Origin of the sequence: Streptomyces sp. NPDC012827 (assembly GCF_042900905.1) — a bacterium.
Taxonomy (GTDB): Bacteria; Actinomycetota; Actinomycetes; order Streptomycetales; family Streptomycetaceae; genus Streptomyces; species Streptomyces gulbargensis.
Map to the genome: position 1 here is coordinate 346,477 of NZ_JBIBBY010000005.1, position 57,671 is coordinate 404,147.

Annotated in this window: 49 protein-coding genes (1 of these 49 running past the window's edge); 34 read left to right on the forward strand and 15 right to left on the reverse strand. The window is 72.9% G+C overall.

The window, feature by feature from the left end; all coding sequences use genetic code 11:
- Nucleotides 1–17 precede the first annotated feature (17 nt).
- On the forward strand, nt 18–1,469 hold the full coding sequence (locus ACFY60_RS13875) for an MFS transporter (protein WP_389458372.1): 1,452 nt from the start codon (nt 18–20) through the stop codon (nt 1,467–1,469).
- Entirely contained in the window at nt 1,466–2,491 is a 1,026-nt protein-coding gene (locus ACFY60_RS13880; protein ID WP_388611480.1) for a hypothetical protein, read from the forward strand. The genes ACFY60_RS13875 and ACFY60_RS13880 overlap by 4 nt, the downstream gene beginning before the upstream one ends.
- Nucleotides 2,492–2,568: 77 nt before the next feature.
- Here the strand turns inward: ACFY60_RS13880 and ACFY60_RS13885 are convergent, their stop codons facing one another.
- Both ACFY60_RS13885 and ACFY60_RS13890 read right to left on the reverse strand, forming a co-directional pair.
- Complete coding sequence (locus tag ACFY60_RS13885) at nt 2,569–3,846, reverse strand: MFS transporter (protein ID WP_388611744.1); 1,278 nt, start codon at nt 3,844–3,846, stop codon at nt 2,569–2,571.
- Between the two features lie 90 nt (nt 3,847–3,936).
- Entirely contained in the window at nt 3,937–4,482 is a 546-nt protein-coding gene (locus tag ACFY60_RS13890; RefSeq protein ID WP_388611482.1) for a methylated-DNA--[protein]-cysteine S-methyltransferase, read from the reverse strand.
- Between the two features lie 195 nt (nt 4,483–4,677).
- Between ACFY60_RS13890 and ACFY60_RS13895 the strand changes: the two genes are divergently transcribed.
- The 5 genes from ACFY60_RS13895 to ACFY60_RS13915 all read left to right on the forward strand — a co-directional run bounded on the left by ACFY60_RS13895 (nt 4,678) and on the right by ACFY60_RS13915 (nt 11,709).
- Nucleotides 4,678–5,574 (forward strand): MHYT domain-containing protein, encoded by an 897-nt coding sequence (locus ACFY60_RS13895; protein ID WP_388611484.1) that lies wholly within the window; start codon nt 4,678–4,680, stop codon nt 5,572–5,574.
- Between the two features lie 71 nt (nt 5,575–5,645).
- The gene (gene uvrB / locus ACFY60_RS13900) at nt 5,646–7,790 is read left to right on the forward strand and encodes an excinuclease ABC subunit UvrB (RefSeq protein ID WP_388611485.1); all 2,145 of its coding nucleotides are present in this window, start codon (nt 5,646–5,648) and stop codon (nt 7,788–7,790) included.
- 147 nt (nt 7,791–7,937) lie between these two features.
- Nucleotides 7,938–8,516 (forward strand): TerD family protein, encoded by a 579-nt coding sequence (locus ACFY60_RS13905; RefSeq protein WP_388611487.1) that lies wholly within the window; start codon nt 7,938–7,940, stop codon nt 8,514–8,516.
- Nucleotides 8,517–8,628: 112 nt separating this feature from the next.
- Nucleotides 8,629–10,473, forward strand: coding sequence for a TerD family protein (locus ACFY60_RS13910; protein ID WP_388611489.1), 1,845 nt, complete (start codon nt 8,629–8,631; stop codon nt 10,471–10,473).
- Between the two features lie 231 nt (nt 10,474–10,704).
- The gene (locus ACFY60_RS13915; protein ID WP_388611491.1) at nt 10,705–11,709 is read left to right on the forward strand and encodes a TerC/Alx family metal homeostasis membrane protein; all 1,005 of its coding nucleotides are present in this window, start codon (nt 10,705–10,707) and stop codon (nt 11,707–11,709) included.
- 83 nt (nt 11,710–11,792) lie between these two features.
- On the opposite strand, the gene ACFY60_RS13920 is transcribed toward ACFY60_RS13915, so the two are convergent.
- The 3 genes from ACFY60_RS13920 to ACFY60_RS13930 all read right to left on the reverse strand — a co-directional run bounded on the left by ACFY60_RS13920 (nt 11,793) and on the right by ACFY60_RS13930 (nt 14,674).
- A complete protein-coding gene (locus tag ACFY60_RS13920; RefSeq protein WP_388611746.1) occupies nt 11,793–13,073 on the reverse strand; it encodes an MFS transporter in 1,281 nt (426 codons plus the stop codon).
- A gap of 165 nt (nt 13,074–13,238) precedes the next feature.
- A complete protein-coding gene (locus ACFY60_RS13925; RefSeq protein WP_388611493.1) occupies nt 13,239–13,895 on the reverse strand; it encodes an MBL fold metallo-hydrolase in 657 nt (218 codons plus the stop codon).
- Between the two features lie 83 nt (nt 13,896–13,978).
- Nucleotides 13,979–14,674 carry a maleylpyruvate isomerase family mycothiol-dependent enzyme gene (locus ACFY60_RS13930; protein WP_388611495.1) on the reverse strand — a complete coding sequence of 232 codons (696 nt, stop codon included), beginning with the start codon at nt 14,672–14,674 and terminating at the stop codon, nt 13,979–13,981.
- Nucleotides 14,675–14,830: 156 nt separating this feature from the next.
- Here ACFY60_RS13930 and uvrA point away from each other — a divergent pair, with 156 nt between their 5' ends.
- Nucleotides 14,831–17,836 (forward strand): excinuclease ABC subunit UvrA, encoded by a 3,006-nt coding sequence (uvrA, locus tag ACFY60_RS13935; protein WP_388611497.1) that lies wholly within the window; start codon nt 14,831–14,833, stop codon nt 17,834–17,836.
- Between the two features lie 103 nt (nt 17,837–17,939).
- Here uvrA and ACFY60_RS13940 read toward each other — a convergent pair whose 3' ends face one another.
- Complete coding sequence (locus ACFY60_RS13940; protein WP_388611499.1) at nt 17,940–18,839, reverse strand: carbohydrate kinase; 900 nt, start codon at nt 18,837–18,839, stop codon at nt 17,940–17,942.
- A gap of 116 nt (nt 18,840–18,955) precedes the next feature.
- On the opposite strand from ACFY60_RS13940, the gene ACFY60_RS13945 reads away from it, so the two are divergent.
- A complete protein-coding gene (locus ACFY60_RS13945) occupies nt 18,956–19,381 on the forward strand; it encodes a Rieske (2Fe-2S) protein (protein ID WP_388611501.1) in 426 nt (141 codons plus the stop codon).
- A 67-nt stretch (nt 19,382–19,448) separates the two neighbouring features.
- Here ACFY60_RS13945 and ACFY60_RS13950 read toward each other — a convergent pair whose 3' ends face one another.
- Nucleotides 19,449–20,378: a hypothetical protein gene (locus ACFY60_RS13950; protein ID WP_388611503.1), complete on the reverse strand. Its 930-nt coding sequence runs from the start codon at nt 20,376–20,378 to the stop codon at nt 19,449–19,451.
- 238 nt (nt 20,379–20,616) lie between these two features.
- Between ACFY60_RS13950 and ACFY60_RS13955 the strand changes: the two genes are divergently transcribed.
- From ACFY60_RS13955 to ACFY60_RS14030, 16 genes are all read left to right on the forward strand, one after another.
- Nucleotides 20,617–21,261, forward strand: a complete 645-nt coding sequence (locus tag ACFY60_RS13955; RefSeq protein ID WP_388611505.1) for a papain-like cysteine protease family protein — start codon at nt 20,617–20,619, stop codon at nt 21,259–21,261.
- 5 nt (nt 21,262–21,266) lie between these two features.
- Nucleotides 21,267–22,136: a hypothetical protein gene (locus ACFY60_RS13960; RefSeq protein WP_388611507.1), complete on the forward strand. Its 870-nt coding sequence runs from the start codon at nt 21,267–21,269 to the stop codon at nt 22,134–22,136.
- Between the two features lie 135 nt (nt 22,137–22,271).
- Nucleotides 22,272–24,266: an excinuclease ABC subunit UvrC gene (gene uvrC / locus ACFY60_RS13965; protein WP_388611509.1), complete on the forward strand. Its 1,995-nt coding sequence runs from the start codon at nt 22,272–22,274 to the stop codon at nt 24,264–24,266.
- Entirely contained in the window at nt 24,263–25,237 is a 975-nt protein-coding gene (rapZ, locus tag ACFY60_RS13970; RefSeq protein ID WP_388611511.1) for an RNase adapter RapZ, read from the forward strand. The genes uvrC and rapZ overlap by 4 nt, the downstream gene beginning before the upstream one ends.
- Nucleotides 25,234–26,268, forward strand: coding sequence for a uridine diphosphate-N-acetylglucosamine-binding protein YvcK (yvcK, locus tag ACFY60_RS13975; RefSeq protein WP_388611513.1), 1,035 nt, complete (start codon nt 25,234–25,236; stop codon nt 26,266–26,268). The genes rapZ and yvcK overlap by 4 nt, the downstream gene beginning before the upstream one ends.
- Entirely contained in the window at nt 26,259–27,248 is a 990-nt protein-coding gene (gene whiA / locus ACFY60_RS13980) for a DNA-binding protein WhiA (RefSeq protein ID WP_030205996.1), read from the forward strand. The genes yvcK and whiA overlap by 10 nt, the downstream gene beginning before the upstream one ends.
- A 152-nt stretch (nt 27,249–27,400) precedes the next feature.
- Nucleotides 27,401–30,352 carry a M14 family zinc carboxypeptidase gene (locus ACFY60_RS13985; RefSeq protein WP_388611515.1) on the forward strand — a complete coding sequence of 984 codons (2,952 nt, stop codon included), beginning with the start codon at nt 27,401–27,403 and terminating at the stop codon, nt 30,350–30,352.
- Between the two features lie 220 nt (nt 30,353–30,572).
- The gene (gap, locus tag ACFY60_RS13990; protein WP_388611517.1) at nt 30,573–31,583 is read left to right on the forward strand and encodes a type I glyceraldehyde-3-phosphate dehydrogenase; all 1,011 of its coding nucleotides are present in this window, start codon (nt 30,573–30,575) and stop codon (nt 31,581–31,583) included.
- 113 nt (nt 31,584–31,696) lie between these two features.
- Nucleotides 31,697–32,908 (forward strand): phosphoglycerate kinase, encoded by a 1,212-nt coding sequence (locus tag ACFY60_RS13995; protein ID WP_388611519.1) that lies wholly within the window; start codon nt 31,697–31,699, stop codon nt 32,906–32,908.
- A gap of 7 nt (nt 32,909–32,915) precedes the next feature.
- The gene (tpiA, locus tag ACFY60_RS14000) at nt 32,916–33,692 is read left to right on the forward strand and encodes a triose-phosphate isomerase (RefSeq protein WP_388611521.1); all 777 of its coding nucleotides are present in this window, start codon (nt 32,916–32,918) and stop codon (nt 33,690–33,692) included.
- Nucleotides 33,693–33,801: 109 nt separating this feature from the next.
- The gene (gene secG, locus ACFY60_RS14005; protein ID WP_309055488.1) at nt 33,802–34,032 is read left to right on the forward strand and encodes a preprotein translocase subunit SecG; all 231 of its coding nucleotides are present in this window, start codon (nt 33,802–33,804) and stop codon (nt 34,030–34,032) included.
- A 77-nt stretch (nt 34,033–34,109) separates the two neighbouring features.
- Nucleotides 34,110–34,445 (forward strand): RNA polymerase-binding protein RbpA, encoded by a 336-nt coding sequence (locus ACFY60_RS14010; protein ID WP_309055485.1) that lies wholly within the window; start codon nt 34,110–34,112, stop codon nt 34,443–34,445.
- 153 nt (nt 34,446–34,598) lie between these two features.
- Entirely contained in the window at nt 34,599–35,831 is a 1,233-nt protein-coding gene (locus tag ACFY60_RS14015; protein WP_388611523.1) for an MFS transporter, read from the forward strand.
- A gap of 43 nt (nt 35,832–35,874) precedes the next feature.
- The gene (pgi, locus tag ACFY60_RS14020) at nt 35,875–37,539 is read left to right on the forward strand and encodes a glucose-6-phosphate isomerase (protein ID WP_388611525.1); all 1,665 of its coding nucleotides are present in this window, start codon (nt 35,875–35,877) and stop codon (nt 37,537–37,539) included.
- A gap of 4 nt (nt 37,540–37,543) precedes the next feature.
- The gene (locus ACFY60_RS14025; protein ID WP_388611527.1) at nt 37,544–38,041 is read left to right on the forward strand and encodes a PH domain-containing protein; all 498 of its coding nucleotides are present in this window, start codon (nt 37,544–37,546) and stop codon (nt 38,039–38,041) included.
- Nucleotides 38,038–39,657 carry a PH domain-containing protein gene (locus ACFY60_RS14030; protein ID WP_388611529.1) on the forward strand — a complete coding sequence of 540 codons (1,620 nt, stop codon included), beginning with the start codon at nt 38,038–38,040 and terminating at the stop codon, nt 39,655–39,657. Before ACFY60_RS14025 ends, ACFY60_RS14030 begins: the two co-directional genes overlap by 4 nt.
- 34 nt (nt 39,658–39,691) lie before the next feature.
- Here ACFY60_RS14030 and pgl read toward each other — a convergent pair whose 3' ends face one another.
- The 5 genes from pgl to tkt are packed head-to-tail and all read right to left on the reverse strand — an operon-like array spanning nt 39,692 to nt 46,368.
- Nucleotides 39,692–40,474 carry a 6-phosphogluconolactonase gene (gene pgl / locus ACFY60_RS14035; protein ID WP_388611531.1) on the reverse strand — a complete coding sequence of 261 codons (783 nt, stop codon included), beginning with the start codon at nt 40,472–40,474 and terminating at the stop codon, nt 39,692–39,694.
- On the reverse strand, nt 40,471–41,580 hold the full coding sequence (gene opcA / locus ACFY60_RS14040; RefSeq protein ID WP_388611533.1) for a glucose-6-phosphate dehydrogenase assembly protein OpcA: 1,110 nt from the start codon (nt 41,578–41,580) through the stop codon (nt 40,471–40,473). The genes pgl and opcA overlap by 4 nt, the downstream gene beginning before the upstream one ends.
- Nucleotides 41,577–43,109 carry a glucose-6-phosphate dehydrogenase gene (zwf, locus tag ACFY60_RS14045; protein WP_388611535.1) on the reverse strand — a complete coding sequence of 511 codons (1,533 nt, stop codon included), beginning with the start codon at nt 43,107–43,109 and terminating at the stop codon, nt 41,577–41,579. The genes opcA and zwf overlap by 4 nt, the downstream gene beginning before the upstream one ends.
- Before the next feature lie 5 nt (nt 43,110–43,114).
- Entirely contained in the window at nt 43,115–44,233 is a 1,119-nt protein-coding gene (gene tal / locus ACFY60_RS14050) for a transaldolase (protein ID WP_388611537.1), read from the reverse strand.
- 32 nt (nt 44,234–44,265) lie between these two features.
- Nucleotides 44,266–46,368 carry a transketolase gene (gene tkt / locus ACFY60_RS14055; protein ID WP_388611538.1) on the reverse strand — a complete coding sequence of 701 codons (2,103 nt, stop codon included), beginning with the start codon at nt 46,366–46,368 and terminating at the stop codon, nt 44,266–44,268.
- 409 nt (nt 46,369–46,777) lie between these two features.
- Here tkt and ACFY60_RS14060 point away from each other — a divergent pair, with 409 nt between their 5' ends.
- The 3 genes from ACFY60_RS14060 (at nt 46,778) to ACFY60_RS14070 (ending at nt 49,397) form a co-directional block, all read left to right on the forward strand.
- The gene (locus ACFY60_RS14060) at nt 46,778–47,731 is read left to right on the forward strand and encodes a heme o synthase (protein WP_388611540.1); all 954 of its coding nucleotides are present in this window, start codon (nt 46,778–46,780) and stop codon (nt 47,729–47,731) included.
- A 93-nt stretch (nt 47,732–47,824) separates the two neighbouring features.
- The gene (locus ACFY60_RS14065; RefSeq protein WP_352058654.1) at nt 47,825–48,169 is read left to right on the forward strand and encodes a hypothetical protein; all 345 of its coding nucleotides are present in this window, start codon (nt 47,825–47,827) and stop codon (nt 48,167–48,169) included.
- A 148-nt stretch (nt 48,170–48,317) separates the two neighbouring features.
- Nucleotides 48,318–49,397 carry an amidohydrolase gene (locus ACFY60_RS14070; RefSeq protein ID WP_388611542.1) on the forward strand — a complete coding sequence of 360 codons (1,080 nt, stop codon included), beginning with the start codon at nt 48,318–48,320 and terminating at the stop codon, nt 49,395–49,397.
- An 80-nt stretch (nt 49,398–49,477) separates the two neighbouring features.
- Here ACFY60_RS14070 and ACFY60_RS14075 read toward each other — a convergent pair whose 3' ends face one another.
- Genes ACFY60_RS14075 through ACFY60_RS14085 form a run of 3 tightly spaced genes read right to left on the reverse strand, consistent with a single transcriptional unit; the run spans nt 49,478 to nt 52,210 of the window.
- The gene (locus ACFY60_RS14075) at nt 49,478–50,467 is read right to left on the reverse strand and encodes a heme A synthase (RefSeq protein WP_388611544.1); all 990 of its coding nucleotides are present in this window, start codon (nt 50,465–50,467) and stop codon (nt 49,478–49,480) included.
- 43 nt (nt 50,468–50,510) lie between these two features.
- A complete protein-coding gene (locus ACFY60_RS14080) occupies nt 50,511–51,278 on the reverse strand; it encodes an ABC transporter permease (RefSeq protein ID WP_388611546.1) in 768 nt (255 codons plus the stop codon).
- Nucleotides 51,275–52,210 (reverse strand): ABC transporter ATP-binding protein, encoded by a 936-nt coding sequence (locus ACFY60_RS14085; RefSeq protein WP_309050706.1) that lies wholly within the window; start codon nt 52,208–52,210, stop codon nt 51,275–51,277. The genes ACFY60_RS14080 and ACFY60_RS14085 overlap by 4 nt, the downstream gene beginning before the upstream one ends.
- A 126-nt stretch (nt 52,211–52,336) precedes the next feature.
- On the opposite strand from ACFY60_RS14085, the gene ACFY60_RS14090 reads away from it, so the two are divergent.
- The 6 genes from ACFY60_RS14090 to sufC form a co-directional block, all read left to right on the forward strand.
- Nucleotides 52,337–53,110: a DUF72 domain-containing protein gene (locus ACFY60_RS14090; protein WP_388611548.1), complete on the forward strand. Its 774-nt coding sequence runs from the start codon at nt 52,337–52,339 to the stop codon at nt 53,108–53,110.
- A gap of 103 nt (nt 53,111–53,213) precedes the next feature.
- Complete coding sequence (locus ACFY60_RS14095) at nt 53,214–53,939, forward strand: helix-turn-helix transcriptional regulator (protein WP_386334174.1); 726 nt, start codon at nt 53,214–53,216, stop codon at nt 53,937–53,939.
- On the forward strand, nt 53,936–55,351 hold the full coding sequence (sufB, locus tag ACFY60_RS14100) for a Fe-S cluster assembly protein SufB (RefSeq protein ID WP_388611550.1): 1,416 nt from the start codon (nt 53,936–53,938) through the stop codon (nt 55,349–55,351). Before ACFY60_RS14095 ends, sufB begins: the two co-directional genes overlap by 4 nt.
- 67 nt (nt 55,352–55,418) lie before the next feature.
- Nucleotides 55,419–56,600 carry a Fe-S cluster assembly protein SufD gene (gene sufD / locus ACFY60_RS14105; protein ID WP_309053392.1) on the forward strand — a complete coding sequence of 394 codons (1,182 nt, stop codon included), beginning with the start codon at nt 55,419–55,421 and terminating at the stop codon, nt 56,598–56,600.
- The gene (locus ACFY60_RS14110; RefSeq protein WP_388611552.1) at nt 56,600–56,917 is read left to right on the forward strand and encodes a bifunctional 3-phenylpropionate/cinnamic acid dioxygenase ferredoxin subunit; all 318 of its coding nucleotides are present in this window, start codon (nt 56,600–56,602) and stop codon (nt 56,915–56,917) included. The genes sufD and ACFY60_RS14110 overlap by 1 nt, the downstream gene beginning before the upstream one ends.
- 7 nt (nt 56,918–56,924) lie before the next feature.
- Nucleotides 56,925–57,671, forward strand: the 5' portion of a protein-coding gene (gene sufC, locus ACFY60_RS14115; protein ID WP_345280794.1) for a Fe-S cluster assembly ATPase SufC. Its footprint extends 18 nt past the window's final position; 747 of the gene's 765 nt are visible here — the first part of the coding sequence; it begins with the start codon at nt 56,925–56,927; its stop codon lies off the right edge, out of view.

The following is a 57,671-nucleotide window of genomic DNA, read 5'->3' on the forward strand; positions in this document are numbered from 1 at the left end:
GACCCGCCGCTCCGCATCTGGGTCCCCCCCCCCCCCCGGCCCGCGGGGGGGCCCCCCCCCCCCCGGGGGGGGCCGGCCCCCACGTCCCCGGCACCGTCCTCGCCCTCGGCACGGTCAGCCTCGTCACCGACGTCTCCTCCGAGATGGTCACCGCCGTCCTGCCGCTCTACCTCGTCCTCGGACTGGGCCTGTCCCCGCTCCAGTTCGGCCTGCTCGACGGAGTGACCACCGGCGCCACCGCCCTCGTCCGGCTCCTCGGCGGCCACACCGCCGACCGGGGCGGGCGCCACAAGCAGGTGGCCGGTCTCGGCTACGCCCTCTCCGCCTGCTCCCGCCTCGGCCTGCTGCTCGCGGGCGGCGCGACCGGCGCCGCCGGCTGGATCACCGCCGCCCTCACCGCCGACCGGCTCGGCAAAGGCGTCCGCACCGCCCCGCGCGACGCCCTCATCACCCTCCACACCCCGCCGGAGGACCTCGGCCGGGCGTTCGGCGTCCACCGGGCCATGGACACCACCGGAGCGCTCCTCGGCCCCCTGGCCGCCTTCGCGCTGCTGTGGGCGACGGCCGACGCCTACGAGGCCGTCTTCGCGGTCAGCCTCTGCGTGGGGGCCTTCGGCGTGCTCCTGTGGGTGCTGCTCGTGCCGGGGCGGCGGGACCCGCGGACCCCGGTCCGCCCGCCCCGTGAGCGGGGCGGGGCCTTCGCCGCCCTCCGCTCGCCCGCCTACCGGCGGACCGTGCTCTGCGCGGCCCTGCTCGGGGCCGCCACCGTCGGGGACGCGTTCCTCTACCTGCTCCTCCAGCGGCGGCTCGACCTCCCCGCCACCTGGTTCCCCTTCCTCCCGCTCGGCGCCGCCTGCGTCTACCTGCTGCTCGCCGTACCGGTCGGACGCCGGGCCGACCGGACCGGGCGGAGACGGCCCTTCCTGTACGGCCACGGGGCGCTGCTCCTGGCCTACGGGCTGCTCCTCGCGCCCCTGCCCGGCCCGCTGGTCCTGGCGGGCGTCCTGCTGCTGCTCGGCGCCTTCTACGCCGCGACCGACGGGGTGCTGATGGCCCTCGCCGGACCGCTGCTCCCCGAGCGGAGGCGGGCCGGCGGCCTCGCGCTCGTCCAGACCGCGCAGGCCCTCGCCCGCGTCGGCGCGGGGATCGCCTTCGGTGCCCTGTGGACGCTGAGCGGTCCACGGACCGCGCTCGCCGGCGCGGCCCTGGCCCTCACGGCCGCTCTCTGCTGCGCCTGCCGCCTGCTGCCACGGGACAGGCCCGGGGGAGGCGGGGCGAGGACACCCGGACCGGACCCGGCGCCCGGGTCCGGGGCAGTGGCGGATCCTCCGGCGCCGGACGCGGCCCCGCCCGTGCCTCCGCCGTCCGCCCCCGTACCGGCCCGGCCCGGGCCTCCGTCTCCCGGCCGCTCCGCCGTGACGTCCGGTGAGCTGTCGCCCGCAGCACCCACCAGGAGGACCCGACCATGAAACCCAGCGCCCCGGACCGCCGGGGCCCGTCCCGGCGCACGCGCGCGTGGATCATCGTCCTCGCGGCCCTGGTCCTCGGCGGCGGCGCCACCGCCTACACGCTCCGCGCCGCGGCGGAGCGGGAGACCGCCGTCGCGGCGACCGCCGACACCGGCTTCACGCTCGACCAGGGGGCCGGCGTGCTCCACGTCCGCGACACCGCCACCGGGCGCGTCGCGCGTGTGGACCCGGCCGCGCCCGGCGGCCGGGTCGCGGGCGGCCCGTCCTGCGACCGGTTCCACACCGCCGGAGGCACCGCCCTGTGCCTCCGGCGCCGGCCGGGCGTCCCGGCCCGTACCGACGCGCTCGTGCTCGACCGCCGGCTGCGCGAGGTACGCCGGGTCACCGTGCCGGGCACCCCCAGCCGCGCCAGGGTCTCCGCCTCCGGGCGGATGCTCTCCTGGACGACCTTCGCGACCGGCGACTCCTACGCGGGCAACGCCTTCTCCACCCGGACCTCGATCCTGGACCTGCGGACGGGCTATCTGGTCAAGAACATGGAACAGATCCCGCTCACCCTCGCCGGACGGCGCCACCACGCCCCGGACGTCAACTACTGGGGCGTCAGCTTCGCCGCCGACGACAACCGCTTCCACGCCACCGTCTCGACCGGCGGCCGCACCCACCTCGTGGCGGGCGACCTGCGCGCCTGGTCGGCCCGCACCCTGCGCGAGAACGTCGAATGCCCCTCGCTCTCCCCGGACGGCACCCGGCTCGCGTTCAAGAAGCGGGTGAGCGACGGACCGCGCGAGCCGTGGCGGCTGTACGTGTACGACCTCCGCACCGGCCGCGAGCACCCCACCGCCGAGCGGCGGGGCATCGACGACCAGGCCCTGTGGACGGACGCCGGCACCCTCGCGTACGGCCGGGGCGGCGGGGTCTGGACGGTCCCCGCCGACGGTTCGGGCGCGCCGCGCCTCCTCGCCGCGGGCGCGAGCTCCCCGGCGGTACCGGGCCCGGCCCCCTCCGGCCCGTCCGAGTGACGGGCACCGGCCGGCCCGGGCCCCGCGTCCGCGGGCCCACCCGGCGGAACGGGCGAGTGTCCCACCGCCCGCGCGGCTCAGCTCCCGCGGACCGTGCTCCGCAGCGCCAGCGCGGCCATCGGCAGCAGCAGACAGGCGGCGATCGCGTTGAGCGGACCGTAGCCGGCCTCGGCCACGACCAGACCCGCGGCGAGGCCGCCCAGGCCCGCCGCGGTGTTCATCACGAAGTCGGAGAGGCCCTGGGCCGCCGCCCGCTGCGCCTGCGGCACGGAGTCGGTGAGCAGCGCCGAGCCGGAGACCAGCCCCGCCGACCAGCCGAGCCCCAGGACGAAGAGGCCGAGCGCGGTCTGCCCGTGGCTCGGTCCCGCCGTGCCGGCGAGCAGCGCGGCCAGCGCGATGAGCCCGGCCGCGAGGCCGATCACGGCGCGTCGGCCGAGCCGGTCGGACAGCCAGCCCATAAGGGGGGAGAAGGCGTACATTCCGGCGATGTGTCCGCTGATCACCAGGCCGATCAGCTGGATGCCCGCCCCGTGGTGGTCGAGGGCGACCGGGGTCATCGACATGATCGACACCATGGCGGTGTGGGAGACGGCCACCGTGACGACGGCGAGCCGGGCGGACGCGGACTCCCGGACGGCCCGCATGCCGGCCCGCAGGGAACGGTTCTCCGGCGGCCGGCCCGGCGTCTCGGCCTCGGCCAGGGCGCGGGCAGTCAGGAGCGGGTCCGGGCGCAGCAGCAGGGCCACCACGGCCGCCGCGATCACGAAGACGCCGGCGGCCCAGACGAAGGGGCCGGCCGTGGCGGGGATGCCCAGACCGGTGACGCTCTCCCCGGCGGGCGCGGCGACGTTCGGCCCGAGGACGGCCCCGATGGTGGTCGCCCACACCACCATGGAGATGGCGCGCGCCCTGCGGTCGGCCTCCTCCAGGTCGGCGGCGGCGAAACGGGCCGCGAGATTGGCCGACGAGCCCGCCCCGAAGCCGACCAGGCCGGCGAGCAGCAGCGGGAAGCTGCCGACGGCCGCGCCGAGCACCACCACGCCGGCGCCGAGCGCCCCGAGCAGATAGGCCAGGACCAGGCCGGCCCGCCGTCCCCGTGCGGCCATCAGCGCGGCCAGTGGCATGGCGAGCAGCGCGGGCCCGGCCACCGTCGCCGTGGAGGCGAGGCCCGACAGGGCCTCCGTGCCGCTGACGTCCTTGGCGAGGACGGCGGCGAGCGCGACGCCGATGGCGATGCCGAGGCCGCCGAGGATCTGGGTGGTGATCAGGACGGCCTGGACGCGCCGGCGCAGAGCGGGGAGCGCGACGGGGGCGGGTGGTCCGTCCGAGAGCGCGCTGTCAGGGGTGTCGGGCATCTTGGTCACTTACGTGAGTCTGCCAGCCGTCCCCCACGAGGGGAACGCCCCCGGACCCCGCCCGCGACGCTCCGGCCCCACCCCGCCCGCTCAGAACAGCGGCTCCGGCAGCACCCCCTCCAGCGCCAGCAGCCGCCGCTTCGTCTCCAGGCCGCCCCCGAAGCCGCCGAGTCCCCCGTCGCTCTCCACCACCCGGTGGCACGGCACCACCACCGGCAGCGGATTGGCGCCCATCGCCGCGCCCACCGCCTGCGCCCCGCCCGGCTGCCCCACGCGCCGCGCCAGCTCCCCGTACCCGACGACCGTCCCGTACGGCACGCCCGCCGCCAGCTCGCGGAGCACCTGCCGGTTGAAGCCGGCCGTCAGGGACCAGTCCAGGGGCAGGTCGAAGCCGTGCGGATCGCCCGCGAAGTAGCGGCGGAGCTGACGTATCGGCTCGGCGAGCAGGCCCGAGGCGCACTCCACCGGCCGTGTCCCCAGCTGCTCGGCCAGCCGGCCGAGCATGCGCGCGCGCCGCTCGGCACCGGCGTGGAACTCGACCCGCACGAGCCCCTTCGCCGTCGCCGCCAGGAGGAGCGGACCGATCCCGCTCTCCACCACCGTCCACTCGACGGCGGACCCCGCTTCGATGTCCATGCGCTCACGGTACGACCCGCCACCGACAGCCGGTCCGGCATCACGGCACGGTCTCGCTCAGGTCTCACCAGGGGAAATTCCCCGGTCGCATGGTCGCCCGGGTCCACGCGCGCCATAATCTCGCCCCGGGGGCAGTACCCAGCGGTTCCGACTGTTTTCGGACGAAGTTGTACCAGGGGTGGAGGGCACACGCTCATGCAGGGCACGGTCGACGGTTTCAGCTACGGGCTCGTCACGCCCGTGGCCGCCTTTCTCATGGCCTGCCTCGGCGGTGCCCTCGGACTGAGGTGCACCACCCGGTCGCTCCGCCACGACGACACCTTCAAGGCCGGCTGGCTCGCCCTCGGCGCCACCTCCATCGGCACCGGGATATGGACCATGCACTTCATCGCGATGATGGGCTTCTCGGTCCGGCAGGCGCCGATCAGCTACGACCTGCCGATCACCTTCGCCAGCCTGGGCGTCGCCGTCCTCATGGTCGGCATCGGGATCTTCATCGTGGGCTACCGCGCGGCGACCGCCCTCACCCTGGTGACCGGCGGCACCATCACCGGTCTCGGCATCGCCACCATGCACTACCTGGGCATGGCCGGCATGCGCCTGGAGGGCCGGATCGACTACGACACCCTCACCGTCGCGCTCTCCGTGCTCATCGCCGTCGTGGCCGCCACCGCGGCCCTCTGGGCCGCCGTCTCCGTCCATGGATTTCTGGCCAGCCTCGGAGCGAGCCTGGTGATGGGAGTCGCCGTCAGTGGTATGCACTACACCGCCATGTCGGCGGTCAGCGTCCACCTCCACGGCGGCGACGCCCCGGCGGGCCCCGGCGACACCGCCACCTCCCTCCTCCCGATGCTGATCGGGCCGGCGGTCTTCCTGATCCTCGCGGCCGTCGTCGTCATGTTCGACCCGCTGCTCGTCATGGGCGAGCCGGACCGGCACCGGACCCCGGCCCGCGCCGTGCACCGCCCCGGCATCCCCGCCCCCCGCCACGTGCCCACCTACGGTGAGCCCGCGAACTGGTCCTCGCGCCCCGCCGGACGCGGCGCCCGCAGGGCCGTCCACCGGGCCGGACACCGCTCCCAGGACTGGTGAGCCGGGCCGTCGGGGCCGGGCGGTGAACCGATCACCGCCCGACTGTCGGTGCGGGGTCGTACGGTGGTTGCATGCGGCCCGTTTCCAAGATCGAACGTTCGGTGGCGCCCTTCGAGGTCGTCAGCCCCTACCAGCCCAGCGGCGACCAGCCCGCCGCCATCGCCGAGCTCGAGCGGCGCGTCCGCGCGGGCGAGAAGGACGTCGTGCTGCTCGGCGCCACGGGCACCGGCAAGTCGGCCACCACGGCCTGGATGATCGAGAAGCTCCAGCGCCCCACCCTGGTCATGGCGCCGAACAAGACCCTGGCCGCCCAGCTGGCCAACGAGTTCCGCGAGCTCCTGCCGAACAACGCGGTCGAGTACTTCGTCTCGTACTACGACTACTACCAGCCCGAGGCGTACGTCCCGCAGTCGGACACCTACATCGAGAAGGACTCCTCGATCAACGAGGAGGTGGAGCGGCTGCGCCACTCCGCGACGAATTCGCTGCTCACCCGCAGGGACGTCATCGTGGTCGCCTCCGTCTCCTGCATCTACGGCCTCGGCACCCCCCAGGAGTACGTGGACCGCATGGTCCCGCTCAAGGTCGGGGAGGAGATCGACCGCGACCAGCTGCTGCGCCGCTTCGTCGACATCCAGTACACCCGCAACGACCTGGCGTTCACCCGGGGCACCTTCCGGGTGCGCGGCGACACCATCGAGATCTTCCCGGTGTACGAGGAGCTCGCCGTCCGCATCGAGATGTTCGGCGACGAGATCGAGGCGCTCTCCACCCTCCACCCGCTCACCGGCGAGGTCATCAGCGAGGACCGGGAGCTGTACGTCTTCCCCGCCAGCCACTACGTCGCCGGACCCGAGCGCATGGAGCGGGCCGTCAACGACATCGAGCGGGAGCTGGAGAGCTGCCTGGCCGAGCTCGACAAGCAGGGCAAGCACCTGGAGTCCCAGCGCCTGCGCATGCGGACCACGTACGACATCGAGATGATGCGCCAGATCGGTTCCTGCTCCGGCATCGAGAACTACTCGCTGCACTTCGACGGACGCGAGCCCGGTTCCCCGCCCAACACCCTCCTCGACTACTTCCCGGAGGACTTCCTCCTGGTCATCGACGAGTCCCACGTCACCGTGCCGCAGATCGGCGCCATGTACGAGGGCGACGCCTCCCGCAAGCGGACCCTCGTGGACCACGGGTTCCGGCTCCCCTCCGCCCTGGACAACCGGCCCCTGAAGTGGGAGGAGTTCCAGGAGCGCATCGGCCAGACCGTCTACCTCTCCGCGACCCCCGGCACCTACGAGCTCTCCCGCTCGGACGGCTTCGTCGAGCAGATCATCCGCCCCACCGGCCTCGTCGACCCCGAGGTGGTCGTCAAGCCCACCGAGGGGCAGATCGACGACCTGGTCCACGAGATCCGGCTGCGCACCGAGAAGGACGAGCGGGTCCTCGTCACCACCCTCACCAAGAAGATGGCCGAGGACCTCACCGACTACTTCCTGGAGCTCGGCATCCAGGTGCGCTACCTCCACAGCGACGTCGACACCCTGCGCCGCATCGAGCTGCTGCGCGAGCTGCGCTCCGGCGAGTACGACGTCCTGGTCGGCATCAACCTCCTCCGCGAGGGCCTCGACCTTCCCGAGGTCTCCCTCGTCGCCATCCTCGACGCCGACAAGCAGGGCTTCCTGCGTTCGGGCACCTCGCTGATCCAGACCATCGGCCGCGCCGCGCGCAACGTCTCCGGCCAGGTCCACATGTACGCGGACACCATCACCCCGGCGATGGCCCAGGCCATCGACGAGACCAACCGGCGCCGTGAGAAGCAGGTCGCGTACAACACCGAGCACGGCATCGATCCGCAGCCGCTCCGCAAGAAGATCAACGACATCGTCGCGACCATCGCCCGCGAGGAGATCGACACCGAGGAACTCCTCGGCACGGGGTACCGCCAGTCCAAGGACGGCAAGGGCGCCAAGGCCCCCGTCCCCTCGCTCGCCGCGCACGCGGCCCCCGGCAAGGGGAAGGGCAAGGGCGCCGGCCGGTCCGGCACCGTCGAACTGGGCGACCGTCCGGCGACCGAACTGGCCGCGATCATCGAGGAGATGACCGACCGGATGCGGGCCGCCGCGGCCGAGCTCCAGTTCGAGGTCGCGGCCCGCCTCCGTGACGAAGTGGGCGAGCTGAAGAAGGAGTTGCGCCAGATGAAGGAGGCGGGGCTCGCCTGACCGTCCCTCCCGAGCGGCAGGCGGTCCGGTGTGTTGCAGGAGCGACACAAAACCGGACCGCGTCTGCTGCGCTGTCGGTGTCCCTGCGTAGGGTGCTGCCCAGCCGCACGCACACGACGGCGGGCGCGGGGACGAGAGGGGCAGCGCGTGACGGTCAACATGACCAAGGGGCAGGCCATCAGCCTGGAGAAGCAGGGCGGGGGCAGCCTCGACCAGGTACGGATGGGGCTCGGCTGGCAGGCCGCGCCGCGCCGGGGACTCTTCGGCTCGCGCACCCGGGAGATCGACCTGGACGCCTCGGCCGTGCTGTTCGCCGGCAAGCAGCCGGTGGACGTGGTCTTCTTCCGCCACCTGGTCAGCGACGACGGCTCGGTACGGCACACCGGTGACAACCTGGTCGGCGGTGTCGGCCAGGGGGGCGACGACGAGGCGATCCTCGTCGACCTCCAGCGCGTCCCGGTCCACATCGACCAGATCGTCTTCACGGTGAACTCCTTCACCGGCCAGACCTTCCAGGAGGTGCAGAACGCCTTCTGCCGGCTCGTCGACGAGACGAACGGGCAGGAGCTCGCGCGCTACACCCTCGACGGCGGCGGCCAGTACACCGCGCAGATCATGGCCAAGGTGCACCGGGCCGGTACGGGCTGGCGGATGACCGCCCTGGGCAACCCGGCCAACGGCCGCACCTTCCAGGACCTCATGCCCGCGATCCTGCCGCACCTGTAACACGCGGCCCGCGTACGCACCGACAGCTCCCGGCGGCACAGGCCGCCGGGAGCTGTTCCACAGCAACCACCCGGCGCCCGGCCGGGGACACGCCGAGGGGAACAGAGCCGAGATGACCGCCGAGCTGGTCCGGGGACAGAACCGCCCCCTGCCCGACACCCCCCTGGAGATCCGGGTCTCGGCCGGTCATCCGGTCGTCGCCCTGGCCACCCTCGGCGACGCGGACGGCCGGGTCACGGGCGCCGAACGGGTCGCCCGCCCCGGCGCGCCCGCCCCGCCCGGCATCGGCGTGCCGGGACCGGACACGGTCGGTCACCGTTTCGCCGTCGACCCGGCGGCGCTCCCGGAGACCGTCCACCGGGTCTCCGTGCTGCTCGTCCTGCCCCCGGGCGTGAGCGGCCCCGACCGCTTCGGCGCGGTCGCCGCCCCCTTCGTCTCCGTGTGCGACCCGGAGGGCCGGGCCCTCGCCGAGCACACCCTCACCGGCCTCGACCGCGAGACCGCCGTCGTCGCCCTGGAGCTGTACCGGCGCCAGGGCGCCTGGAAGGTCCGCGCGGTCGGCCAGGGGTACGAGGGCGGCCTCGCCGCACTCCTCGCCGACCAGGGCGTGGAACGGCCCGCCGAGCTCGCGGCCACGGTCCTCGAAGCAGCCGCCCGGCCCCCGGCCGCCTCCGCCGCCGGAGCCCCGCGTGTCGGGACGAGCGGCGGGACCATCAGCTACGCCCACCCGCGCCGCCGGCCGAGCGCCCCCGCGCCGGATCCGGCCCCCGCGCCCACCGTGCCCGCGCCCGCCCCGGGAGAGCCGGACCCCGCCTCCCCGTACCCCGCCCCCGTCGCCGGTGACGCCGCCGGCTGGTCCATGGACGAGCGCCTGTACAACCAGGTCTGGGGCATGTTCGAGGACCTGGCCCGCACCGCCGCCGCCTACCGCAGTGCCCGCGACTTCGCCGAGTCCCGCCTCGATCAGGAGCTGGACCAGGTGCTCGCCGACCCGCGTGCCCGGATCGGCGGCGCGGGTGACGCGGCCAGGGCGGCCGCCAAGGCCCGGCACGACGACCTCGTGGAACGGGCCCGGGAGGTCCTCGACCGCGACCTGGACCGGCTCGCCGCCGAGGCGGAGGTCGTCGAACCCGCCCTCCCCGTCGCGTACGCCCGCTGGGACAGCCCGGCCTGGCACGCCTACCGCGCGCCCGACGAACCGCCGATGGCCGTCCGCCTGGGTGACCTGCACCTCCCCGAGCGTCCGGAGCTGCGGATCCCGCTGCTCGTCCGGCTCCCCCTGGAGCGCGGGATCTGGGTGGACAGCGGCCGGGACCGCTCCGGAGCGGCCGGCGCGCTCGACACGGCGGAACTGCGGCGTCTCGCCCTCGACACCGCCGTCGCGCACACGGCCCGCCTGCTCGCGGTCCACCCGCCGGGACGGTTCGCCGTCCACGTCCTCGACCCGGCCGGCTCGGGAACCGCCGCCTTCGCGCCCCTCGTGGAGACCGGCGTCCTCGCCGCCCCCGTGGCCCGGGGCGCGGCCGGCGTCACCACCGTCCTGGAGCAGCTGACCGAGCGGGTCGACCTGCTCCAGATGGCGCTGCGCGCGGGCGCCCCGGACGCGCTGCCGCCCGGTCTGGACACCGCCCGGCAGCTGCTGATCGTGCACGACTTCCCGCACGGCTTCGACGACCGGGCCGTCACCCGGCTGCGCTACCTGGCCGACGAGGGGCCCTCGGCCGGGGTCCATCTGCTGCTCGTCGCCGACCGGGAGGACGCCGCCGCCTACGGCCCCGTGCTCGACCCCCTGTGGCGTTCGCTGCTCCGGCTCACCCCCGTGCCCGACGACCACCTCGCCGATCCCTGGGTCGGCCACGCCTGGACGTACGAGCCGCCGGTCCTCCCGCCGGGCAGCGCCGTGCTGCGTCAGGTCCTCGCGCAGGTGGCCGGGGCCCGCCCACAGAACCAGCGGTGACCTGCGCTTTTGGGTCCCCTTTACCCTCCCCTTTACCTTCTCTTGGTTCTTCGGGTAGTGTTCTTGGGGCGGAGGGGAGTACTCCCCAAGCGCGGCGTTCCCGTCAGTACGGACGGATCACGGTGATCCGGCCCGGGGCGTCGGCCCGGTGGCGGCACGCGTGCCGCCCGGGTGGAAGAGACCTCCGGCAGCGACGACGCTGATCAGTAGCCGTACGACGCCGGAGGCGCAGTGGACGTTTCAATGACCCTGTGGGTGCTGACCATTCTCGGTCTGTGTGCCCTCATCGGAGCCGACTTCCTCATCGGCCGCAAGCCCCATGACGTGTCGGTGAAGGAAGCCGGCATCTGGACGGTCGTCTGGATCGTCCTCGCCGTCCTCTTCGGTCTCGGCCTGCTGTTCTTCGGCAACAGCCAGGCGTCCGGAGAGTTCTTCGCCGGATTCATCACCGAGAAGTCGCTGAGTGTCGACAACCTCTTCGTCTTCGTCCTGATCATGGCGAAGTTCTCGGTGCCCTCCCACCTCCAGCAGCGCGTGCTGCTGATCGGCGTGCTGATCGCCCTGGTGCTCCGCGCGATCTTCATCGCGGCCGGCGCCGCGATCATCGCCAGCTTCTCCTGGGTCTTCTACATCTTCGGCGCGTTCCTGATCTACACCGCCTGGAAGCTCATCCAGGAGGCGCGCTCCGACGAGGAGGAGGACGACTTCGAGGAGAACCGTCTCCTCAAGTCCGTCGAGAAGAAGTTCGGCGTCGCGGACCGCTACCACGGCACCAAGCTGTTCATCCGCAACAACGGCAAGAGGGTGCTGACGCCGCTGATGGTCGTCATGCTCGCCATCGGCACCACCGACGTCCTCTTCGCCCTGGACTCGATCCCGGCGATCTTCGGCCTCACCCAGGACCCGTACATCGTCTTCACCGCCAACGCCTTCGCCCTCATGGGTCTGCGGCAGCTGTACTTCCTGATCGGCGGCCTGCTGAAGAAGCTGGTCCACCTCAGCTACGGCCTGTCGGTGATCCTCGGCTTCATCGGCGTCAAGCTCGTGCTGCACGCCCTGCACGAGTCCGGCGTCCACGTACCCGAGATCTCGATCCCGTTCTCCCTCGCGGTCATCTGCGGCGTGCTGGTCATCACCACCGTCACCAGCCTGATCGCCTCCAGGAAGCAGGAGCGCAAGGAGGCCGAGGAGGCCGCGGCCACCGGGGCGGGCGAGAAGGACAGCGTCGGCGCCTGACGCCCACGGGCGTAGGCCCCACACCACACGGCGACGGCCGGCCGGGAGTCCTCCCGGCCGGCCGTCGCCGTGTTCCCGGCCCCTCAGGCCGGGGCGCCCTCCACCGCCGCCGAGCGCTCCGGCAGCGTCTCCGGGAGGAGCGCGAAGCAGCCCAGGCTCAGCAGGGCGAGCAGCGTCAGATAGGCCGCCACCCCCCAGGGCGGCCCCGAGCGGCCCTCCGAGAGCGCCGTGGCGACGAGCGGGGTGAGCGCGCCGCCCAGGACGCCTGCCAGGTTGTAGCCGACCGCGGCGCCCGTGCAGCGCACCCGGGGCTCGTACAGCTCCGGCAGGTACGCCGCCACCACCGCGAACATCGTGATGAAGGCCAGCAGCGCCCCCAGGAAACCGAGGAACATCAGCAGCGGCCGCCCCGTGTGCAGCAGCCCCACCAGCGGGAACATCCACAGCGCCGCGGCCGCGCAACCCGCCAGGCACAGCGGGCGGCGCCCCCAGCGGTCGGCGAGCAGTGCCACGAACGGGGTGGCCGCCCCCTTGATCGCCACGGCGGCCATGACACAGCTCAGCATCACCGTGCTGCTCACCCCCAGCCGCTCGGTCCCGTAGGCCAGCGCCCAGGTGGAGACCGTGTAGAAGATCGCGTACCCGACCGCCAGCGCGCCGGCCGTCAGCAGCACCAGGCGCCAGTGGCCCCGCGCCACCTCGGCCAGCGGGGCGCTCGCCCGCCGTCCGGTCGCCGACAGTTCCTCGAACTGCGGGGTCTCCGCCAGCGAGGAGCGCAGCAGCAGGCCCGCGGCGGCCAGGACACCGGCCACCCAGAACGGCACCCGCCAGCCCCAGGAGCGGAACTCGGCGTCGCTGAGCCCTGCCGAGAGCCCCAGCATCACCCCGTTGGCGAGGAGGAAGCCGACCGCCGGGCCGATCTGGGGGAAGCTCGCCCACAGCGCGCGCCGGTGCGCGGGCGCGTGCTCGGCGGTGAGCAGCACCGCCCCGCCCCACTCGCCGCCCAGGCCGAGGCCCTGCAGGAAGCGGAGGGTCAGCAGCAACAGGGGCGCGGCGATGCCGATCGACCCGTACGCCGGGACGCAGCCGACCGCGACGGTGGCGCAGCCGGTGAGCAGCAACGAGACGAACAACACCGGCCGCCGCCCGTACCGGTCACCGACCTGGCCGAAGACGATCGAGCCCAGCGGGCGGGCGAGGAAGCCCACGGCGAAGGTGCCGAAGGCCGCCAGCGTCCCGGCGAGCGGCGAGAAGGTCGGGAAGAAGAGCGGCCCGAGGACGAGGGCCGCGGCGGTGCCGTAGATGAAGAAGTCGTAGAACTCGACGGCCGTGCCGACGAGCGAGGCGACGGCGAGCCGGGCCATCGAGGGGGCGCGGGACGGCGACGGAGGGTGACTGTGGCGCATGTCGCGCCAACTACCCGCCGGGCGTCCCGGTTACGGGGGCGTGCGGAGGCGCGTGGGAAACGGTGCGCGCGCCACCCTGGTCACAGGGGCCGCCACCGGGGGAGCGGTCCGGCCGGCGCCGGTTCACCAGCCGCGCTCGCGCCACTCCGGCAGGTGGGGGCGCTCGTCACCGAGCGTGGTGTCCCTGCCGTGGCCCGGGTAGATCCAGGACTCGTCCGGCAGAACGGCGAAGAGCTTGGTCTCGACGTCGTGGAGCAGCCGCGCGAAGGCCTCGGGGTCCTGCCAGGTGTTGCCGACGCCGCCGGGGAAGAGGCAGTCGCCGGTGAAGACGTGGGGGTGGCCGTGCGGGTCGTCGTAGATCAGGACGATCGAACCCGGCGTGTGTCCGACGACCCGGCGGGCGGTGAGCTCGACCCGGCCGACCCGGATCGTGTCGCCGTCCTCCACGGGCACGTCGGTCGTGACGGGGATGCCCTCCGCGTCGTACGCCCCCGCGTACGTCCGGGCGCCGGTCGTGGCCACCACCTCGGCCAGGGCCTGCCAGTGGTCGCCGTGCCGGTGGGTGGTGACGACACCGGCGACGCCGTCGTCGCCGATCAGGGTGAGGAGGGTGTGGGGCTCGTTCGCCGCGTCGATCAGGAGCTGCTCACCGGTCGCCCGGCAGCGCAGCAGATACGCGTTGTTGTCCATCGGGCCGACCGCGACCTTGGAGATCATCAGCTCCGACAGCTCGTGCACGTCGGCGGGCCCGCCGACCTTCACCGCTCCGCTGTACGTCATGGGCTCAGCGTAATCCGGCCCTGCGCGTCATGAGGTGCGGGCCGGCACCGCCGCGGGCGGTGCCGGAACCCGGGCGCCTCCGCCTACAGCGGCGGGAGCGAGGGCAGCGCGCCGCCCTCGGTCTTCAGGGCCGAGCCGTCGCGCCGTCCGGCGAGCCAGCCGAGCAGGTCGGCGGCCGGGCCGGACACCGTGACGGCCTCCTCGTCCCCGCCCCGGCTCCGGCCGGTCGTCCAGGTGCGGCCGTCGTCGGCGCGCAGGACGGCCGGGGGCACGCTCTCCAGGCCGGCGAAGCGGTCGGCGAGGAAGGCGATCTCCCGGTCCGTGAACTCCTCGGGAAGGTCCTCCAGCTCGTAGCCGGCGCCCAGGTCCACGTGGTGCAGGGCCACCTCCACCCAGCGGCGGAAGGGCAGCCGCGAGGCGCTGTCGGTCACCCCGTTGCGCAGCTCGACCGTACGGCCCCAGTCGGCGGGCTCGGCCGCCACGGCCTGGAAGCGGTCGGCGGTCGCGCGCAGGTCGGCGAGCTGCGCGTCGAGGGGCCGCCCGGCGTCCCGCTCGATGTCGGCGTCGCGCGCCTCGGCGCTCGCGTACATGGGCAGCCCCCGGAGCACGTTCACCAGGGCGTCGGCGTTCCGGGAGAGGTGGGCGAGGACGTGGCCACGGCTCCAGCCGGGAAGCCGTGACGGCTCGGCGACGGCCGCGTTGTCCCAGGAGGCGGCGTCGTTCAGCAGCCGCTCGGTCGCCTCGCGTACGGAGGCCAGGTCGCGCTCGTGATCGATCATGGCGCCGACCCTAGCGCCGACCACTCGTTCGGGTGAAGCGCTCGCCGACCGTCCGGAAATCGAATGTGCGTGCTATAGGCTCGCTGGAAGCATCAGGCATCCTTGGTTGTTGGGTGTTCAGGCACATCCGCTCTCTCAAGAAAGGTGCGGACCGGCGTGGCCGACCGTCTCATCGTCCGTGGCGCGCGCGAGCACAACCTCAAGAACGTCTCGCTCGACCTCCCGCGCGACTCCCTCATCGTCTTCACCGGACTCTCGGGGTCGGGCAAGTCCTCCCTCGCCTTCGACACGATCTTCGCCGAGGGGCAGCGTCGCTACGTCGAGTCCCTCTCCTCGTACGCACGGCAGTTCCTCGGCCAGATGGACAAGCCGGACGTGGACTTCATCGAGGGTCTTTCGCCCGCCGTCTCCATCGACCAGAAGTCGACCTCGCGCAACCCGCGCTCCACGGTCGGCACCATCACCGAGGTCTACGACTACCTCCGGCTCCTCTTCGCGCGCATCGGCAAGCCGCACTGTCCCGAGTGCCGCCGCCCGATCTCGCGCCAGTCGCCGCAGGCCATCGTGGACCGGGTCCTGGAGCTGCCCGAGGGCAGCCGCTTCCAGGTGCTCTCGCCGCTCGTCCGCGAGCGCAAGGGCGAGTTCGTGGACCTCTTCGCCGACCTCCAGACCAAGGGCTACAGCCGCGCCCGGGTCGACGGGGTGACCGTGCAGCTCAGCGAGCCGCCGGTGCTGAAGAAGCAGGAGAAGCACACGATCGAGGTGGTCGTGGACCGCCTCACCGTGAAGGACGGCGCCAAGCGCCGGCTCACCGACTCCGTGGAGACCGCCCTCGGCCTCTCCGGCGGCATGGTCGTGCTCGACTTCGTCGACCTCCCCGAGGACGACCCCGAGCGTGAGCGGATGTACTCGGAGCACCTCTACTGCCCGTACGACGACCTCTCCTTCGAGGAGCTGGAGCCGCGCTCCTTCTCCTTCAACTCGCCCTTCGGCGCGTGCCCCGACTGCACCGGCATCGGCACCCGCATGGAGGTCGACCCGGACCTGATCGTCCCCGACGAGGAGAAGTCCCTCGACGAGGGCGCCATCCACCCCTGGTCGCACGGCCACACCAAGGAGTACTTCGGCCGGCTCATCGGCGGTCTGGCCCAGGCGCTCGGCTTCCGTACGGACATCCCGTACGCGGGGCTGCCGCAGCGGGCCAAGAAGGCCCTGATGTACGGCCACAAGACGCAGGTCGAGGTCCGCTACCGCAACCGGTACGGCCGCGAGCGGGCGTACACCACCCCCGCCTTCGAGGGCGCCGTCTCGTTCGTCAAGCGGCGCCACAGCGAGGCCGAGAGCGACTCCAGCCGCGAGCGCTTCGAGGGCTACATGCGTGAGGTGCCCTGCCCCACCTGCGAGGGCACCCGCCTCAAGCCGATCGTCCTCGCGGTCACGGTCATGGACAAGTCCATCGCCGAGGTCTCCGCGATGTCCATCAGCGACTGCGCCGAGTTCCTGTCCCGCCTCACGCTGAGCGCGCGCGACAAGAAGATCGCCGAGCGCGTCCTCAAGGAGGTCAACGAGCGGCTCCGCTTCCTGGTGGACGTCGGCCTCGACTACCTCTCGCTCAACCGCGCCGCGGGCACGCTCTCCGGTGGCGAGGCCCAGCGCATCCGGCTCGCCACCCAGATCGGTTCCGGCCTGGTCGGCGTGCTGTACGTGCTGGACGAGCCGTCCATCGGCCTGCACCAGCGGGACAACCACCGGCTCATCGAGACCCTCGTCCGGCTGCGGGACATGGGCAACACGCTCATCGTGGTCGAGCACGACGAGGACACGATCAAGGTCGCCGACTGGGTCGTGGACATCGGCCCGGGCGCCGGCGAGCACGGCGGCAAGGTCGTCCACTCCGGTCCGCTGAAGGAGCTCCTCGCCAACGAGGAGTCGATGACCGGGCAGTACCTGTCCGGGCGCAGGGCGATCGCCACCCCGGAGACCCGCCGCCCCGTCGACCCCGGCCGCGCGCTCACCGTGCACGGCGCCCGGGAGAACAACCTGCGGGACATCGACGTCTCCTTCCCGCTCGGCGTCCTCACCGCCGTCACCGGCGTCTCGGGATCCGGCAAGTCGACCCTGGTCAACGACATCCTCTACACCCACCTGGCCCGCGAGCTGAACGGCGCCAAGTCGGTGCCCGGACGCCACACCCGGGTGGACGGCGACGACCTGGTCGACAAGGTCGTGCACGTCGACCAGTCCCCGATCGGCCGCACCCCCCGGTCGAACCCGGCCACCTACACCGGTGTCTTCGACCACGTCCGCAGGCTGTTCGCGGAGACGATGGAGGCCAAGGTCCGCGGCTACCTGCCCGGCCGGTTCTCCTTCAACGTCAAGGGCGGCCGCTGCGAGAACTGCTCCGGCGACGGCACGATCAAGATCGAGATGAACTTCCTGCCGGACGTCTACGTCCCGTGCGAGGTCTGCCACGGCGCCCGGTACAACCGGGAGACCCTGGAGGTCCACTACAAGGGCAAGTCCATCGCCGAGGTCCTGGACATGCCGATCGAGGAAGCCCTCGACTTCTTCGAGGCCGTCCCGACGATCGCCCGCCACCTGCGCACGCTCAACGAGGTCGGTCTCGGGTACGTGCGGCTCGGGCAGTCGGCGCCGACGCTCTCCGGCGGTGAGGCGCAGCGCGTGAAGCTCGCCTCCGAGCTCCAGAAGCGTTCGACCGGCCGCACGGTCTACGTCCTGGACGAGCCGACCACCGGTCTGCACTTCGAGGACATCTCGAAGCTGATCAAGGTGCTGTCCGGTCTGGTCGACAAGGGCAACTCGGTGATCGTCATCGAGCACAACCTCGATGTCATCAAGACCGCCGACTGGATCATCGACATGGGCCCCGAGGGCGGCAGCGGCGGCGGCGTGGTCGTCGCCGAGGGCACCCCCGAGGAAGTGGCCTCCGTGCCCGCGAGCCACACGGGCAAGTTCCTCCGCGAGATCCTCGGCCCGGACCGGATCAGCGACGCCACCGCGGCCGTCCCGGCGGCGCGCGGAGCGAAGAAGAAGGCCCCCGCCAAGAAGACGGCGGCCCCGGCGAAGAAGGCCGCCGCGAAGCCGGCGGCCACCGCCAGGAAGACGGCGAAGGCCACGACGGGCAAGGCCGCCAAGGCCTGACCCCACCCCCGGACCACCACGGCCGCGGGCCCCGGACCGACCCGGGGGCCGCGGCCGTGGTGCACCAGGGCCGGGCCCGCCGGGGGAGCGGACCGCCGCTCCCTCAGCCCCGCAGCTCGTGCGCGTACGGCGGTTCCGCGCCGGGGCGGGTGCAGGTGACGGCCGCCGCCCTCGCCGCGTACGTCAGCAGGTCCCGCCACTCCTCCGCCGAAAGGGCCTCCGGCCTCCGGTCGCCCAGACCGTGCAGCAGGGCCGCGTTCACCGTGTCCCCGGCGCCGATCGTGTCCGCGATCCGCACCGGCACCCCCGGCACCGACACCTCGAACCCCTCCGTGACCACCGTCAGGCCGGCGGCGCCCCGCGTCACGACCACCGCGGCCGGCCCGCGCGCCCGCCACGCGGCGGGGGAGCCGCCCAGCCAGGCCGCGTCCTCCTCGGAGAGCTTCAGGAGCGAGACGTACGGCAGCCAGCCCGCGAAGCGGCGCCGGTACGCCTCCGGGTCCGGGATCAGGCCGGGCCGCACGTTCGGGTCCAGCAGCGTCACGACGCCCCGCCCCGCCTCACGCCGCAGCAGCGCCTCGTACGCGCTCGCTCCCGGCTCCAGGACCAGGGAGCAGGTGCCGAGGCACAGTGCCCGCGCCTCCGCCGGGAGCGGTCCGGGCAGCTCGAACAGCCGGTCCGCCGTCCCCTCCACGTAGAAGCCGTACCGAGCCGAGCCGTCCGGCCCCACCGTCGCCACCGCGAGCGAGGTCGGCTCCGGCCCCCGCCGCACCAGCCCGGTCGCCACCCCGGCCGCCGCGAGGCCCCCCATCAGGACCTCGCCGAAGGCGTCCGCCGACACCCGGGAGCAGAAGGCCACCGGGGCGCCCAGCCGCCCCAGGGCGACGGCCGTGTTGTACGGCCCGCCACCCGGGCGGGGGAGCAGCGGGGACAGCGCGGACACGGGCCCGGCCGCCTTGTCGGGGACCAGGTCGATCAGGGACTCACCGGCGACGACGATCACGCACCGGAACGTAACCCATGTCCGGCCGCCCACGACAGGCCCGCCCGAAAGCACACGAATCCGCGCCGGTATCGTCGGAGCCGACACCTCCGTACCGCCAGCCCCGTGGAGCGCTCATGTCCGGCCAGTCCACCCGCCGCACCGTCCTGAAAGGTGCCGCGCTCGCCGGTGCCGCCGGGCTGGGAGTCGCCGCCTGCTCCACCGAGTCCAAGCTCGGCCACGCCACCGTTCCGACCCCGACCGCCCCGGTCGACCTCGGCGCCCCGGACGCCGTGCCCGTCGGCGGCGCGAAGCTCTACCGCGAGCAGCGGCTCCTCGTGAGCTGCCCGGCCAAGGGGCAGTACAAGGCGTTCAGCGCCCAGTGCACCCACGCCGGCTGCGTCCTGGACAAGATCCAGGACAACGAGGGCAACTGCCCCTGCCACGGCAGCCGCTTCGACGTCACGACCGGCAAGGCGCTCAAGGGCCCCGCCACCGTCCCGCTCCCCGAGGTCCCGGTCCGCGTCGAGAACGGCAAGCTGATCGCCGGCCCCGAGGCCTGACCGGCCCCAAGCACCCGGCCCAGAGGCCTGACCTCCGCGCACGGTGCGTCGCCCGCCCGGCCCGGTGTCACGCCCAGTCCCAGTCGATCCCCAGGAGTCCGGGACGCACGCCCTGCTCCGCGAGGTGCACCGTGCGGTGGGGGCCGTGCAGGGTCAGCTCGGCCCGGCCGCCCCGCGGCGCCCCCGCCGACGCCTGCGCGAACCGGCGGCACCGCACCGGCAGCGCGGCCTCGTCGAACCGCACCTGGAGCACGTACTGCCCCGCCGCGAAGGTGAACCCGCGCACGTACTCCCCGCTCGGCCCCGCCGTACCGTCGTCGAAGCCGTACGCGAACAGATGCGTGTCCCCGGCCCGCAGCCGCGCGTCGAACAGCAGCTCCGCCACCACCACACCCGTCTCCGCGTGCCACCGCACCCGCCCCGCGCGGCAGTTCTCCACCGCCCGCACCACCACCCGCGACGGATCGCAGCCCGGGTCGCCGTGGTGCACGGCCACGTACCGGTCCACCCCGTCCCGGTGCGCCCGCACCACCTGCTGGGTGTCCCGCCCGAGCAGCTGCCGCGCCGCCCCGATCCGTACCCGGTCGATCTGCCCCACCGTGTGCAGCCCGCCGTCCGCCGGGGACTCCAGCTCGGCCAGCAGCTGCTCGACCGTGCCGGAGGCCTCCACCAGCGAGCGGTACGAGCGGGCCGCCGGCCGTTCCACCTCGGCGCGGCCGCCGGCGTCCGCCGACAGCAGCCGCAGCAGCGAGTTGCCCGGCAGCTGGAGCACCTCCTCCAGGGCCGCGACCGCCTTCAGGGACTCGGGCCGCCGCGGCCGCCGGGCCCCCTGCTGCCAGTAACTCAGCGAGGTCACGCCGACCTTGACGCCCCGGTGCGCCAGATGGTGCTGGACCCGCTGGAGCGGCAGACCGCGTACGGCCAGCGCGGTGCGCAGGGCCAGATGGAAGGGGCCGGTGTGCAGCAGCTGCACCAGATCGGCCTCGGTGTGGCTCACGAGGGCTCCTCCGTGAACGTTCACTCCTGAGGGCGGCCCACCGCGCCGGGGGCCGCGGGCGGGCAGGTGGGGCGCGGTGCCCGTTCACAGGGGGGTCACACCGTTCACAGCCCGTCGTCACCCCGCATTGAAGCGTGTTGACCGGATCCGGACAACGCCCGATGCTCCTCACCAGCGTCCGGACGCGCTCCTCCACACCCCCCACTCCATCCCCACCCCCCACCCCGGGAGGAACGCGATGCGCAGAAGAAGGCTGTCCCTCGTGGCGCCGGCCGCCGCCGCTGCGGCACTCTTCCTCGTCCCCACCGCCACCCCGGCGACCGCCGCCCCCCAGGCCACGGTCGCCCCGGCCCCCGCCCCCGTCACCGCCGCCGCCCCGGGCGGTGAGGACGTCTCCGCCTTCGCCGCCAAGCGGCTGAACATCACCATGCAGGCCCAGCAGAAGACCAACTGGTGCTGGGCCGCCGGCGGCAACACCATCGCCGCCTGGTTCGGCCGCTCGTACAGCCAGAACCAGTTCTGCAACGCCGCCTTCAACCGGCAGCAGGGCTACGACTGCCCCAACTGGCAGGCCACCCTCGGCAACGTCCAGACCGGACTGCGCTGGGCCGGCGTCAACCCCGGCTCGTACGTCGACGGCTGGCTGCGCTACTCGACCGTGCAGACCGAGATCAACGCCGGCCGGCCCGTCGAGACCCGCATCCAGTGGGCGAGCGGCGGCGGCCACATGCACGTCGTGTACGGCTACGACGACAGCGACAGCTGGGTGTACTGGGGCGACCCGTGGCCCTCCAGCGACCGCTACAACTGGGCCTCCCACGCCTGGTACGTGAACAACAACTCCTTCTCCTGGACCCACTCGCTCTACCGGATAGGAGCGTGAGGACGATGAAGAGAACGACGCGCACGACGACCACCGCGCTCACCGTCCGGGCCGGGGCCACGGGCCTCGTGGCCGCCGCCGCGCTGGTCGCCCTGGGCGCCCCGCCCGCCTCCGCCGGCGCCCCGCCCGCCTCCGCCGGCGCCCCGCCGTCCGCCCCGACGCCCGAGGCGGCCGCCGCCGCGCCCGCCACCCTCGGCACCCTCGCCCGGTTCTTCGCCCGCGACGCGGCCCCGGCGGCCGCCGCGTCCGCGGCCGCCGCCGCGGCGCCCCGGATCGACGGCGCCTCCGTCCCGGTGCGGATCCTCTCCCCGGACTTCGTCGCCGGACGGCCCGGGGCGGCGGTGGCGCGCGAGGAGTACCGGGCGAGCCGCGCCGTCGCCGCCGACGGCCGGAAGGCCGCCCTGTGGACGGTGCGGGGCGCGGACGGCTGGCAGGTGGTGAACATCGCCACCGGTGACGACGAGATCCGGTACGCGGAGCGCGGCGGGCGCCTGCTCCCCGGCGGCCTCGTCTTCCGCGAGCCGCAGATCGACGCCTGGTACGTCCAGAAGGGCACGAAGGTGCTCCCGCTGGACGAGGACGCGACCCGGGCCGTCGGCAGCACCGGGACCAGCCTCACCGCCTACCGGGACCGGGTGGTGCGCGCGTACGGCGACAAGCTCCCCGGCTCGGCCTACGCGCGGAAGGGCGCGGCGGGCGGCTACGCGGCCGGTACGGCCCCGGCGGCGGACGCCCCGGCCCCGGCCACGGCCGCCGAGCACACCGGGTCCGGTGGCGTCCCCGCCGCCTCCGCGGCCGCCGGGGCGGGAGCGGTCCTCGCGCTCGCCCTGACGGCCGCGGCGGCGCTGCGCCGCCGCGCCCGCGCGGAGGGCTGAGCGGACGGCGGGCGGTCCGCCCCGCACTCCGGGCCCGGGGCCCCCACCCCCGGGCCCGGACCGTGCCCCCGGCCCCCGCCCGGGGCACTCCCGGCGGAGGCCGGACTGTCGGTGGCCGCCAGTAGGGTGGGGACCATGGCAGACCCCTCCAGCTACCGCCCCAAGCCGGGTCAGATCCCCGACTCGCCGGGGGTCTACAAGTTCCGTGACGAGCACCGCCGGGTGATCTACGTCGGCAAGGCGAAGTCCCTGCGCCAGCGCCTCGCGAACTACTTCCAGCCGCTCGCGAGCCTGCACCCGCGGACGGCCACGATGGTCACCACGGCCGCCTCCGTGGAGTGGACCGTGGTCTCCACCGAGGTCGAGGCGCTGCAGCTGGAGTACTCCTGGATCAAGGAGTTCGACCCCCGGTTCAACGTCAAGTACCGGGACGACAAGTCCTACCCCTACCTCGCGGTCACGCTGAACGAGGAGTTCCCCCGCGTCCAGGTCATGCGCGGCCACAAGAAGAAGGGCGTGCGCTACTTCGGGCCGTACGCGCACGCCTGGGCCATCCGCGAGACCGTCGACCTGATGCTCCGCGTCTTCCCCGTCCGCACCTGCTCGGCCGGCGTCTTCCGCAACGCGGCCTCGGCCGGGCGCCCCTGCCTCCTCGGCTACATCGGCAAGTGCTCGGCGCCCTGCGTCGGCCGGGTCTCCCCCGGGGAGCACCGCGAACTTGCCGAGGAGTTCTGCGACTTCATGGCCGGCCGCACGGGCACGTACCTGCGCCGCCTGGAGAAGATGATGACGGCGGCGGCCGACGACATGGAGTACGAGAGGGCCGCCCGGCTCCGCGACGACCTGCAGGCCCTGCGCCGGGCCATGGAGAAGAACGCGGTCGTCCTCGCCGACGCCACCGACGCCGACCTCATCGCCCTCGCCGAGGACGAGCTGGAGGCCGCCGTCCAGATCTTCCACGTCCGCGGCGGCCGCGTCCGCGGCCAGCGCGGCTGGGTCACCGACAAGGTCGAGGCCGTCGACACGGCCGGGCTCGTCGAGCACGCGCTCCAGCAGCTGTACGGCGAGGAGAGCGGCGACGCGGTCCCCAAGGAGGTCCTGGTCCCCGCGCTCCCCGACGACGCCGAGGCGCTCTCCGCCTGGCTCGCCGGCCGCCGGGGCTCCGGCGTCTCGCTGCGCGTGCCGCAGCGCGGCGACAAGAAGGCCCTGATGGAGACGGTCGCCCGCAACGCGCAGCAGGCCCTCGTCCTGCACAAGACGAAGCGCGCCAGCGACCTCACCACCCGCTCGCGGGCCCTGGAGGAGATCGCCGACGCCCTGGGCCTGGACTCCGCCCCGCTCAGGATCGAGTGCTTCGACGTCTCCCACCTCCAGGGCGAGGACGTGGTGGCGTCCATGGTCGTCTTCGAGGACGGCCTGCCCCGCAAGAGCGAGTACCGCCGCTTCCAGATCAAGGGCTTCGAGGGACAGGACGACGTCCGGTCCATGTACGAGGTGATCGGCCGCCGCTTCAAGCGCTACCTCGCCGAGAAGGAGCGGACCGGTGAGTGGGACCTCCCGGTGGACGGGGAGGTCCCGGCCGCCCCCGAGGGCCGCGAGGACGACGGCCGCCCCAAGCGCTTCGCGTACCCGCCGCAGCTCGTGGTGGTCGACGGCGGGCAGCCGCAGGTCGCCGCCGCCCGGCGGGCCATGGACGAGCTCGGCATCGACGACGTGGCCGTCTGCGGCCTCGCCAAGCGCCTGGAGGAGGTGTGGCTCCCCGGTGAGGACGACCCGGTGGTGCTGCCCCGCTCCAGCGAGGGCCTCTACCTCCTGCAGCGCGTGCGTGACACTGCTCACGACTTCGCCATCCGCTACCAGCGGTCCAAGCGGACCAAACGCATCCGGACCAGCCCCCTCGACGACGTCCCCGGCCTCGGTGCCACCCGGAAACAGGCCCTGATCAAGCATTTCGGCTCGGTGAAGCGGCTCCGGCAGGCGACAATCGAGCAGATCTGCGCGGTCCCCGGCATGGGCAGGAAGACCGCGGAGGCGGTCGTCGTGGCCCTCGCCCGGACGGCCCCGGCCGCACCCGCCGTGAACACGGCGACAGGAGAGATCATGGAAGACGACGGGGGCACCTCCGCATGACCGAGCACGACGAGCAGCACCCCACGCACGGCGGGCACGACCGAGAAGACGGAGCAGGACACGTGAGTACGGGCACGAAGGAGATCCCCGGCGACAACGGCGCCGAGGCGGCCATCCCCGAGCTGGTGATCATCTCCGGCATGTCCGGGGCGGGCCGGTCCACCGCGGCCAAGTGCCTGGAGGACCTCGGCTGGTTCGTCGTGGACAACCTGCCGCCCGCGCTGATCCCCACCATGGTGGAGCTCGGCGCCCGCTCCCAGGGCAACGTCGCCCGCATCGCCGTCGTCGTCGACGTCCGCGGCCGGCAGTTCTTCGACAACCTCCGCGAGTCCCTCGCCGACCTGGACGCCAAGCAGGTCACCCGCCGGATCGTCTTCCTGGAGTCCTCCGACGAGGCCCTCGTCCGGCGCTTCGAGTCCGTCCGCAGGCCGCACCCCCTCCAGGGCGACGGCCGCATCACCGACGGCATCGCCGCCGAGCGCGACCTGCTGCGCGAGCTGCGCGGCGACGCCGACCTGGTGATCGACACCTCCAGCCTCAACGTGCACGAGCTGCGCGCCAAGATGGACGCCCAGTTCGCCGGCGACGAGGAGCCGGAGCTGCGGGCCACCGTCATGTCCTTCGGCTTCAAGTACGGCCTGCCGGTCGACGCCGACCTCGTGGTCGACATGCGCTTCCTGCCCAACCCCCACTGGGTCCCCGAGCTGCGGCCCTTCACCGGCCTCAACGAGGAGGTCGCGAACTACGTCTACAACCAGCCCGGCGCCAAGGAGTTCCTGGACCGCTACACCGAGCTGCTCCAGCTGATCGCCGCCGGCTACCGCCGCGAGGGCAAGCGGTACGTGACCGTCGCCGTCGGCTGCACGGGCGGCAAGCACCGCTCCGTGGCCACCGCCGAGCGCCTCGCCGCCCGCCTCGCCGCCGAAGGGGTCGAGACCGTCGTCGTGCACCGGGACATGGGGCGCGAGTGAAGCCGTACCGTCGGCGCACGTCCACCCTCACGGTGCGGCGTACGCTCAGGCGCGGGGCCCAGCCCAAGGTCGTCGCGCTGGGCGGCGGCATGGGCCTGTCGGCCTCCCTCGCCGCGCTGCGCCGGATCACCGGCGACCTCACCGCCGTCGTCACCGTCGCCGACGACGGCGGCTCCAGCGGCCGGCTCCGCCAGGAGCTGGGCGTTCTGCCCCCGGGCGACCTGCGCAAGGCGCTCGCCGCGCTCTGCGGCGACGACGACTGGGGCCAGACCTGGGCCCGGGTCATCCAGCACCGCTTCCGCTCCAAGGGCGAGATGGGCGGCCACGCCGTCGGCAACCTGCTGATCGTCGCCCTCTGGGAGCAGCTCGGAGGCGACCCCGTGCAGGCCCTCGACCTGGTGGGACGCCTGCTCGGCGCCCAGGGCCGGGTGCTGCCGATGTCCGCCGTCCCCCTGGAGCTCCAGGCCCTGGTACGGGGCCACGACCCGGCCCGCCCGGACGACGTCGACGTGGTCCGGGGCCAGGCGACGGTGGCGCTCACCCCCGGCGAGGTGCAGTCCGTGCACCTGGTCCCGCACGACCCGCCCGCCGTCCCCGAGGCCGTCGCCGCCGTCCTGGACGCCGACTGGGTGGTCCTCGGTCCCGGCTCGTGGTTCTCCTCGGTGATCCCCCATCTCCTGGTGCCCGAACTGCTCGACGCGCTGGTCGAGACGAAGGCCCGGAAGGTGCTCTCCCTCAACCTGGCGCCGCAACCCGGAGAAACCGAGGGCTTCTCCCCGCAGCGTCATTTGGAGGTTTTGGGACGACACGCCCCTAAACTCGCCCTGGACGTGGTGCTGGCCGACGAGGCCGCCGTGCCCGACGTGTCAGCGAGGGAACCCCTGGTCGACGCCGCCAAGCGGCTCGGCGCCGCGGTCGAGCTGGCGCCGGTGGCCAGGGCCGACGGTGCTCCGAAGCACGACCCGGAGCGGTTGGCCGCCGCGTACGACCGTATTTTTCGGATGCATGGAAGGATCGGCCCATGGCGATGACGGCAGCGGTGAAGGACGAGATCTCCCGGCTCCCCGTCACCCGGACCTGCTGCAGGAAGGCAGAGGTCTCGTCGATCCTGCGGTTCGCGGGCGGGCTGCACCTGGTGAGCGGGCGCATCGTGATCGAGGCGGAGCTGGACACGGCCATGGCCGCCCGCCGGCTCAAGCGGGACATCATGGAGATCTTCGGCCACAGCTCGGAGCTGATCGTGATGGCTCCCGGCGGACTGCGCCGCGGCTCCCGCTTCGTCGTACGGGTGGTGGCAGGCGGCGACCAGCTGGCCCGCCAGACCGGCCTGGTCGACGGCCGCGGCCGCCCCATCCGCGGCCTGCCCCCGCAGGTCGTCTCCGGGGCCACCTGCGACGCCGAGGCCGCCTGGCGCGGTGCCTTCCTGGCCCACGGCTCGCTCACCGAGCCCGGCCGGTCCTCCTCCCTGGAGGTCACCTGCCCCGGCCCCGAGGCCGCCCTCGCCCTGGTCGGCGCGGCCCGCCGGCTCTCCATCGCCGCCAAGGCCCGTGAGGTACGGGGCGTGGACCGGGTCGTCGTCCGTGACGGCGACGCCATCGGCGCCCTGCTGACCCGGCTCGGCGCGCACGAGTCGGTGCTCGCCTGGGAGGAGCGGCGGATGCGGCGCGAGGTCCGCGCCACCGCCAACCGGCTGGCCAACTTCGACGACGCCAACCTGCGCCGCTCGGCCCGCGCCGCGGTCGCCGCCGGGGCCCGGGTGCAGCGCGCCCTGGAGATCCTCGGCGAGGAGGTGCCCGAGCACCTCGCCGCCGCCGGCCGGCTCCGCATGGAGCACAAGCAGGCCTCCCTGGAGGAGCTGGGCGCCCTCGCCGACCCGCCGCTGACCAAGGACGCCGTCGCCGGCCGCATCCGCCGGCTGCTCGCCATGGCCGACAAGCGGGCCCAGGATCTCGGCATCCCCGGGACCGAGTCCAACCTCACCGAGGAGCTGGACGACAGCCTCGTCGGCTGACCGTACGGAACCCTCCGGTCCACCCTGCCGGTGCCCTTCTCCGGGCACCGGCAGTCGTGTGAACGGCCCGCGAGGCACCCTTGACACCACTCCGGGTCCCCAGAAGCCTGGCGTCCGTTCACCTTCGTGACGGACCACAGCAAGGGGGGCTCATGAGACGCAGAGCGAGATCCATCCTCGCCGCGGCTTCACTGCTGATCGCCGGAGTGACGGTGGCACCCGCCGCCGGAGCACAGCCGAAGGACCCGGAGGGCGGCGACACCCTCTCCGTCTGGCGCGCCGAGGTCACCCGGGAGCAGGTGCCCCTGCTCCTGGAGGCCGGGGCCGACGCCCACGAACTGACCGAGCAGGTGCCCGACCGGGGCACCGCCACCCTCGAGCTCCACCTCACCGGCGACCAGGCCGGGCAGCTGCGCGCCCGGGGCGTCGCGCTCACCGAGCACACCCCGCCCGCCGGGGCCGAGCGGCGCGCCGCCGCCGCCAGGGACGGCGTCTTCCGCCCCTACGGCGGACCCGGCGGCCTCAAGCAGGAGATCCTGGACACCGCCCGCGCCCGTCCCGACCTCACCAAGGTCGTCTCCCTCGGCCGGACCGTCAAAGGCCAGGACATCCTCGCCGTCAAGGTCACCAAGGGCGCCCCGCGCGTCAAGGACGGCTCACGGCCCGCCACGCTCTACCTCTCCAACCAGCACGCCCGCGAGTGGATCACGCCCGAGATGACCCGGCGGCTGCTCCACCACTACCTCGACCACTACGGCCGGGACCCGCGGATCACCCGCGTCGTCGACTCCACCGAACTGTGGTTCGTCCTCTCCGCCAACCCGGACGGCTACGACTTCACCCACGCCGACCCGGCCAACCGGCTGTGGCGCAAGAACCTCCGCGACAACGACGGCGACGGCCGGATCGCCCCGGGCGACGGCGTCGACCTCAACCGCAACTTCGCCTACAAGTGGGGATACGACAACGAGGGTTCGTCCCCCGACCCGGCCGACGAGACCTACCGCGGCCCCGGCCCCATGTCGGAGCCCGAGACCCGCGCCCTCGACGCCTTCCAGAAACGCATCGGCTTCTCGTACGGCATCAACTACCACTCCGCCGCGCAGCTCCTGCTGTACGGCGTCGGCTGGCAGGTCGCCACCGACACGCCCGACGACACCGCCCTCAAGGCGCTCGCGGGCACCCCGCAGAACTCGGCCGTGCCCGGCTACCGGCCCCAGGTCTCCTCCGAGCTGTACATCACCAACGGCGAGGCGGACGGCCACGCCGCCAACGTCAACGGCATGCAGATGTTCACCCCGGAGATGTCGACCTGCGCCACCGCCTCCCGGGCCGACCCGAACGACGCCTGGGAACCGGCCGACTGCGCCTCCGCCTTCACCTTCCCCGACGACGAGAAGCTGATCCAGGCCGAGTTCGCCAAGAACGTCCCCTTCGCGCTGGCCGTCGCCGAGTCCGCGGCCCGCCCCGACCGGCCGGTCTCCCCGGTCGGCGCCGAGGCCCCCGACTTCACCCCCGACACCTTCACCACCTCCTACGCGGGCGGCGGGGACCAGGAGGTCGCGGTCACCGCGCGCAAGAGCCTGCGCGGCAAGACCCTCACGTACCGGATCAACGGCGGACGCGCCCGCAGCGTCCCGCTGGAGGCCTGGGAGGGCGGCGAGACCTTCGGCGGCGAGGACAACCTGTACTTCGACCAGTACCGGGCCGCGGTGCGCGGTGCCCGGCCCGGAGACACCGTCGAGGTGCGGTTCACCGCCCGCACGGACCGGGGACGGGCGACCGCCTCCGCGCCGTTCACGTACACCGTCGCCGAGCGGCCCCGCGGTGACGTCCTCGTCCTCGCCGAGGAGGGCGGCACCACCGCCGCACGGCACGCCGGCACGTACGTGAAGGCGCTCGCCGCCACCGGCCGCCGCGCCGCCGTCTGGGACGTCGCCACCCAGGGCACCCCGCACGCCCTCGGCGTCCTGTCCCACTTCCGCACCGTCGTCTGGTACACCGGCGCCGAGCGCCCCTCCGGCCCCGTCCAGCTCGCCGTCCGCGCCTATCTCAACGAGGGCGGCAAGCTGGTCAACGCCGGTGAGAAGTCCGGCGGGCCCACCCGGGTCGGCCGCGCCGAGACCGACGACTTCGCCCAGTACTACCTCGGCGCCCACCACCGGGCCGGCCTGAACGGCCCGGCCTCCTTCGCCGGCAGCGGCCGCCTCGGCGGCGCCGGAGCGGCCCTCGGCCCCGCCGGGGACAATCCGCCGGACGACGCCGGGGCGTACACGGTCACCTCCGACACCCTCGACCCGAGGACCTTCCCGCAGTTCGCGAGCAGCGCCGCCGCCGGCGGCTACCCCGGCGTCCGTACCCCCTTCGAGCCCGCCGAGGGCACCTCCTTCGCGGCACTCACCCACGCCGACGACACCTGGGCCCGGCTCACCAGGACCGTCGACCTGACCGGGGTCGCGGCGGCGGCCGCGCCGCGCCTGGACTTCCGGATCAGCCACGACACCGAGCCCGGCTACGACCACCTGGTGGTCGAGGCCCGCACCGCCGGCCGGGAGGACTGGACGACCCTGCCCGACCGCAACGGCGGGACCTCCGCCGAGCCCCCGGCCGACTGCGGCGAGGGTTATTACGTGCGCGGCCACCCCTTCCTCTCCCACTACCTCACCGTCGGTGCCGGCGACTGCGCGGCCACCGGCACCTCCGGTGCCTGGCACGCCTTCACCGGCCCCTCCAACGGCTGGCGGCAGGCCTCCGTCGACCTGAGCGCCTGGGCCGGCGAGAAGGTCGAGCTGTCCTTCTCGTACGTCTCCGACCTGAGCGCCGGCGGGACCGGCGCCTTCGTGGACGACGTCCGCCTGGTCACCGGTGCCGCGACCGAGGCCGAGGGCTTCGAGACCTCGCTCGGCGCGTGGTCCGTCCCGGGAGCCCCGGCGGGCAGCCCCGGCAACGCCTCGGACTGGAAGCGTTCACCGGCCCTGTTCCGCTCGCATGCCGCGGTCACCACCCACGACACCGTCCTGCTCGGCTTCGGGCTCGAACACGTGGCGGACCCGGGGGAGCGCGGACGGCTCCTCGGCCGGGCCCTCACGGCTCTCCGGCGCTGACGGAGAGTAGTCGGGACAAAGGTCCCAAGACGGCTCGTACCCGCCGGTAGGTACGGGCCGCGGGCCCCCCTTCCTCACGTTCCGGGCTCGCCGGAACGCGCTCGATGTCACCCGGCGGCTCCCGGAGAGGTAGGGTCGTAAGCGGTCGGGGACATCCCAAAAAAACAAAAATTCTCGCCGGCGCCGAGTGCACCGGCGTTCCTAACGAGGAGATCGGTTCGTGACGATCCGCGTAGGCATCAACGGCTTTGGCCGCATCGGCCGGAACTATTTCCGAGCGCTCCTTGAGCAGGGTGCTGACATCGAGGTCGTGGCCGTCAACGACCTGGGTGACACCGCGACCACGGCCCACCTGCTGAAGTACGACACCATCCTGGGCCGCCTCAAGGCGGAGGTCACCCACACCGCCGACACCATCACGGTCGACGGCCACACCATCAAGGTCCTGTCCGAGCGCAACCCCGCCGACATCCCCTGGGGCGAGCTGGGCGTCGACATCGTCATCGAGTCGACCGGCATCTTCACCAAGCGCGAGGACGCCGCCAAGCACCTCGCCGGCGGCGCCAAGAAGGTCCTCATCTCGGCTCCGGCCAAGGACGAGGACATCACCATCGTCATGGGCGTCAACCAGGACAAGTACGACCCGGCGAACCACGACGTCATCTCCAACGCGTCCTGCACCACCAACTGTGTCGCGCCGATGGCCAAGGTCCTCGACGAGAACTTCGGCATCGTCAAGGGCCTGATGACCACGGTCCACGCGTACACCAACGACCAGCGCATCCTGGACTTCCCGCACAAGGACCTGCGCCGCGCCCGCGCCGCCGCGGAGAACATCATCCCGACCACGACGGGCGCCGCCAAGGCCACCGCCCTGGTCCTCCCGCAGCTCAAGGGCAAGCTGGACGGCATCGCCATGCGCGTCCCGGTCCCGACCGGATCCGCCACCGACCTGGTCGTCACCCTCGACCGCGAGGTCACCAAGGACGAGGTCAACGCCGCTTTCAAGAAGGCGGCCGAGGACGGCCCGCTCAAGGGCATCCTCTTCTACACCGAGGACCCGATCGTCTCCTCGGACATCGTCAGCGACCCGGCGTCCTGCACCTTCGACGCCTCCCTGACGATGGTCCAGGAGGGCACCTCGGTCAAGATCCTCGGCTGGTACGACAACGAGTGGGGCTACTCCAACCGTCTCGTCGACCTCACCGTCTTCGTCGGCGGCCGGCTCTAAGCTCTAGGGTTCAGGGCAGGCTTTCGATGTGAGCAGGGCTCGGGCAGCGCAACGCCGCGCTGTGCGAGCCCTGTCTCGTGTGCTCCACCGCGTACCAAGGAGTCTGTGAACAGATGAAGACGATCGACGAGCTTCTCGCCGAAGGCGTCTCCGGCAAGCGGGTGTTCGTCCGCGCCGACCTCAACGTGCCGCTCGACGGCACCACCATCACCGACGACGGCCGCATCCGCGCCGTCGTGCCCACGGTCAAGGCGCTGGCCGAGGCCGGCGCCCGCGTCGTGGTCGCCTCGCACCTGGGCCGCCCCAAGGGCGCCCCGGACCCGGCGTTCTCCCTCGCGCCGGCCGCCGCGCGCCTCGGCGAGCTGCTCGGCGCCGACGTCGCCTTCGCGACCGACACCGTCGGCGAGTCCGCCAAGGCCACCGTCGCCGGCCTCACCGACGGCCGGGTGGCCGTCATCGAGAACCTGCGCTTCAACGCCGGTGAGACCTCGAAGGACGACGCCGAGCGCGGCGCCTTCGCCGACGAGCTGGCCGCCCTCGCCGACCTCTACGTCGGCGACGGCTTCGGCGCGGTGCACCGCAAGCACGCCTCGGTCTACGACCTCCCGGCGCGCCTCCCGCACGCCGCCGGTTACCTCATCGCCACCGAGGTCGGCGTCCTGAAGAAGCTCACCGAGGACGTGCAGCGGCCGTACGTGGTCGTCCTCGGCGGTGCCAAGGTCTCCGACAAGCTCGGGGTCATCGACCACCTCCTGGAGAAGGCCGACCGCATCCTCATCGGCGGCGGCATGGCCTACACCTTCCTCAAGGCCCAGGGCCACGAGGTGGGCATCTCCCTGCTCCAGGAGGACCAGATCCCGGCCGTCCGGGACTACCTGGCGCGCGCCGAGCAGCGCGGCGTGGAGTTCGTCCTCCCCGTCGACGTGCTGGTCTCGGCCGAGTTCCCCGACCTGAAGACCAAGGCCCCGGCCAACCCGACCACCGTCGCCGCGGACGCCATCCCCGCGACGGAGGAGGGCCTGGACATCGGTCCTCAGACCCGTAAGCTCTACGCCTCGAAGCTCGCCGACGCGGCCACCGTCTTCTGGAACGGTCCCATGGGCGTCTTCGAGCACCCCGACTACGCCGAGGGCACCAAGGCCGTCGCCCAGGCGCTCGCCGACTCCCCGGCGTTCACCGTGGTCGGCGGCGGCGACTCCGCCGCGGCCGTCCGCACCCTGGGCTTCGACGAGAAGGCATTCGGCCACATTTCGACCGGCGGCGGCGCCTCCCTCGAATACCTCGAGGGCAAGACGCTTCCCGGCCTCGCCGCACTGGAGGACTGACCCCCTGATGAGCACGCGCACCCCGCTGATGGCGGGCAACTGGAAGATGAACCTCAACCACCTCGAGGCCATCGCCCACGTCCAGAAGCTCGCCTTCGCGCTGACCGACAAGGACCACGACGCCTGTGAGGTCGCGGTCCTGGTTCCCTTCACCGACCTGCGGTCCGTCCAGACCCTGGTCGACGGCGACAAGCTCAAGATCAAGTACGGCGCCCAGGACGTCTCGGCGCACGACTCCGGTGCCTACACCGGCGAGATCTCGGGCGCGATGCTGTCCAAGCTGAAGTGCTCCTACGTGGCCGTCGGCCACTCCGAGCGCCGCCAGTACCACGCCGAGACCGACGAGGTCTGCAACGCCAAGGTGAAGGCCGCCTACAAGCACGGCCTGACCCCGATCCTCTGCGTCGGCGAGGGCCTGGACGTCCGCAAGGCCGGCCGCCAGGTCGAGCACACGCTCGCCCAGGTCGACGGCGGTCTGAAGGACGTCCCGGCCGAGCAGGCCGAGTCGATCGTGATCGCCTACGAGCCGGTGTGGGCCATCGGCACCGGCGAGGTCGCCACCCCCGAGGACGCGCAGGAGGTCTGCGGGGCCGTCCGCGGCCGCCTCGCGGAGCTGTACTCCCAGGAGCTGGCCGACAAGGTCCGCATCCAGTACGGCGGCTCCGTCAAGGCCGGCAACGTCGCCGCGATCATGGCGCAGCCCGACGTCGACGGCGCCCTCGTCGGCGGCGCGGCGCTCGACGCCGAGGAGTTCGTCAGGATCGTGCGCTTCCGCGACCAGTGACGCGACCGGTGAGTATGCGGTAGCGGCGATCCGTCGTACCCTTGCGGGGGCCGGGCAGGTGCCCGGCCCCCGTCCGTATAAGTCCGAGGAAGTTGGTCCAGCCGTGGTTATGGGGTTCTCGATCGCCCTGATCGTCTTCAGCGCGCTGCTGATGCTGCTCGTGCTGATGCACAAGGGAAAGGGCGGCGGCCTCTCCGACATGTTCGGTGGCGGCATGCAGTCGTCCGTCGGTGGCTCCTCGGTCGCCGAGCGCAACCTCGACCGCATCACGATCGTGGTCGGTCTGCTGTGGTTCGCCTGCATTGTCGTACTTGGTCTGCTGATGAAGTTGGACGGGTAACTCCGAACACTGGACGCGCGTTGGGCCTTACGTAGACTGGGGCATCTTCGAGCACCATCACGCAGGGAGTTACGACCGTGGCAAGTGGCAACGCGATCCGGGGGAGCCGGGTCGGAGCGGGGCCGATGGGCGAGGCCGAGCGGGGCGAGTCGGCACCGCGTCTCCGCATCTCCTTCTGGTGCTCGAACGGGCACGAGACCCAGCCGAGCTTCGCCAGTGACGCGGCGGTCCCCGAGACCTGGGACTGCCCGCGGTGCGGGTTCCCGGCCGGACAGGACCGGGACAACCCGCCGGACCCCCCGCGCACCGAGCCCTACAAGACGCACCTCGCGTACGTCCGCGAGCGGCGCAGCGACGCCGACGGCGAGGCGATCCTCGCGGAGGCGCTCGCCAAACTCCGGGGCGAGATCTGAGCGCTCCCGGCGTGGTGTGACGAACCGACGGCCGAAGGGCCTTGCCCGCGAACAGCGTTCGCCGGCAAGGCCCTTCGCCGTTCCCTGAGCCGTTGTCAGTGGCGTCCCCTACCGTCGGAACCGGAAGTCGGCCAGGCCGACAGAGGGGGACGCATGACGGGGGCACGGACGGCCCGGACGACGCGGACGGCGGGCGGCGGGGCCGCGCCCGCCTGGCGGGGCGGCTTCGGCCGGCTCTGGACGGCCGCCGTCGTCTCCCGCTTCGGGGACTCGCTGCGCACCGCCGCGCTGCCCCTGCTCGCCGCCTCCCTCACCGACGACCCGCTCCTCATCGCCTCCGTCACCGCCTGCGGCTTCCTGCCCTGGTTCTTCTTCGGTCTCCTCGGCGGGGCCGTCGCCGACCGGGTCGACCAGCGGCGCGCCATGTGGGCCGTCGACCTCGCGCGCGCCGCGCTCATGGCCGGTTTCGCCGCCGCCGTCGCCCTCGGCCACGCGAGCCTCGCCCTGCTCCTCGCCGTCACCTTCGCCCTCACCACCCTCCAGACCCTCTTCGACAACGCGGCCACGGCCCTGCTGCCCGCCCTCGTGCCCGCCGGGACCCTGGCCGGGGCCAACGCCCGGCTCATGACCGGCCAGCAGCTCGCCGGAGGACTGCTCGCCGCGCCCCTCGTCCCGCTCCTGCTCCTCGCGGGGCCCGCCGTGCCGTACGCCGCCGACGCCGCCACCTACGTCCTCGCCGCCCTCCTCGTCGCCTCCCTGCGCGTCCCGGCCCCCGAGCGGCCGCCCCGCCCGGCCGGCACCACACTGCGCGCCGAGACGGCCGAGGGCATCGCCGCGCTCCGCGCCGACCGCGACCTGCGCCGGCTCTGCGCCGCCACCACCCTCTGCAACATCGGCGTGGGCGCGCTCATCGCCACCCTCGTCGTCCACGTCACCGACGGACTGGGAGCCGGGGAGGCAGGGTACGCGGCGTCCGTCACCGCCTACGCGGCCGGCGCCGTCGCCGGCGGTTTCGCCGCCCGGCGCCTGGCCGAACGGACCGGCCGCATACGGGCGGTCCTCCTCGCCTGCCTCGCGCAGACGGGCTGCCTCGTCCTCCTGGGCGCCGTCCCCGCCCTCGCGGTAACGATCGCGGCCCTGGCGGTGTTCGGTCTCATGGGGACGGTGTGGAACGTGCACCAGACGACCCTCGTGCAGGAGCGGGCCCCGGAGGGGATGCTCGGCCGTGTCGCCGCGGCCTTCCGCACCCTCGCCGTCGCGGGCACGCCCCTGGGGGCCGTCCTCGGCGGCGCCGTGGCCGCCGGCGCGGGACCGCACGCACCCGCCTTCCTCGCGGCGGCGCTGTTCGCGCTCGCCGTCCTCTCGCTGCGCCCTCTGATCAATTAGGTTGAAGGGCAGCGGGGCAGAAAAGCACGAGAAGAAGTGGGCGATGTCCGAGATGACCAGCACAGGCCGTACGAGGCTCAACCAGCTGCCCGAGTGGGCGGCCCTCGCCAAGCACCGGGAGCAGCTGGAAGGCACCCGGCTGCGGGAGCTGTTCGCCGCCGACCCGACGCGCGGCACCGACTACACGCTGCGCGTCGGTGACCTCCACCTGGACTACTCCAAGCACCTCGTCACCGACGAGACGCTGACCCTGCTGCGCGAACTGGCCGCCGCCACCGGCGTGGCCGGGCTCCGCGACGCCATGTTCCGCGGCGAGAAGATCAACACCACCGAGGACCGGGCGGTCCTCCACACGGCGCTGCGCGCTCCGCGCGACGCCGTCGTCGAGGTCGACGGGGAGAACGTGGTCCCCCGCGTCCACGCCGTCCTCGACAAGATGGCGGCCTTCGCCGACAAGGTCCGCGCGGGCGAGTGGACCGGGCACACCGGAAAGCCCGTCAAGAACATCGTCAACATCGGCATCGGCGGCTCCGACCTCGGCCCCGCCATGGCCTACGAGGTCCTGCGCTCCTACACCCGGCGCGACCTGACGTTCCGTTTCGTCTCCAACGTCGACGGCGCCGACCTCCACGAGGCCCTGGTGGGCCTCGACCCGGCCGAGACCCTCTTCATCGTCGCCTCGAAGACCTTCACCACCATCGAGACGATCACCAACGCCACCTCCGCCCGCGAGTGGCTCCTGTCCGGTCTCGGGGCCGGACAGGACGCCGTGGCGCGGCACTTCGTGGCCCTCTCGACCAACGCGGGCAAGGTCGAGGAGTTCGGCATCGACACCACCAACATGTTCGAGTTCTGGGACTGGGTCGGCGGCCGCTACTCGTACGACTCGGCCATCGGCCTCTCCCTGATGATCGCCATCGGCCCGGAGCGCTTCCGCGAGATGCTCGACGGCTTCCACCTCGTCGACGAGCACTTCCGCACCGCGCCGCCCGAGGAGAACGCGCCGCTGCTCCTCGGCCTCCTCGGCGTCTGGTACGGCGGCTTCTTCGGCGCCCAGTCGCACGCCGTCCTGCCGTACTCCCACTACCTGTCGAAGTTCACCGCCTACCTCCAGCAGCTCGACATGGAGTCCAACGGCAAGTCGGTGGACCGCCAGGGCCGCCCGGTCGACTGGCAGACCGGTCCCGTCGTCTGGGGCACCCCCGGCACCAACGGCCAGCACGCCTACTACCAGCTGATCCACCAGGGCACCCTGTTCGTCCCCGCCGACTTCATCGGCTTCGCCCGTCCCGTGGACGGCCTCGCGCCGGGCCTGGTCGCCCAGCACGACCTGCTGATGGCCAACTTCTTCGCCCAGACGCAGGCGCTGGCCTTCGGGAAGACCCCCGAGGAGGTACGGGCCGAGGGCGTCCCGGAGGAGCTCGTCGCGCACAAGACCTTCCGCGGCGACCACCCCACCACCACCATCCTCGCCGACGCGCTCACCCCGTCCGTCCTCGGCCAGCTGGTCGCGCTCTACGAGCACAAGGTGTTCGTCCAGGGCGCCATCTGGGACATCGACTCCTTCGACCAGTGGGGCGTCGAGCTCGGCAAGGTCCTCGCCAAGCGGATCGAGCCCGTGCTGACCGAGGGCACCGGCGGCGCGGAGCTCGACAGCTCCACCGCCGGACTGGTCGCCGCCTACCGCGCGCTGCGCGGCCGGAGCTGATCCGGTGACGGGGGAGGACGCGGTACGGCTCCGGCCGCCGAGGAACGCCGTCGACCGGCGGGCCGTCGCCTGGTGGCGCACCCGCTGCCTGGTGGCCACCGCCGCCCCGGCGGCGGTCCTCGTCCTCCTCGGCGCCCTCGTCGGGCCCGCCAGGGCCTGGCTGCCGGCCGCCGCCCTCGTGGCGGCGGCGGGGCTCGCCGGTACCGCGTTCCTCCCCCTCTGGTGGTTCCGGGTGCACCGCTGGGAGGTCACCGACGAGGCGGTCTACGTCCGCACCGGAGCCCTGTGGCAGGAGTGGCGGATCGCCCCGCTCTCCCGGATCCAGACCGTCGACACCGTACGCGGGCCGCTGGAGCAGCTGTTCCGGCTCGGCACCGTCACGGTGACCACGGCCTCCTCCAAGGGGGCCCTGCGGATCGAGGGCCTCGACCACGAGCTGGCCGCCGCGCTCGGCGAGCGGCTGACCTCCCTCACCCAGGCCACCCCCGGGGACGCCACATGAGCGGGGACGGCGCCCCCGGCCCGGACGCGCAGGGGCCGCAGGGGCCGGGGGAGCCGGGGGAGTGGCGGCGGCTCGACCCGCGCACGCCGGCCGTCACCGCGGCCGTGCTCTGCGGGGTCGCCACCGGCGCCGGCCTGCCCCTCGCGGTCGGCATCGCCGGGACGCCGCTGGGCCACGCCGTCGTCTGGGTGGTCACCGGCGCCCTCCTCCTCGTCCTCGGCGGCACGGCCGCCGACCTCGTCCGCCTGCGCCGCACCCGCTACCGGGCCGGCCCCGAACGGGTCGACCTGCGCACCGGTCTCCTGCTGCTCACACGCCGCTCGCTCGCCCGGGAGCGGATCCGCAGCGTCGACCTCACCGCCAACCCCCTCCAGCGGGTCCTCGGACTCGTCAAGGTCCGCATCGGCACGGGGGAGAGCACCGGCGGCGGCGAGTCCACCCTCGAACTCGAGCTCGTCGCCCGCGCCGAGGGGGAGCGGCTCCGCCGGGAGCTCCTCGTCCGGCCCGCCGCCGCACCCGGCGACCCGCTCCACGACGGCGCCCTCGCCGTCCTCGACCCGCGCTGGATCCGCTACGCCCCCGTCTCCTTCGTCGCCCCCGCCCTCGGCGGCGCCGCCGCGGGCGCCGTCCTCCAGGTCAGCGAGTGGTTCGGGGCCCAGGGCGAGGTCATCCACTGGATAGGGGACCGCTTCCGGGACGTCTCGCTGCCCTGGACGGTCCTCGCCCTCGTCCTCGTCGCCACCTTCGCCGGGGCCCTCGGCGCCCTCGGCCTGTGGGCCGAGATGTGGGGCAACTACCGCCTGGAGCGCGAGCCCGGTGGCACCCTGCGGGTCCGCAGGGGGCTCCTCACCACCCGCTCGGTCTCGATCGAGGAGTGCCGGCTGCGCGGCGTCGAACTGGTCGAACCGCTCGGCGTGCGCCTCTGCGGGGCCGCCCGGGTGGACGCCGTCGCCACCGGCCTGGTGGAGAACGACGGCGACCGGCACGGCGACCTCAAGAACCTGCTGCCGGCCGCGGAGCGCCGTACGGCCGACCGGGTCGCCGCCCAGGTGCTGCGCGAGCCCGAACCGCCGACGTCCGCGCCGCTGGCCGCCCACCCCCGGGCCGCGCGGACCCGCCGGCTGCGGTGGGCGCTCGCCGCCGTCCTCCTCCCGGCCGCGGTCCTCGCCGTCCTCGGCGCCCTCCTCACCCCGGTCCTGCTGTACGTGGCGGTCGGCGGCACCGTCGTCCTCGCCCCGCTCGGCGTGCTCCTGGCCCGCGACGCCTACCGCTCCCTCGGACACGCCGTCAGCGGGCCCTACCTGATTGCCCGTTCGGGCACGGTCCGCCGGTCGACCGTCGCCCTCCGCCGCTCCGGCGTCATCGGATGGACCGTCAGACAGTCGTACGTCCAGCGCCGCGCGGGCCTCCTGACGGTGACCGCGACCACGGCCGCCGGCGCGGGTGCGTACACCGTCGCGGACGCCGGGGTGGGTCAGGGGCTCGCCTTCGCCGCCAAGGCCGTACCAGGGCTGCTCACGCCCTTCCTGGAGCCCGCGCACGGCCCGGACGCCCGCCGGGCCCCGGACGGCCCGCGGCACCCGGACACGACGGAGGCCCGGCCCACCCTCGGGTGAACCGGGCCTCCGTCCCGCTCCGGGACCCGCGCGATCAGGCCGTCGCGTGCGGGTACAGGCTCCGCGGCAGCTCCGCGGCGGCCGCCGCGTCCAGCAGCCACAGGGTGCGCGAGCGGCCCCGGGCGCCGGCCGCGGGGACCTGCACCTCGCCCGCGCCGGACAGCGCCAGCGCCGCCGCCCCGGTCTTGTCCTCGCCGGCCGCGAGCAGCCAGACCTCCTTCGCCGCCCGGATCGCCGGGAGCGTCAGGGAGATCCGGGTCGGCGGCGGCTTGGGCGCGCCGTGCACCCCGACCACCGTCCGCTCGGTCTCCCGTACCGCCGGGAGCTCCGGAAAGAGCGAGGCCACGTGCGTGTCCGGCCCGACGCCCAGCATCAGCACGTCGAAGGAGGGCACCCCGCCGTGGCCGTCGGGTCCCGCGGCGGCGGCCAGCTCGTCCGCGTACGCGGCGGCGGCCGCGTCGGCGTCGTCACCGTGGGGACCGTCCGAGGCGGGCATCGCGTGCACCCGCTTCGGGTCCAGCGGCACCCGGTCGAGCAGCGCCTCGCGGGCCTGGGTCACGTTCCGCTCGGGGTCGCCCTCGGGCAGGAACCGCTCGTCGCCCCACCACAGGTCGAGCCGCGACCAGTCGATCGCGTCCCGGGCGGGCGCCGAACCGAGCGCCGCGAGCAGGCCGTTGCCGTTCCGGCCGCCGGTCAGCACGACCGAGGCCGTCCCGCGCGTCGCCTGCGCGTCCACGATCCGGGTGATGAGCCGGGCCGCGGCGGCCTGGGCCATCAGCTCCTTGTCGCGGTGCACGACCAGCTGGGGGGCGGTCACTTGGCCGCCGCCTTCCTGGCCGGGGCCTTCTTGGCGGCGGCCTTCGGCGCGGGCTCGGCGGCCCCGTCCGTCCCGGCTGCCCCGTCCGTCCCGGCGGCCTGCGCCGGGGCGGGGGCGGGCTCCGCGTCCCGCGACGCCGGCTCCGCCGGGGCGGCCGGCTCGGGCGCGGTGGTCGCCGCCCGCTCGTCGAGCCGCTCCAGACCGAACCGGAGCGCCGCCGCGTAGGTGTCGTCCGGGTCGAGCCGGCGCAGCTCCTCCGCGATCAGCTCGGCCGTCTCCCGGCGCTTGAGCGCCACGCCCCGGTCGGGCTGGCCCTGGATGGAGAGCGTGGCGAGCGAACCGTCCGCCCGGTCCAGCACGATCGGGCCCGCGCTGGTCTCCAGCCGTACGGAGGTGAGCCCGGGCCCCGCCGACTTCGAGCGCCGTACCGGCACCTTCAGCCGTTCGGCCACCCACATCGCGAGCAGCTCGACACTCGGGTTGAACTCCTCGCCCTCGACCTCGGCCGAGGTGACCTCGCACGCGACCTGGTCGAGCGCGGCGGCCAGCATCGAGCGCCACGGGGTGATCCGGGTCCACGACAGGTCCGTGTCGCCCGGGGTGTAGGTCTCGGCCCGGCCTATGAGCTCCTGGATGGGCTGCTCGGCGGCGTAGGTGTCCGTGACCCGGCGCTGGGCGAGCGCGCCCAGCGGGTCGTTCGCCGGGTCGGCCGGTGCGTTGACCGGCCACCAGACGACCACGGGCGCGTCGGGCAGGAGCAGCGGAAGGACCACCGACTGGGCGTGGTCGACGACCTCGCCGTACAGCCGGAGGACCACCGTCTCCCCGGTGCTGGCGTCGGCGCCGAGGCGGACCTCGGCGTCGAGCCGCGTCTTGGCCCGGTCCCGCGGCGAGCGCGAGACCCGCTTGATGACGACGAGGGTCCGCGAGGGGTGCTCGCGGGACGCCTCGTTGGCCGCCTTCAGCGCGTCGTAGGCGTTCTCCTCGTCGGTGACGATGACGAGGGTGAGCACCATGCCGACGGCCGGGGTGCCGATGGCCCGCCGCCCGAGCACCAGCGCCTTGTTGATCTTGGAGGACGTGGTGTCCGTCAGGTCGGTCTTCATGGCCGGCGCCAGCTCCGTCCGTCTCGTGCGAGCATCTCGTCCGCCTCGACCGGACCCCAGGTCCCGGACTGGTACTGCGCGGGCTTGCCGTGCGTGTCCCAGAACTGCTCGATCGGGTCGAGGATCTTCCAGGACAGCTCGACCTCCTCGACCCGCGGGAAGAGGTTGGAGTCGCCGAGCAGGACGTCGAGGATGAGCCGCTCGTACGCCTCCGGGCTGGACTCCGTGAACGACTCGCCGTAGGCGAAGTCCATCGAGACGTCCCGGATCTCCATCTGCGTACCCGGCACCTTCGAACCGAACCGCACCGTGACGCCCTCGTCCGGCTGGACCCGGATCACGATGGCGTTGCGGCCGAGCTCCTCGGTCGCGGTGTGGTCGAAGGGGGAGTGCGGGGCGCGCTGGAGGACGACCGCGATCTCGGTGACCCGGCGGCCCAGGCGCTTGCCGGTCCGCAGGTAGAAGGGGACGCCCGCCCAGCGGCGGTTGTCGATCTCCAGCTTGACGGCCGCGTAGGTGTCGGTCTTCGACTCCGGGTTGATGCCCTCTTCCTGGAGGTAGCCGACGGCCTTCTCGCCGCCCTGCCACCCGGCCGCGTACTGTCCGCGCACCGTGCTCTTGCCCAGGTCCTTCGGCAGCTTCACCGCGCCGAGGACCTTGGTCTTCTCGGCCGCGAGCGCGTCGGCGTCGAAGGAGGCGGGCTCCTCCATCGCGGTCAGCGCGAGCAGCTGGAGCAGGTGGTTCTGGATGACGTCGCGGGCGGCGCCGATGCCGTCGTAGTAGCCGGCCCGGCCGCCGATGCCGATGTCCTCGGCCATGGTGATCTGCACGTGGTCGACGTACGACCGGTTCCAGATCGGCTCGAAGAGGGTGTTGGCGAAGCGGAGCGCCAGGATGTTCTGGACGGTCTCCTTGCCGAGGTAGTGGTCGATGCGGAAGACCGCCTCGGGCGGGAAGACCTCGTGGACGACCTCGTTGAGCTCCTTGGCGGAGGCCAGGTCGTGGCCGAAGGGCTTCTCGATGACCGCGCGGCGCCAGGAACCGTTCTTCTGGTCGGCCAGGCCGTGCTTCTTCAGCTGCTGCACGACCAGCGGGAAGAACTTCGGCGGCACGGAGAGGTAGAAGGCGAAGTTGCCGCCCGTCCCCTGCGCCTTGTCCAGCTCCTCGATCGTGGTCTTGAGCTGGTCGAAGGCGTTGTCGTCGTCGAAGTCGCCCTGGACGAAACGCATCCCCTGGATCAGCTGCTGCCACACCTCCTCGCGGAACGGGGTGCGCGCGTGCTGCTTGACGGCCTCGTAGACCTCCTGCGCGAAGTCCTCGTCCTGCCACTCGCGGCGGGCGAAGCCGATGAGCGAGAAGCCCGGCGGCAGCAGGCCGCGGTTGGCCAGGTCGTAGACGGCGGGCATCAGCTTCTTACGGGACAAATCGCCCGTGACGCCGAAGATCACCAGACCCGACGGCCCCGCGATGCGCGGGAGCCGTCGGTCTGCGGCGTCACGGAGCGGGTTGGCTCCGTGGACAGCGCTCAAGGTGCTTACGCCTCCGAAGGTGCGAGGCGCTTCAGCTCCGCCTCGGTGGACTTGAGCAGGTCGTTCCAGGACGCCTCGAACTTCTCGACGCCCTCGTCCTCGAGGAGCTGGACGACCTCGTCGTAGCCGATGCCCAGCTTCGCGACGGCCTCCAGGACCTCGCGGGACGCGTCGTACGTGCCGCGGATCGTGTCACCGGTGACCTCGCCGTGGTCGGCGGTGGCCTCCAGGGTGGCCTCGGGCATGGTGTTGACCGTGCCCGGGGCGACCAGGTCCACGACGTACAGGGTGTCCTTGTACGCGGGGTCCTTGACGCCGGTCGAGGCCCACAGCGGACGCTGCTTGTTGGCCTGCGCCTTGTCCAGGGCGGCCCAGCGCTCGGAGGAGAAGACCTCCTCGTACGCCTCGTAGGCCAGGCGGGCGTTGGCCAGGGCGGCCTTGCCCTTGAGCGCCTTGGCCTCGTCGGTGCCGATGCCGTCCAGGCGCTTGTCGATCTCCGTGTCCACGCGGGAGACGAAGAAGGAGGCCACCGAGTGGATCGTGGAGAGGTCCAGGCCGCGCTCGCGGGCCTTCTCCAGACCGGCCAGGTAGGCGTCCATGACCGCGCGGTAGCGCTCGAGCGAGAAGATCAGCGTCACGTTGACGCTGATGCCGAGGCCGATGACCTCGGTGATCGCCGGCAGACCCGCCTGCGTCGCCGGGATCTTGATCAGGGTGTTGGGGCGGTCCACCAGCCAGGCCAGCTGCTTCGCCTCGGCGACGGTGGCCGCCGTGTCGTGGGCCAGGCGCGGGTCCACCTCGATGGAGACCCGGCCGTCCTGGCCGTCGGTGGCGTCGAAGACCGGCCGCAGGATGTCGGCGGCGTCGCGGACGTCCGCCGTCGTGATCATGCGGATGGCCTCTTCCACGGTCACCCGGCGGGCGGCCAGGTCGGCCAGCTGCTGGTCGTAGCCGTGGCCCTCGGAGATGGCCTTCTGGAAGATGGACGGGTTGGTGGTCACACCCACCACGTGGTTCTGGTCGATGAGCTCGGCCAGGTTGCCGGAGGTGATCCGCTGGCGCGAGAGGTCGTCGAGCCAGATCGCGACGCCTTCGTCGGAGAGGCGCTTGAGAGCGTCTGTCATGAGAGGTTCTCCAAAAGTCGTATCTAAGGGCGTCAGCGCGCCGCGGCGTCCAGGGATTCCCGCGCGGCGGCGACGATCGCCTCCGGGGTGAACCCGAACTCGCGGAACAGGACCTTCGCGTCCGCCGAGGCACCGAAGTGCTCCAGCGAGACGATCCGGCCGGCGTCGCCCACGTACTTGTGCCACGTCAGTCCGACACCGGCCTCGACCGCGACCCGGGCCCTGACCGACGGCGGCAGCACGGAGTCCTTGTACTCCTGGTCCTGCTCCTCGAACCATTCCACCGACGGCATCGACACCACACGGGTCGGCACACCGGCCGCCTGCAGCTGCTCCCGGGCCTCCACGGCCAGGTGCACCTCGGAACCGGTCGCGATGAGGACCACCTCGGCCTCGGCGCTCTGCCCGGAGGCCCCTTCGGCGTCGAACAGCACGTAGCCGCCCTTGGCCGCGGCCTCGTTCGGGGCGTAGGTCGGCACGCCCTGGCGGGTGAGGGCCAGACCGTGCGGGGCGCCCTTGCCGAAGACCTTGGTGTGGCGCAGCATGATCTCGCGCCAGGCGATGGCCGTCTCGTTGGCGTCGGCCGGCCGGACCAGGTTCAGGCCCGGGATGGCGCGCAGCGAGGCCAGGTGCTCCACCGGCTGGTGGGTCGGGCCGTCCTCGCCGAGACCGATCGAGTCGTGCGTCCAGACGTACGTCACCGGCAGGTGCATCAGCGCCGAGAGGCGCACGGCGTTGCGCATGTAGTCGGAGAACACCAGGAAGGTGCCGCCGTAGACGCGCGTGTTGCCGTGCAGCGCGATGCCGTTCATCTCCGCGGCCATGGCGTGCTCGCGGATGCCGAAGTGGATCGTGCGGCCGTACGGGTCGGCCTCCGGCAGCGGGTTGCCCGCCGGCAGGAAGGACGAGCCCTTGTCGATCGTCGTGTTGTTCGAACCGGCCAGGTCGGCCGAGCCGCCCCACAGTTCGGGGATGACCGAGCCGAGCGCCTGGAGCACCTTGCCCGAGGCGGCGCGGGTCGCGACGCTCTTGCCGGGCTCGAAGACCGGGATCTTCTCCGCCCAGCCGGCCGGCAGCTCGTTCGCCTGGACGCGGTCGAACAGGGCCGCCCGCTCCGGGTTGGCCGTACGCCACTCCGCGAGCGACTTCTCCCAGGCGGTGCGGGCCTCGCGGCCGCGGTCGCCGAGGCCACGGGTGTGCGCGATGACCTCGTCGGAGACCTCGAAGGTCTTCTCCGGGTCGAAGCCCAGGACGCGCTTGGTGGCCGCGACCTCCTCGTCGCCGAGCGCCGAGCCGTGCGCGGCCTCGGTGTTCTGCGCGTTCGGGGCGGGCCAGGCGATGATCGAGCGCATCGCGATGAACGACGGGCGCTCGGTCTCCGCCTCCGCGGCCCTGATCGCCGCGAAGAGGGCGGCCGGGTCCAGGTCGCCGTCGGCCTTGGGCTCGACGCGCTGGACGTGCCAGCCGTACGCCTCGTACCGCTTCATCGTGTCCTCGGACACGGCGGTCTCGGTGTCGCCCTCGATCGAGATGTGGTTGTCGTCCCACAGCATGATCAGGTTGCCGAGCTTCTGGTGGCCGGCCAGCGAGGACGCCTCGGCGGAGATGCCCTCCTGGAGGCAGCCGTCACCGGCGATCACGTAGACGCGGTGGTCGAACGGGGAGGTGCCGGGGGCGGCCTCCGGGTCGAACAGACCGCGCTCGTAGCGGGCGGCCATCGCCATGCCCACGGCGTTGGCGACACCCTGGCCCAGCGGGCCCGTGGTGGTCTCCACGCCGGCGGTGTGGCCGTACTCGGGGTGACCCGGGGTCTTCGAGCCCCAGGTGCGGAAGGACTTCAGGTCGTCCAGTTCGAGACCGAATCCACCCAGGTACAGCTGGGTGTAGAGGGTCAGGGACGAGTGGCCCGCGGAGAGGACGAACCGGTCGCGCCCGACCCACTCGGGGTCGGCGGGGTCGTGCCGCATCACCTTCTGGAAAAGGGTGTACGCGGCGGGCGCGAGGCTCATCGCCGTACCGGGATGGCCGTTGCCGACCTTCTGTACGGCGTCCGCGGCCAGGACGCGGGCGGTGTCGACGGCCCGCTGGTCCAATTCGGTCCACTCGAGGTCTGTGGTGGTCGGCTGAGTGCTCACCCTGGGTCAGGGCTCCTCTCCACAAGTCGGAAGCCGGTCACGGAGGGTGCACCGGTGTTGTCGAGCCTACCCCCGAGAAAGCCCCCTCTTTTCGGGGTCATGCCCCTCAAATGAGCGGACAGAGCCAGACTGCCGCCGACGTCGGCACTTCGCCTCCCGAGCGGTCCGCCGGGCGCGCCCGAGTCGTCACCGAGTCGTCATCGAACCCTGTCCACCAGGTGGGACGGCGTGGCGGCGGGCCGCCGCCGGGCCGCGCGCCCGGGGGAGGTCCGGCGTCCCCGGGCGGGGCGGCCCAACACGACCCCACCCCCGCGAAGATCGGCGTCTGGGCAACGTCTACAGTGGCGTGGTACGCGCAAGTTTCACCCCGCCTTCATCCGGGGAGCTTGCTGGGATTTCTCTGTCAGGGGTGTGCGTGACGGCCGTCGAGTCCCGACCCGCAGGGGTCGTCTTGACTCCCAGCCCGGGGGGCCATCGGCCGTTCGGGGCCCGCGTCAAGGCATTCGTGGCGCTGACGAAGCCGCGGATCATCGAGCTGCTGCTCATCACCACCGTTCCGGTGATGTTCCTCGCCGAGCAGGGCGTCCCGAACCTGTGGCTGGTCCTCGCCACGTGCTTCGGCGGCTACCTCTCCGCGGGCGGCGCCAACGCGCTGAACATGTACATCGACCGCGACATCGACGCGCTCATGGACCGCACCTCCCAGCGGCCGCTGGTGACCGGCGTCCTCACGCCGCGCGAGGGCCTGGTCTTCGGCCTCACCCTCGCCGTCGTCTCGACGCTCTGGTTCGGTCTGCTCGTCAACTGGCTGTCGGCGGCGCTCTCGCTCGGCGCGCTCCTCTTCTACGTGGTCGTCTACACGATGATCCTGAAGCGGCGCACCGCGCAGAACATCGTCTGGGGCGGCATCGCCGGCTGCCTGCCGGTCCTCATCGGCTGGTCGTCCGTCACCAACTCGATGTCCTGGGCCGCGATCATCCTCTTCCTGGTGATCTTCTTCTGGACGCCGCCGCACTACTGGCCGCTCTCCATGAAGGTGAAGGACGACTACGCGCGCGCCGGCGTGCCCATGCTCCCGGTCCTCGCCTCCAACAAGGTCGTGGCCAAGCAGATCGTCGCCTACAGCTGGGTCATGGTGGCCGTCTCGCTGCTGCTCACCCCGCTGGGCTACACCGGCTGGTTCTACACGGCCGTGGCGCTCGTGACCGGCGGCTGGTGGCTCTGGGAGGCCCACGGGCTCCTCAACCGGGCCAAGGCCGAGGTCACCGGCGCCAAGCTCAAGGAGATGCGCCTGTTCCACTGGTCCATCACCTACGTCTCGCTGCTGTTCGTGGCGGTCGCGGTGGACCCCTTCCTGCGGTAGGCGCCGAGGACTCCGGCGACGGCCGGGCCGTGTGGGCTGTCCCACGGGGCCCGGCCGTCGTCACTCGATCTACCGCTCGGTAGCATCCCTGTCATGGCAGACACCACGGCAGAGACGACGACGGTCACGAAGCAGTCGGACCGCAAGGCGGCCAAGCTCGCCAAGGAGATCCGGGCCTTCGCCGCGGAGCACGGCGGCGCCGAGGGGCAGCTCGCCCACATCGGCCAGGCCGGCACCCGGATCGTCCTCGTCGGCGAGGACGGCGGCTGGGGCGACCTCGTGGCGCCCACCTACGCGATCGCCCAGCAGGCCGCCGAGAAGGCCGGGCTGACGCTCCACGAGGAGTTCGACGGCGAGTTCGCCGCCAAGGTCGTCACCGGGCCGTACGAGTGGTCCCGGATGGCCGGCATCCAGATCGGCGGCCCCGCCAACCGCTGACGCCCGGTACGGCCGCCGCCGCGGAACCGCCGTGCCCGCCGCCGCGCGGGACCGGTTCCGGCGGCCGGCCCGCCGCCGGGCGACAACCTCGCGCGGGGCTCACCCGTTAGGACGTGTGCAGACACGTCCACGCAGGGAGCCCCCCGAGATGATCGACATACCGAGCCTGGTGGACCAGTACTGCCACGGCGTACTCCGTACGGAGCTCGGCCTCGGCACCTTCGAGGCCCGCCTCGGCGCGGGCGCCTCGCCGCCCGCCCCCGGCACCACCTTCTTCGACACCCAGACCGGCTTCGCCGTGCGCCGCTGGTGTCCGCCGCTGCTCGGCCTGGAACCGCACTGTCCGCCGGCCCGCTACCTGGCCCGCCGCCGCGAGCTGGGCGTCCTGGAGGCGGGCCGGCGGCTGCTGCGCTCCTCCGGCATCGCCACCTACCTCGTCGACACCGGCCCCCAGGGCGACCTCACGGGGCCGGCCGAACTGGCCGCCACGGGCGGCGCCACCGCCCACGAGATCGTCCGCCTGGAACTCCTCGCCGAGGAGGTCGCCGCCACCTCGGGCACCGTCGACGGCTTCCTCGCCAACCTCGCCGAGGCCGTCCACGCCGCCGCCCTCCGCGCCGTCGCCTTCACCTCCGTGACGGCCGCGCACAGCGGGCTCGCCGCCCTGCCCGGCCCACCGGACCCCGCCGAGGTGCGCCGCGCCGCCGGGCGGTGCCTGGCGGCACGCCGGGCCGGCGACCGGACGGCCGGTCCCGTGCTGCTGCGCCACCTGGTCTGGATCGCCGTCACCACGGGGCGCCCCCTCCAGCTGCACACCGGCGACCGGGACCCGGGGAGCCTCGCCGGCTTCGCCGCCGCCACCGCCGGACTCGGCACGGACCTGGTGCTGCTGCACGCCTACCCGTACCACCGCGCGGCGGCCCGGCTGGCCGGGCTCCACCCGCACGTCCACGCCGACCTCGGCCCGGCCCTCGCGCGCACCGGGGCCCGCTCGGCCGCCGTCCTCGCCGAGGTCCTGGAGATCGCTCCGTTCGGCAAGCTGCTGTTCTCCAGCGGCGCCGACGGGCTGCCCGAGCTGCACGTGGTCGCCGCGCACACGTTCCGGTCGGCCCTCACCAGGGTGCTGGGGGAGTGGGTCGGGGACGGCGCCTGGTCGCCGGCGGACGCCCGGCGGGTCGCCGCGATGCTGGCCGCGGAGAACGCGCGCCGGGTCTACCGCCTGCCCTGAGGACACGCCGGAGGCCCGCCACCGTCGACGGTGGCGGGCCTCCGGCGTGCCGCGGCCGGTCCGGTACGCCCGGACGGCGCTCAGACGGTGGCGGGCTCCGGGTCGGCCTGGGCCGGAATCTCCGGGGCCTGGACCGGGCGCTCGCGCAGGCTCAGGGCGAGCCGCAGCACCGCGATCCACATCAGCGACGAGCCGAGCATGTGCAGGCCGACCAGCAGCTCGGGGACGCCGGTGAAGTACTGGACGTAGCCGATCGCCCCCTGGGCGAGGAGGACCAGCAGCAGGTCGCGGGCGCGCGCCCGGGTGTCGTCCGGGGCGTCGACGACCCGCAGCACCAGCCACATCGCGACGGCGAGCGCGCAGACCACCCAGGCGGCGATGGCGTGCACGTGCGCGGCGGCGGTCCAGTCCCACGGCATACGGGGGACCTCGCTGCTGTCACCGGCGTGCTTGCCGGAACCGGTCACCCCCGTGCCGAGGACGATGAGCAGCGCGGAGACGCCGGTGATCGCCCAGGACAGCTTGCGGACCGGGCCCGGGACCCGCGGGCGGGGCGCGGTGTCGCCCTCGCGGGTGCGCTGCCAGGTGATCACCGCGACGGTGAGCAGCAGGTTGGCGGCGACGAAGTGGGCCGCGACCGTCCACGGGTTCAGTTCGAGGCGCACGGTGATGCCGCCGAGGACCGCGTTGAGGACGACGACCCAGAACTGGGCCCAGCCGAGCCGGGTCAGCCCGCGCCGCCACGGCTTGGTGGAACGGGCGGCGACGATCGCCCAGCCGACCGCCGCCGACAGCACGTACGTCAGCAGGCGGTTACCGAACTCGATGGCACCGTGGAGGCCCTGCTCGGGGGTGGCGAAGAGGCTGTCGTCCGTGCACTTGGGCCAGGTGTCGCAGCCGAGACCGGAACCGGTCAGCCGCACCGTGCCGCCCGTGACGATGATGACCACGCTCATCACGACGACGGAGAGCGCTGCGCGCCGGAGCGTCCGGGGGGACGGGGTCCAGCGCTGGGCGATGGAGGCGAGGGGGTTCAGCACGCGCCCTATCGTAGGCCGGGGCTTGTGCACGCTTTCACGAGGGGGTCGAAAGTACCTGAACGGCACGATCCGGTTACTCCCAGCGGAAGAACCGGGCCGCCGCGCCGAGCCCCAGGACCGCCCAGACCGCCAGGACGAGCGCGTCGCCCCAGGGCATGCCCGCCCCGCCCTGCAGCACGTCACGGAGGCCGCCCGAGAGGGCCGAGATCGGCAGGAGTTCCAGAACTCCGCGGACCGCGTCGGGGAACTTCTCCAGGGGGACGATCACCCCGCCGCCGACCAGGAGCAGCAGGAAGACCAGGTTGGCGGCGGCCAGCGTGGCCTCGGCCCGGAGCGTGCCGGCCATGAGCAGGCCCAGGCCCGAGAAGGCGGCCGTGCCGAGGACCAGGAGCAGGGCGACCGGGAGCGGACCGCCCTGCGGGGACCAGCCGAGCGCGAACGCGATCACCGTGAGGAGCGCGATCTGGAGGACCTCGGTGACCAGCACCGACAGCGTCTTGGCGGTCATCAGGGCCCAGCGGGGGAGCGGGGAGGCGCCCAGCCGCTTCAGGACCCCGTAACGGCGCTCGAAGCCGGTCGCGATGGCCTGCCCCGTGAAGGCGGTGGACATCACGGCGAGGGCCAGGACGCCCGGGGCGAGGAAGTCGACGGCCTTCTCGGCGCCCGTGTCGACCACGTCGACGGTCGAGAAGAGGACCAGCAGCAGCGAGGGGATGACCACGGTGAGCAGCAGCTGCTCGCCGTTGCGCAGCAGCATCCGGGTCTCCAGGGCCGCCTGCGCGGCGATCATCCGGCCGACCGGGGCCGCACCGGGCCTCGGGGAGTAGGTTCCCGTGCTCATCCGCGCAGCTCCTTGCCGGTCAGCTCCATGAAGACGTCCTCGAGGGTGTGGCGCTCGACCGCGATGCCCTCGGGCATGACGCCGTGCTGGGCGCACCAGGTGGTGACCGTGGCGAGCAGCTGCGGGTCCACGTCGCCGCTGATCCGGTACGTGCCCGGGGTGAGCTCCGCCGCGGCCGTGCCGTCGGGCAGCGCCTTGAGCAGCGAGCCGAGGTCGAGGCCGGGGCGGCCGGTGAAGCGCAGGGTGTTCTCGGCGCCGCCCCGGCACAGTTCCTCGGGGCTGCCCTGGGCGACGACCCGGCCGGCGTCGACGATCGCGACGTCGTCGGCGAGCTCCTCGGCCTCCTGCATGAAGTGCGTGGTCAGCACGGTGGTGACGCCGTCGGCGCGCAGTTCCCGGACGAGGTCCCAGGTGGCGCGGCGGGCCTGCGGGTCCAGGCCGGCCGTCGGCTCGTCGAGGAAGACCAGTTCGGGGCGGCCGACGACGGCCAGGGCGAGGGCGAGGCGCTGCTGCTGGCCGCCGGAGAGGCGCCGGTAGGCCGTACGCCCGCAGGAGCCGAGCCCCAGGCGCTCGATCAGGGCGTCCACGTCCAGCGGGTGGGCGTGGAGCTTCGCCATGTGCCGGAGCATCTCCTCGGCGCGGGCGCCGGAGTACACCCCGCCGGACTGGAGCATGACGCCGATCCGGGGGCGCAGGGCGGCGGCGTCGGCGACCGGGTCGAGACCGAGGACGCGGACGGTGCCGGCGTCGGCCCGGCGGTAGCCCTCGCAGGTCTCGACGGTGGTGGTCTTGCCGGCCCCGTTGGGGCCCAGGACGGCGGTGACGGTGCCGGTCCGCACGTCGAGGTCGAGGCCGTCGACGGCGGTCCTGTTGCCGTACCGCTTGACCAGGCCGCGCACACGGACGGCGGTGTCGACGGACTTTTCTCGCATGCCGGGAAGTCTAGAGAGCCCGGCGGGGCGGTCTCGGCGCGGGGCCCGCCCGGGGCCGGCCGCCGGTTCCGGATCCGCGCGCGCCCGTGCCGGGTGAGCCGGGCCGGACGGGGCAACCGCTGTCGTATGCCCGTGTTCGTCGGTACCTCCGGATGGCAGTACCGGGACTGGCGCGGGGTCCTCTACCCGGAGGGCCTGCCCCAGCGGCTCTGGCTGGAGGAGTACGCGCGCCGGTTCGCCACCGTGGAGAACAACAACGCCTTCTACCGGCTGCCCGAGCGCCGGACCTTCGCCGAGTGGCGCGCGCGCACGCCCGAGGGGTTCCTCATGGCCGTGAAGGCCAGCCGGTTCCTCACCCACGTCAAACGGCTCAAGGATCCCGAGGAGCCCGTGGAACGGCTGCTGGGCCGGGCGGAGGCCCTCGGCGACCGGCTCGGGCCGGTGCTCCTCCAGCTGCCGCCCACGCTCCGCGCCGACGCGGGTCTCCTGGACGCCGTCCTGGCCCGCTTCCCCGCCTGGGCGCGGGTCGCGGTCGAGCCCCGGCACGAGACCTGGTGGACCGAGGAGATCGCCTCCGTCCTCGCCGCCCGGGGCGCCGCCCTGTGCTGGGCGGATCGGGGGTCCGCGCCGCTGACCCCGCTGTGGCGGACGGCCGGCTGGGGCTATCTGCGGCTGCACGAGGGGCGGGCGCGGCCGTGGCCGGCCTACGGCCGGCGGGCGCTCGTGAGCTGGGCCGACCGGCTGGCCGCGAGCTGGCCGGACGCGGCCGACGTGTACGTGTACTTCAACAACGACCCGGGCGGGTGGGCCGTCCGCAACGCCGTCTCCTTCACCCGGGCGATGACCGCGGCGGGCCGTACGGTGGCCCGGCCGGCGGCTCCCCCGACCGGCGCGGAGTGATCGTTTCCGCAGGTCAGGTAAGCCTTACCTGCGTGACGCAGAGCACCGTCGCCGCGTCCGGCCTCGCTTGTCACCCCCGGATTAATTACGCAACAATGGCGTTGTGAAAAACGTAGGCGCGGCTCCCGTGGAGGAACTCGCGACCCGTGAGCGTTCGACGCGCAACCGGGTCGCGCGCTCGATCCTGGATCACGGGCCGTCGACCGTCGCCGATCTGGCCGAGCGGCTCGGCCTCACCCAGGCCGCCGTCCGCCGGCATCTCGACGCGCTCGTCGCCGAGAAGGTCGTCGAGCCCCGCGAGAAGCGCGTCTACGGCACCCGGGGCCGGGGCCGCCCCGCCAAGGTCTTCGCGCTCACCGACTGCGGCCGGGACGCGTTCGACCAGTCGTACGACTCCCTCGCCGTCGAGGCGCTCCGCTGGATCGAGCGCAACGCCGGAGGGGAGGCGGCCGTCGCCGCCTTCGCCCGCGACCGGATCGAGGCCCAGGCCGAGTCCTACCGCGAGGCCGTGGAGTCGGCCCCGCCCGAACGCCGGACCGAGGCGCTGGCCAAGGCCCTGACGGCGGACGGGTACGCTGCCACCGCGCGGAACGCGCCGGTCGGCGAGCAGCTCTGCCAGCACCACTGCCCGGTCGCCCACGTCGCCGAGCAGTACCCCCAGCTGTGCGAGGCGGAAACGGAGATCTTCTCCCGCCTCCTGGGAACGCACGTCCAGCGTCTCGCCACCATCGCGCATGGTGACGGCGTCTGCACCACGTTCATCCCGCACGGCGCCCCACAGACCACCGAAACAGCATCCGCAAGTACGGCCGGGAGGAACCCCGCATGACCACCGAGATCAGCCACCCCGAGCTCGAGGGCCTGGGTCGGTACGAGTACGGCTGGGCCGACTCCGACGCGGCCGGTGCCGCCGCCAAGCGCGGCCTCAACGAGGACGTCGTCCGCGACATCTCCGCGAAGAAGAACGAGCCCGAGTGGATGCTGAAGCTGCGTCTCAAGGGGCTGAAGCTGTTCGGCAAGAAGCCCATGCCGACCTGGGGCTCCGACCTGTCGGGCATCGACTTCGACAACATCAAGTACTTCGTTCGGTCCACCGAGAAGCAGGCGGAGTCCTGGGAGGACCTCCCGGAGGACATCAAGAACACGTACGACAAGCTCGGCATCCCGGAGGCGGAGAAGCAGCGCCTCGTCGCCGGTGTCGCCGCCCAGTACGAGTCCGAGGTCGTCTACCACCAGATCCGCGAGGACCTGGAGGAGCAGGGCGTCATCTTCGTCGACACCGACACCGCGCTGAAGGAGCACGAGGAACTCTTCAAGGAGTACTTCGGCACCGTCATCCCGGTCGGCGACAACAAGTTCGCCTCGCTGAACACGGCCGTGTGGTCCGGCGGCTCGTTCATCTACGTCCCCAAGGGCGTGCACGTCGAGATCCCGCTCCAGGCCTACTTCCGCATCAACACGGAGAACATGGGCCAGTTCGAGCGGACGCTGATCATCGTCGACGAGGACGCCTACGTCCACTACGTCGAGGGCTGCACCGCCCCGATCTACTCCTCGGACTCGCTGCACAGCGCCGTGGTCGAGATCATCGTCAAGAAGGGCGGCCGCTGCCGCTACACGACCATCCAGAACTGGTCGAACAACGTCTACAACCTGGTGACCAAGCGCGCCGTCGCCTACGAGGGCGCCACCATGGAGTGGGTCGACGGCAACATCGGCTCCAAGGTCACCATGAAGTACCCGGCCGTCTACCTGATGGGCGAGCACGCCAAGGGCGAGACCCTCTCCATCGCCTTCGCGGGCGAGGGCCAGCACCAGGACGCCGGCGCCAAGATGGTCCACATGGCCCCGAACACCTCCTCCAACATCGTCTCCAAGTCGGTGGCGCGAGGCGGCGGCCGAACCTCCTACCGCGGTCTCATCGAGATCGGCGAGGGTGCCCCGGGCGCCAAGTCCAACGTGCTCTGCGACGCGCTGCTCGTCGACACGATCTCCCGCTCCGACACGTACCCCTACGTGGACGTGCGCGAGGACGACGTCTCCATGGGCCACGAGGCCACGGTCTCCAAGGTCTCCGAGGACCAGCTGTTCTACCTGATGAGCCGCGGCCTCACCGAGTTCGAGGCCATGGCCATGATCGTCCGCGGCTTCGTCGAGCCCATCGCGAAGGAGCTCCCGATGGAGTACGCGCTGGAGCTCAACCGGCTGATCGAGCTGCAGATGGAGGGTGCGGTCGGCTGACGCCGCCCCGCCGTCCGTACCCCCTGGTCTTTGCGTAGTCACGTAGGAAGAGAGCAACACGACAGCCATGGCTGAGGCTCAGAACATCCCGGCCGGTTCCACGACCGCCGGCTCGATCGCGGTGGCCGCCGAGTCCACCGTCGCCACGCGCATGAGCGCGCCCCCGTCCTTCGACGTCGCGGACTTCCCCGTGCCGCACGGCCGCGAGGAGGAGTGGCGCTTCACCCCGCTGGAGCGGCTGCGCGGACTCCACGACGGCACCGCGGTCGCCACCGGCGAGGGCGTCAAGGTCGAGATCGAGGCCCCCGAGGGCGTCACCGTGGAGACCGTCGGCCGCGACGACGAGCGGCTCGGCCGGGCGGGCACGCCCGTCGACCGCGTCGCCGCCCAGGCGTACTCGTCCTTCGAGAAGGCCTCGGTCGTCACCGTCGCCAAGGAGGCGGTCCTCGCCGAGCCGATCCGCATCGCCGTCCACGGCGAGGGCGGGGTCGCCTTCGGCCACCAGGTCATCGAGCTCGGCGCCTTCGCCGAGGCCGTCGTGGTCATCGACCACACCGGTGACGCGGTGCTCGCCGCCAACGTCGACTACGTCCTCGGCGACGGCGCCAAGCTCACCGTCGTCTGCGTCCAGGACTGGGACGAGAAGGCCGTCCACGTCGCCCAGCACAACGCGCTGGTCGGCCGCGACGCCTCCTTCAAGTCGGTCGTGGTGACCTTCGGCGGCGACCTGGTCCGCATCCACCCGCGTGTGGCCTACGCCGCCCCGGGCGGTTCGGCGGAGCTGTTCGGCCTGTACTTCACCGACGCCGGCCAGCACCAGGAGCACCGCCTCCTGGTCGACCACAACACCCCGCACTGCACCTCCAACGTGGCCTACAAGGGCGCGCTGCAGGGCCAGGACGCCCACGCCGTCTGGATCGGTGACGTCCTCATCCAGGCCGCGGCCGAGGGCACGGACACCTACGAGCTCAACCGGAACCTCGTCCTCACCGACGGCGCCCGGGTCGACTCCGTCCCCAACCTGGAGATCGAGACCGGCGAGATCGCCGGCGCCGGCCACGCCTCCGCCACCGGCCGCTTCGACGACGAGCAGCTGTTCTACCTGATGTCCCGCGGCATCCCGGAGATCGAGGCCCGCCGCCTCGTCGTCCGCGGCTTCTTCGCGGAGCTGGTCCAGCAGATCGGTCTGCCGGACGTCGAGGAGCGCCTGATCGCCAAGATCGAGGCCGAGCTGGAGGCCTCCGTCTGATGGCCTTCGTCCGCGTCTGCGCGCTGAGCGAGCTGGAGACCGACACCCCCAGGCGGGTCGAGGTCGAGGGCACGCCCGTCTCGGTGGTGCGTACCGAGGGCGAGGTGTTCGCCATCAACGACATCTGCTCGCACGCCAACGTCTCCCTCTCCGAGGGCGAGGTCGAGGACTGCGCCATCGAGTGCTGGCTGCACGGCTCCAGCTTCGACCTCCGCACCGGCAAGCCGTCCGGCCTTCCCGCGACGCGCCCCGTCCCCGTATACCCCGTAAAGATCGAAGGGGACGATGTGCTCGTCTCCGTCACCCAGGAGTCCTGAGTCACCCATGGCAACGCTCGAAATCCACGACCTGCACGTCTCCGTCGATGCGGAGAACGGCCCCCGCGAGATCCTCAAGGGCGTCGACCTGACCATCAAGCAGGGCGAGACCCACGCGGTCATGGGCCCGAACGGCTCCGGCAAGTCGACCCTGGCGTACTCCCTGGCCGGACACCCGAAGTACACGATCACCGGCGGCACCGTCACCCTCGACGGTGAGGACGTCCTGGAGATGTCGGTCGACGAGCGCGCCCGCGCCGGCGTGTTCCTCGCCATGCAGTACCCGGTCGAGGTCCCCGGTGTCTCGGTCTCCAACTTCCTGCGCACCTCCGCCACCGCCGTCCGCGGCGAGGCCCCCAAGCTCCGCACCTGGGTGAAGGAGGTCAAGGAGGCCATGGAGAAGCTCCAGATGGACCCGGCCTTCGCCGAGCGCAACGTCAACGAGGGCTTCTCCGGCGGTGAGAAGAAGCGCCACGAGATCCTCCAGCTCGAGCTGCTCAAGCCGAAGATCGCGATCCTCGACGAGACCGACTCCGGCCTCGACGTCGACGCGCTCCGCATCGTCTCCGAGGGCGTCAACCGCGTGCGCGAGACGGGCGAGGTCGGCACCCTGCTGATCACGCACTACACGCGCATCCTGCGCTACATCAAGCCCGACTTCGTGCACGTCTTCGCGAACGGCCGCATCGTCGAGTCCGGCGGCGCCGAGCTCGCCGACCAGCTGGAGAACGAGGGCTACGACAAGTACGTGAAG

Coding starts and splice junctions, on each gene's coding strand:
- ACFY60_RS13955 (WP_388611505.1), top strand. CDS start 20,617: ATGCGCAGAAGAAGGCTGTCCCTCGTGGCGCCGGCCGCCGCCGCTGCG.
- ACFY60_RS14090 (WP_388611548.1), top strand. CDS start 52,337: ATGCCCGTGTTCGTCGGTACCTCCGGATGGCAGTACCGGGACTGGCGC.
- ACFY60_RS13945 (WP_388611501.1), top strand. CDS start 18,956: ATGTCCGGCCAGTCCACCCGCCGCACCGTCCTGAAAGGTGCCGCGCTC.
- ACFY60_RS14070 (WP_388611542.1), top strand. CDS start 48,318: ATGATCGACATACCGAGCCTGGTGGACCAGTACTGCCACGGCGTACTC.
- ACFY60_RS13920 (WP_388611746.1), bottom strand. CDS start 13,073: ATGGCCCGGCTCGCCGTCGCCTCGCTCGTCGGCACGGCCGTCGAGTTC.
- opcA (WP_388611533.1), bottom strand. CDS start 41,580: ATGAAGACCGACCTGACGGACACCACGTCCTCCAAGATCAACAAGGCG.
- ACFY60_RS13995 (WP_388611519.1), top strand. CDS start 31,697: ATGAAGACGATCGACGAGCTTCTCGCCGAAGGCGTCTCCGGCAAGCGG.
- rapZ (WP_388611511.1), top strand. CDS start 24,263: ATGACCGAGCACGACGAGCAGCACCCCACGCACGGCGGGCACGACCGA.
- sufD (WP_309053392.1), top strand. CDS start 55,419: ATGGCTGAGGCTCAGAACATCCCGGCCGGTTCCACGACCGCCGGCTCG.
- ACFY60_RS14065 (WP_352058654.1), top strand. CDS start 47,825: ATGGCAGACACCACGGCAGAGACGACGACGGTCACGAAGCAGTCGGAC.
- whiA (WP_030205996.1), top strand. CDS start 26,259: ATGGCGATGACGGCAGCGGTGAAGGACGAGATCTCCCGGCTCCCCGTC.
- ACFY60_RS14030 (WP_388611529.1), top strand. CDS start 38,038: ATGAGCGGGGACGGCGCCCCCGGCCCGGACGCGCAGGGGCCGCAGGGG.
- ACFY60_RS13910 (WP_388611489.1), top strand. CDS start 8,629: ATGACCGCCGAGCTGGTCCGGGGACAGAACCGCCCCCTGCCCGACACC.
- pgi (WP_388611525.1), top strand. CDS start 35,875: ATGTCCGAGATGACCAGCACAGGCCGTACGAGGCTCAACCAGCTGCCC.
- sufB (WP_388611550.1), top strand. CDS start 53,936: ATGACCACCGAGATCAGCCACCCCGAGCTCGAGGGCCTGGGTCGGTAC.
- ACFY60_RS13960 (WP_388611507.1), top strand. CDS start 21,267: ATGAAGAGAACGACGCGCACGACGACCACCGCGCTCACCGTCCGGGCC.
- tal (WP_388611537.1), bottom strand. CDS start 44,233: ATGACAGACGCTCTCAAGCGCCTCTCCGACGAAGGCGTCGCGATCTGG.
- ACFY60_RS13895 (WP_388611484.1), top strand. CDS start 4,678: ATGCAGGGCACGGTCGACGGTTTCAGCTACGGGCTCGTCACGCCCGTG.
- ACFY60_RS13885 (WP_388611744.1), bottom strand. CDS start 3,846: ATGCCCGACACCCCTGACAGCGCGCTCTCGGACGGACCACCCGCCCCC.
- secG (WP_309055488.1), top strand. CDS start 33,802: ATGGGGTTCTCGATCGCCCTGATCGTCTTCAGCGCGCTGCTGATGCTG.
- tpiA (WP_388611521.1), top strand. CDS start 32,916: ATGAGCACGCGCACCCCGCTGATGGCGGGCAACTGGAAGATGAACCTC.
- ACFY60_RS14080 (WP_388611546.1), bottom strand. CDS start 51,278: ATGAGCACGGGAACCTACTCCCCGAGGCCCGGTGCGGCCCCGGTCGGC.
- ACFY60_RS13880 (WP_388611480.1), top strand. CDS start 1,466: ATGAAACCCAGCGCCCCGGACCGCCGGGGCCCGTCCCGGCGCACGCGC.
- ACFY60_RS13925 (WP_388611493.1), bottom strand. CDS start 13,895: ATGACGTACAGCGGAGCGGTGAAGGTCGGCGGGCCCGCCGACGTGCAC.
- uvrC (WP_388611509.1), top strand. CDS start 22,272: ATGGCAGACCCCTCCAGCTACCGCCCCAAGCCGGGTCAGATCCCCGAC.
- ACFY60_RS13890 (WP_388611482.1), bottom strand. CDS start 4,482: ATGGACATCGAAGCGGGGTCCGCCGTCGAGTGGACGGTGGTGGAGAGC.
- ACFY60_RS14110 (WP_388611552.1), top strand. CDS start 56,600: ATGGCCTTCGTCCGCGTCTGCGCGCTGAGCGAGCTGGAGACCGACACC.
- ACFY60_RS13985 (WP_388611515.1), top strand. CDS start 27,401: ATGAGACGCAGAGCGAGATCCATCCTCGCCGCGGCTTCACTGCTGATC.
- ACFY60_RS14085 (WP_309050706.1), bottom strand. CDS start 52,210: ATGCGAGAAAAGTCCGTCGACACCGCCGTCCGTGTGCGCGGCCTGGTC.
- uvrB (WP_388611485.1), top strand. CDS start 5,646: ATGCGGCCCGTTTCCAAGATCGAACGTTCGGTGGCGCCCTTCGAGGTC.
- ACFY60_RS13930 (WP_388611495.1), bottom strand. CDS start 14,674: ATGATCGATCACGAGCGCGACCTGGCCTCCGTACGCGAGGCGACCGAG.
- ACFY60_RS14015 (WP_388611523.1), top strand. CDS start 34,599: ATGACGGGGGCACGGACGGCCCGGACGACGCGGACGGCGGGCGGCGGG.